The organism is Bacillus sp. AF62, assembly GCF_050312695.1.
Lineage (GTDB): Bacteria > Bacillota > Bacilli > Bacillales > Bacillaceae_G > Bacillus_A > Bacillus_A cereus.
The window spans coordinates 1-57,671 of sequence record NZ_JBNPJZ010000041.1 but is presented as its reverse complement, the minus strand read 5'-3'; the positions used below and the strand labels follow the sequence as shown (position 1 = coordinate 57,671).

Below are 57,671 nucleotides of genomic sequence, written 5' to 3'. Positions count from 1 at the left end.
AGTCTTTTTATTAGTAATTTATTTACCTTCTGATTTCATTCCTTTTGTATTTCGGCGCAACACTACATATAAAATTGCTCCAAATAATACAATCGCACCTATCCCAACACTTATTACTTTCATATTTGAGTCTTTTACTTCAGGCATAGTTGTATCTTTTTTAGGCATCGCAAAAGTGACATCTTCTGTTGAAAGAACATTTACCGTCGCAATTGTTTGATTATTTTTCGTAATATCAACTGCACCAACTACCTCACCACGATGTATTCCTTTATGATATAAAGATTCTTTATCTAATGAAGCCGCCCGGAAAATAGTTTTCACATTTTTCCCTTCATCTTTCTTAAGCATAAGCTCTGCACTTTGTTCCAACTCAGAATTAACATCTTTATTTAAATATGTTGTTTTTTGATGCCAATTATGTTTATCAAGCACCATTTGCTTCGTAAATTGACCGAAAGAATAGTCCGCCATCTGCTTCAAATCTTCATAAATTTCAGGTCTTTGAGAAGCCATTACTACACTTATAATACGATTTCCATCTTTCTCATTTAATAAAACAAGTGTATTACGCGCTTCATTCGTAAACCCTGTCTTACCGCCAATGCTATATGGATTTTCAAAAAAATTAGATTTATTAAAAATAGACACCGTCTGCCTAGACGTCGTAACTGTCGTTCTTTTCGTATTCATCGCTTGTAAAATTTCAGGATACTTTTGCACACCCTTCGTAATCATAGCCATATCATACGGCGTTGTATAATGGTTCGGATCATGCAATCCATTCGGTGTTACAAAGTGGCTATCTTTCGCCCCTAATTGCTTCGCTTTCTCATTCATCATATTAGCGAAATTCTCAACACTCCCGCCAATCCGCTCCGCAATCGCATACGACACATCATTCGCACTCAGCACCATTAAAATCATAAGCGCAGTATTTCTATTAATTGTCTCTCCAGGTTGAAACTCAATTTGATAATTACTCTTCTCTTGATCTAATGCTAATTGTGAAAATGTAAATTGATCCTCTGGCTTTGTATGCTCCATGAGTAAAATCGCTGTTAACACCTTCGTCGTACTAGCAGGATATGCACGGTGATATGCATTTTTGTCATACAAAACATCTCCTGTTTTCGCATCAATTGTCGTTGCAAACTGACTAAAAACATTCGGTCCTTCTGCAGGTGGTGGTGCAACTTGTTCTGGATTTACTCCAATATTCGTCTCAGCACGCAATGTCATAGGTGTCAACAAAAACAAACAAATAACTGTAATAAAAACCAAAATTTTCTTAAAATTTACCATATGACTCTCCCTTTTCCATTTACTCCTCTAACAAAATAATAAATCTACCAATCATATGTAATTTGTATTAAACTGGAAGAATTTTCACTATTTTTTACTATATCATATTTTTACGATAAAGAACATAAATATACAATAAAAATAAGAAGGAATTACTCTTTCTTATCCTTCTCATCAATCAACGAATCTATTAACTTTTGACTAGCTTCCTCGGGCGTAATCTCATCCGTTATCCCCATAAACGACCAACCTTTAGAATCGACCCACTCAACAAACTCTTGTAAAAATTCATCATGTGTAACATCCACATCAAGAATCGAGCCATTAATCGAAATCGTTCTATTTTTAGACACGCGCATCTTGAACGTTTTTCTTACCATTACAACTTTTCTCCCTCTACTTCTGAATATTTATAAAGTGAAACTTTAATCAACCCTCACCAATCGGACTTTTACGGCCATCCCGACCCCAACCTAACTTCTTTACTTTTGCTAAATTTCGAGGTAAGGGATCTTACTGCCCGCAAATAGCGAGATAAAATAATCATGTATCTCTGTTATACATGATTTTCAGTAAATTGTAAAAAGGATATATTGGCCAATTTAAATAGCAAAAATGAAAATCTCTTACCTACGTAAACGTAATACGACATACAATCGCTCATAAATTATTAAATAAATCCATAAAAATATACACTTTAAAACATAATTGAGTAAGCCATTCTAGTCTTTTGGAAGATATTATCTAAAATAGTATACTAAACGGATAAAGGATATTTGAATAAAGAAACTGAGGCTTTCTATTTAGCTGGACTCTTAAGTTGTAGACTTAGAGACTGATGCCGGAATTCATATTTAATTTCTATTTCTGTACATAATATCGTAAGAAAGAAGGTAGTACTGTGAAAACAACAGAAAATTTTACTGACAGGGCCGATATATATGCAAAATATCGCCCTAGTTATCCTAATGAATATATTGATTACTTGCTTTCAGCTAACCAACTGAAAGGGAATCGGATTGTGGCTGATATTGGTTCAGGTACGGGGATATTTAGCCACCAGCTGCTTGAAAGTGGTTTCCATGTTATTGGAGTTGAACCAGATGATGATATGAGGAAGATCGCTGAGCAATCGTTAAAACTATATTCTCGTTTTCAATCCATAAAAGCAACTTCTGAACATACCACTTTAAAAGAAAATAGTGTAGATTTAGTAACTGTTGCCCAAGCATTTCATTGGTTTAATAAAGAGGCTTTCAAAATCGAATGCCAACGAATTTTAAAACAAAAAGCAAATGTTGCACTTGTTTGGAATAGTAGAGATTTAACTAGTCCACTTATTAAAGAGAACGCAGAAATTTGCCAGAAAACCTGCCCAAACTTTAAAGGATTTAGCGGTGGAATAGATGAAACTCCAGAAGTATTTAACAGCTTTTTTAAAGATGGAAAGTATGATTTTAAAGAATATCAAAATGATTTACTTTTTGATTATGAAGGGTTTTTGGGAAGGAATTTATCAGCATCTTATGCTCCGAAAGAAAATGACGAACAGTATAAAAATTTTATTTTTCTCCTATCAGAGCTATTCGAAAAATACAGTAAAAATGGAAAAATTATTCTCCCGAATTTAACGCGAAGCTATCTAGGCAATGTATAAACAGCCTGATACAAAGAGACTTTGATCGAAATTAAAACAAGCCTAGCCCCTTCCTGAATGTAGAACGGGGTTAGGCTTGTTTTGCATTTTACCACATCAAATTCAAATGACTTTCGTACAATAAAGTAGAATATATTAGAAAACACCTTAAACTGAGGAGGAACTCAATGGCGCGTTGTACGTATTGTAAAACGAAATGGAAAGTAAAAGACGTATGGTCGATACTCTTGGCATTTGAAAAAGATTGTCCGTATTGTTTTGGGAGGCAATATCTATCAAAGAAAACAGTGAATGCTATGCCAGAACTTATAAGCTTACCTTTACACTTCTTGTTCCCTTTTCTTGTTGATTTGAGTGATGAAGGTCCTTTGGATTGGTATCGGAAATAATATAACCTCTACATCCAAAGACTACTTTCTACTAAATTCGCTTCTCATCATTATCCCTTTATACATTACTCTCATAATCGCTTATACTTTCCCTTTTGAAGATCCCGTAGCTCAGCAGAAAGGGCGTCCCCTGGACAAGGTTTATCAATTATGAATTTAATAAACGATGATATATGTATACTATTAAACATAAAAAATAAGCATTAGGTTCCAATCAAATATTAATTGAAACTCAACACTGCTTGTATTCTGTAATTCAGAATACAAGCAGTGTTTTTTATTATGCATTTTTGCATACAGTATTATTTTCTCTTGTAAATAGATAATAATGGTATATAATAAAATCAATGTTTTGCCAATAAATGGAATCAAAACTGTGAAATTATATGTAGAGGTTAGATTACTACAAGATGAAAGATTCATAGCGAATACACTCGAGGAAAAAAGCGTTCGATTAGATTAATGTTATAAAACTACTTAATGTGATATCTATGGAACGAATTGAGAATATACTTAGGGGGAATTTCAAGTGAAAACATTTAGTAAAGTATTATTAACAGGAGCTTTAGCTTTAGGCGGTTTAACAGCTATGAACATTGATACACCAAAGGCACATGCTGACGGAGCAAGCGAGTTCTGTCGTTATATTTGTGGTCCTAGCGAAACGTTGAATGGTGTTACAGTTCAAGTACACGCTACAGAATATAGCTTTGGTCAAAACGTAATTGCAAGAATTACAAATGAACGAGCTGAAGATATTCATTACAATGTCAGCATCGAGAAAAAATATGGCGATAACTGGGGAGAATATGATACTTTCTTCCATTGGCAAAATCAATGGATTCCAGCTGGAAGTAATGATGAAATTTCTACTTTCACAGGATATGGCGAAAACATTTCAGACAATGGAACATATCGCTATAAAGTTGAAGTTGTAAGTGCTGACGGTTCTGTAGATACAATTTACACAGCAGGAATGACAGTTACAGGACGATAGCTCATGAACGAGCCCCATTATTTATGATTGTATTTTTGAAAATATCATTGATAATCGCGGTGATATTATTATTAAAATAAGCTCTTCGGGGCTTATTTTTTATATAAAAATTGGAATGATAATATCCAGAAAATTAAATCTTTACACCATTAAAGTTTGTTGTTATTATAGGAATACATTAAATGTTACAATATTCAATAAATTATACAAATCCTTCGATTACACGAATGAAATGAAAACACATTGCTGATCGTAATATTTATAGTTGGGATCCCGTAGCTCAGCAGGGAGAGCGCCACCTTGACAGGGTGGAGGTCGTGAGTTCGAGCCTCTCCGGGATCATATGAAAACCCCCTTGATAGTCAAGGGGGTTTCTTTATGTAGCAAATAAATGATTATTATTAAAACTAAATTTTTTCCCTACTTCTTTTCTCCATTTTGGAGAAAGACATAAATTATATTAATCATCGCTCTGCGTTGTTCGCTAGAACTCGATTCTTTACTCTCTTTTGAGAGCTTTTTAAAATTCTCTTTGAAAAATAGCCTAATACGGCAATTTTTATATTTATTTATATAAATTTCTCAACAAAAAAGATCTACACAGTTTAACTATGCAGATCTTTGTAAATTTAAGTTTAAAAATGAATAGACGAATCCTATTTTTGCCCTAACTTGATTGCCTTTTTGATATTACTAAATGCACCTTTACCATATATTAATACGCCACCGCGGTAAACACGACTCGTTAAACCAATCATTATACATATTGTTGCGATTAGAATCCCTAATGCTAGCGCAATCTCCCATACTGGGATATTAAGGAATCCAATTCGTACAAGCATAACTATAGGAGTAAAGAAAGGTACATAACTAGTAATGGTAACAACCATGCTGCTTGGATTTGACATTCCATAAATTGCGATATACAAAGCAGCAAGTAACATAAACATCAGCGGCATAACAGCTTGAGAAGATTCCTCTATACGCGTAATGATAGAGCCAAATAGACAAGATAATGAGCCATATAATAAGAATCCTAATGTGAAGAATAGAATCCCATAAAACACTAGAGTTGGAGCAACAGAATTTAAATCAATACTATTTAAAATATCATTTTTCGAATCATTAATTGCTGTTTTATATCCAACAGTTGCGACCAAGCCCCAAATTATGATTTGCGTAATACCAGCCAATAATGTCGAGAATAGCTTCGCATATAAATGTTTGGTAGGCGAAATACTTGAAACAACTAACTCCATAACACGAGAAGATTTCTCTGTTGCAACATCTGTTGCTAATTGTGCAGCATACATAAATATCATTAGATAATTTAGCATGATAAAGACATTAATTAAAATTCCTACACCCTCAGTATGTTCTCCATCTTTAACCTTATCTGAAACCGTTTTGGTATGAATTTCTACTGGCGTTGTTAACACCTTTAATTCATCTTGCGATAGATTCAAATGCTGGGCGAAGTTAGAAGATTGTATTTGAGATAAAATCGTTTGAACCTTGCTAACATCTTGCTGATTTACATCCGTCTCAGTTATATACGTAGCCTTTAATTGTTTATTATTCAATTCCTCTACAACGATTGCATATGTATAATCACCATTTTTAACACCTGATTCTGCTTTTTGTTTATCCGTGCTACGTTTAACTTGTATCTTACTATCGACATTTTTAAACACTTGATGAATGGTTGAATATAATTCTTCTTTTTCTGTAACAACAACAACTTGATCGTCCTCGTTACCTGCAAACAAGTTATAAATCTTGTCAAAATTCATCAATCCTATAATTAACATAGAAACTATTATTGTAATAGCAAAATATGATTTTGATTTCACTTTAGATTTATAGTTTTGTAAAAAAATTGTCCAGAAACTACTCATTTTGTGCACCTACTTTCGCAATAAAGATATCATTTAATGTAGGCTCTTCTACTGCAAACTTTTTAACATACCCTAATTTTGTTATCTCTTTAAATAAAACATGTGACACTTCTTCATATGAAATTTTAAGAGTAACTGCATTTTTACGTTTCTTCATACTTTCTACACCTTTTATTTCTTTCAAATGGTCAAAGTCATGATCGCCAACGATTACAACGTTCTTTTTACCAAAATCACTTTTAATTTTGGCAATGTCACCCTGAACAACAGGTACACCTTTGTGCATAATACAAATGTGTTGGCATAACTCTTCCACATGTTCCATACGATGTGAACTAAAAAGAATTGACGACCCTTGTTTTTGCATATCAAGAACAGCGTCTTTTAACATTTCAACATTTACTGGGTCTAAACCACTAAATGGTTCATCTAAAATTAAGAGTTCAGGCTTATGTATAATCGCTGTTATCAGCTGGATTTTTTGCTGATTCCCTTTAGAAAGTTCTCCTACCTTTTTGTTCAGATGCTCAGTAATATTAAAACGCTCCAGCCAATAGTGAAGTTCTTTTTCTGCATCTTTACTTTTCATGTTCTTTAGTTTTGCAAAAAAGTTAACTTGTTCTTTGACAGTCATTTTCGCATAAAGACCACGTTCTTCTGGTAAATACCCAATTTTATCTGTAACACCATAATTTATAGGTTTACCATTCCATGAAATGGTCCCACTTGATTTCGATAAAAGTCCAAGTATCATTCGAAATGTAGTCGTTTTACCTGCTCCATTCCCGCCCAAGAATCCAAATATTTCACCTTTTGGTATCTCGATATTCAAATTATTCACTGCAACATGCTCGTCAAATTTCTTTGTTAAATCTTTAATTAGTAAACTCATTATCCACACCCTTAATTCCCAAGATGATTTATTTATACAAATGTATATCCATAGTCAACCACAATATTTTGCCCTCTAATGGCATCGCTTATATCAGACATTAAAAATAAAATGACATTTGTTACATCTGAAATTTCAACAAATTCCCTATATGGAATTTTTTCCAATAACTTATTTCCTTCAAAGGACTTCAAATAGCTTTCGTTATTATTGTTTATGCTATAGGACAGTGAATTGTATACCACTGTAATGATTAATTTTTTATCTTTCAAAAATTAATTATTACCAACAAATGTTATATTTCGCATTATAAGGTTAGCATAAGATTTAAAATATTTAATATGCAATTTTGCATATTTTAACACTCTCAATTATTTACATAGCGTTGACCATCTTTATTTAAAGCGGCCTCCCACATTCACAAAATTCACTTAAAACAAGAATTTGTTTATCCATACTTTTTCTTTAATTTTTTATGGAAGAACTGAAATTAATTAGTACCCCTGTTAAACACCTAAACCTAATACTTAAACTAACTAATCTTCCTCTAATAAATTGTTGTCTTATTTAACTTCACAATTAATAGTATTCAGCAGACATAGTCACAACATCTTCGTACACCTCCTCATTAAAACTGAAGGAAAACTAATTAAAATCTGGTCCAGAAATTTTACCTTTCTACGCTATAGGATCCGCATAAGAAAACATAGAATACAGTACCTCCTCTGTTACAACTAGCTTTATGTACTAAATTCAAAAAATCATAATATATAATTTATAGAATTAATACCGTAAGTTCAAACCTCTCCAGGTTCATAAAAAAGAGACACCATATCAACCTTCTACGTGATATGGTGTCTCTTTTTTATCTAATTCAATTACTTCCCACCAAACATCTTCTCCAAAGACTTTGCATTGGCAAACAATACTTCTTTCAAGTTATCGTCAGCAACGATTTTATAGTCGCCATCTTTGTCTTTCTTTAAGTTCAATGTAACTTCGCGAGTTGCCATTGCTGCATCTTTATCCGTTAAGTTTTTAATGATAGTTGAGGTCATTGTTTTTTCAATCGCTTTTTCAGATTGTTCTTTGTCTTCGCTAAATGCGCTAGCGAAGGCCATTGGCATAACTTCTCCCACTGCTTTTGTTACAGCAACGGATAGATCAGCAGATGTAATTTTCACTTTCACTTCTGCTTTGTCATCCTTTTTCGATACTTCTTCTAGCTTTTCAAATTTAAAGTTCTTTGTAATTGCACTTAGCATTGCTTTTGCCTCAGCATCATCTGTTTTTTCATTTAGTTTATTAAATTCCTTGTCACTCTCAACAAATGTACGAGCCTTTTCTACATCACCTTTTTGTATCGCTGTTAAAAATTCTTCTGTAGTATCTTTCGGATTTGCACACCCTGCTAAAACACCTGCTGTTAATCCTACTACCATCATTAATAGCAATAATCTCTTTATCTTTTGCACGTTCATTCTCCTCTTATCTTTTCTAGTAAGTCAGCATCATACAATATTATGAAACTGACATTACAAACATTTTTTAGTATAGCATTTATATGATTCGTTTTCTATTAATTCCCAAAAGATAAAGGACCTTGCAGCATTCCTACAAGGTCCCTCTTCTATCAATCTGTATCCGTAGCACAAATGAACCACATTTTCTGTTCCCTACTATCTAACACCATCCAAGTAACATCCCACGCAACATCGTAAAACCAATCTGTCCAAGGGCGATAGCTTTCGAACACTTTAATATCTTCGTATCGACCTTGGAACATATATTGACATACATTGACTGCTAATTGTTTTGCGATAACTGGTCGTTCCTTAAACCCTTCATATGCTCCGCCCCACAAAATTTGCGCAGCAATGCTACCATCAAGCATAACTGCCAGCTGCTCTTTAAAACGAAACTTATATTTGTCTGATGTATGTATTTTTAACTCTTCTAAGTTATTGATTATGTCTAAAGAGTTGAAGATTCTTCTAAAGAAGTGCTCATGTCCATCTTTCGAATGTGGTATTTCTTTAAAAAAATTTTCGTTATGCACTTTAAAACAGCTTATTATTGCTCCACCAATTAAGTTTTGTTCCTTAAACGTGTTTATAAGTTGCTCAACAGATGAGTCATTCGTGTCTATTTTTTCAAACGTTCCCTCTTTCCATCTCATAACGCCCACTACTCTCTATTAAAAATTTGTTTCTTCATTATAAATAGCAAAATAAAAACCAGCAACTTTAAGGTTGCTGGCTTATCTCTTATTCATATTCGAAAAAACAATAACAACTGCTCCAATTATATAATGCCCTGCTACCATCCACATAGTCCGATCAAAGATCATAAGCGATAACCAAAGCGATATATTAATAGCAGCAAATAATACATATAAAATGAGGTCTCTCTTTTGTAGCACCTCTCGATTCATCAAAATATAAATTGCACCGATTGGCGGAAGGATGAAGCAAAGGAAAAAGACAAATATTTTTCTTAACACCCACGGATACGAAATTACTGTCTGCATATGAATCTCCTTTTCATCATAATACTTGCTTCAACATCGGCCTCACTACCCTATATTTATCACTATAAGCTTCCTTTATGATTAAAGGCGAGTAATCACTTTTTTTCTTCCTCAATCATTGTGAATACTTCTGTTTTCTCTTGTAATTTATTAGATTCTTTATTTTTAGTAGGTTTTTTACTTGTTTTAATTTTCTTTGTTACTTCGCCAAGTTTTTGCCCAACTTCTTCTATTTTGGCAGATTCATTCGTAACATAGTATTCTTGTTCGTCCCATACTAACATAGGTGGCACTTGTTCTCGTTTGTTACATATTATATAAGTAGTACTAGCTACAAGTAGTAGACAAGTTAATAAATAGAAGATAGTTTTTTTATTCATATACTACACTCCTTATCTATCATTTCATTGGATTATATAATACAAGTCATTTATAGTAAATGGATTTAGTGGTAATTTTTAGGTTGAACAATAAAGAAAAAACCTTACCGAAGTAAGGTTCCGTTTTTACATTCTATAGTGACCGACTTATTAAAACAATCATTACAATAATCGCAATAAACATAATAACTAAACAGCCGATCATTTTATAAAATCCTCGTTTCGTTAACGTCCCGCCTTGAACGTCTTTACGAATAAATAAGAATACTGCTAAAAATAATACAAGCCCAATGCCAAAAGCATACATCATTTGCATATGTTAATCTTCCTTTCTCTCTTCCATCTTAATATCTTTTTGCCAAAACAACAAATGAGATAAAGACGGTACTCATCGTAAGTGCCATAAGTATATTCAATAATTCAGTAGCAGATAGTGTAAGTATTTTTAAGTTTAAGCCGATAGAGAAAAGAAGATAATATGCCGTTAACGCAAAAAAACTGAAGAACATTCCTTTATAACGAATGAGTTTCATTCGCTCATCTTTTTCTTTAAATTGCGGGTGTAAGTAACTAAGGCAGAAACACATAACCATCATTGCAAGTAACGTATAAGTAGGACTTGGCGGTGCAGAATGCGTCATTATACCTGTTAATATCATAAATCCACTCATAAATAGAAAAATAATCCCCATAATTACAAAGTACTTTTGTGAATAATTCATCCCTATTCCCCCTCTTCTTTTCCTTCATAAATAAATACATGTTCTATCGTTGTTTGAAATGTTTTTGCTATTTCAAATGCTAACGGAAGTGACGGATCGTATTTTCCTTTTTCAATTGAGATAATGGTTTGTCTTGAAACGCCAAGTTTCTCAGCTAATTTTTCTTGAGATAGTCCAAATTTTTTTCGGTATTCGACCATTTTATTTTCCAAGGAAATTTCTCCCTCCTCCCATATATCGAGTATATATGTAAAGTAAACTTTACGTCAAGGTTCCTTTACATTCCTTTTAATCATTTTTTACTCTATTTATATAGAAGAAACTTGTTCGATTTCAACACGTCTATTTTGTAATAAAACCTGGAACACTGTATGTAATCGTTACTATATTTCCTCCTCACCTTTTTTAAAATTTAATATCTTCATATTTGTTTTATCCTTTTAAAATATTTCATTCTCTTCTTTATTAGATGAAATGCGTTATTGGTTTTACGGTGTTTTTTGGCATATTTATAGAAACTAACGGGTTATGAAGCAATTTTTATGTTTAGCCACTTTTTTTGTGGAAATCCTTCATTTTCCTTTCGATAGTTAACACTATCGAAATAAAGTTTACGCTAAATTCATAATTTTTTATTTTTTATACTATATTCCGTTATATTGTTGTATAATATCTATGAAAGCGCTTATTATTTCAATATACATAATTCTAATCAACTTTTATCAAAACATTCCAACGATTATACTTATATTTACATGTAACAATTCTAGTTTTTAATGTAGGTATACCAAATATATCCACCCCATTTTTCTGTAAAATTACTTTATAAAGTGAAAGATTAACTTGGGTGATAAGTTATTGTGAATGTTTTTTTACAAAACAGATAAGTAATAGTGTTTGGTATTATGTAAATTATTGTAATAACATAAGAGTAAAGAAAACATTTACATTGATTATTGATTCATTACTTATTGAAAAAGAGCAAAATGCACCTTTGTATGGAAAAAGGATTATATGCATTGGGAGGTTTAAACAAATGACGAGGAAGAATACAACGACAAACCCTTGGGCCAAGTTCCACGGTCCGAACCTTGGTTATGTTATTGAACAGTATGATCTTTACGTAACTGGAGCAGGTTCTGTTGATCCGGAATTACAAGAGCTTTTTGAAATTTTTGGAGCTCCTTCGTTTCAAGATGATGTCGTAACAGGGGACAACACAGCAACACATTTTTCTCCTCAAAACACAGGTAACATTGAAAAAATTCTTAAGGTCGTTCAACTTGTTGAACAGATTCGTTCTTTCGGGCATACGTTGGCTCACATCAACCCGATGGAAGATGCTGCAAACGGACAATCTCTTCTTGAGAAAGCAATGAACGAACTGAGCGATGCAGACTTGAAAGCGATTCCAGCGAAAACAGTATGGCAAGATGCACCAGAAGGTATTCACACTGCACTTGATGTAATTCATAGATTAAAAGACGTTTATACAAAATCTTTAGCTTATGAATTTTCTCATATACAAGATAGTGAAGAACGCGCGTGGTTGCATCAAATGGTGGAATCAAATTCATTGCGTCAACCACTATCAAATAAAAAACGAACTGCTCTTTTAAAACGTTTAACAGCTGTTGAAGGTTTCGAGCAATTCTTGCATAAAACATTCGTTGGGCAAAAACGTTTCTCTATCGAGGGCGTTGATATGCTTGTACCTGTTTTAGATGAAATTGTTCTAGAAGGTGCTAAGAACGGCGTAGAGGATGTCATGATTGGTATGGCTCACCGCGGTCGCCTAAGCGTACTTGCTCACGTATTAGAAAAACCATATACTCACATGTTTGCTGAATTCAAACATGCAAAAATAGAAGGCGCAGTAGCCAATGCTGGCTGGACTGGCGACGTGAAATACCACTTAGGTAGAGAACAAGTCGTTAGTAATGAAGAAGTTAGCACTCGCGTTACTTTAGCAAATAACCCGAGTCATCTTGAGTTCGTGAATCCTGTAGTAGAAGGTTTCGCACGTGCAGCTCAAGAGAATCGTAAAAAATCTGGTCTTCCAGAACAAGATACTTCAAAATCATTCGTAATTTTAGTTCATGGTGATGCTGCATTCCCTGGTCAAGGTATTGTATCTGAAACGTTGAACTTAAGCAGATTGAATGCGTACCAAACAGGCGGAACGATTCATGTTATCGCAAACAATGCAGTTGGTTTTACAACTGACAGCTATGATTCTCGTTCTACAAAATATTCAAGTGACCTTGCAAAAGGTTTCGATATTCCGATTGTTCACGTGAACGCTGATGATCCAGAAGCTTGTCTTGCTGCTGCAAACCTTGCGATTCAATATCGCATGTTGTTCAAAAAAGATTTCTTAATCGATTTAATTGGTTACCGTCGCTATGGTCATAACGAAATGGATGACCCAGCAGTTACACAACCACAAGTGTACAAAAAGATTAAAAATCACCCAACTGTAAGAGCAATTTATGCAGATCAATTACAAGCTGCTGGTGTTCTAAATGCAGATGAAATTGAAACAATTACACAGTTTACACAAGAGCAATTAAAATCTGACTATGCACAAGTACCACCAGCTGATACGAGCGATGCAACAATTCACGTTAAAGTGCCAGATGTTGTTGCAAAAGGTATTCAGCCAATTGATACTGGTGTTGAGCTTGACTCACTTCGTGCAATTAATGAAGGTCTATTATCTTGGCCAGAAGGCTTTAACGTATATCCGAAAGTGAAGAAAATTCTTGAGCGCCGTAAAGATGCTCTTGAAGAGAACGGTAAAATTGAATGGGCACTTGCTGAGTCATTAGCATTTGCTTCTATTTTACAAGAAGGTACGCCAATTCGCTTAACTGGTCAAGATTCACAGCGTGGTACATTCGCGCACCGTCATATCGTATTACACGATACTGATACAAATGAAACATATTCACCATTACACCGCTTACCAAACATTAATGCATCCTTCTCTGTTCATAACAGTCCGTTATCAGAAGCTGCTGTTGTTGGTTACGAGTATGGTTATAACGTATTCGCTCCAGAAACTCTTGTTATGTGGGAAGCGCAATATGGTGACTTCTCAAATACTGCGCAAGCATTATTTGATCAATATGTTTCAGCTGGAAGAGCAAAATGGGGTCAAAAATCTGGTTTAGTTCTTCTATTACCACACGGTTATGAAGGTCAAGGACCAGAGCACTCTAGTGCACGTCCTGAACGTTTCTTACAGTTAGCTGCTGAGAACAACTGGACAGTTGCAAACTTAACGAGCGCGGCACAATACTTCCATATTTTACGTCGTCAAGCATCTATCTTAGGAACCGAAGCTGTTCGACCATTAGTACTAATGACGCCAAAGAGTTTATTACGTCACCCACTTACGCTTTCAACTGCTAGTCAGTTAAGCGAAGGACGTTTCCAACCTGCTTTAGAACAAGAAAACCTTGGCACAAAACCAAACAAAGTAAAACGTCTTGTTTTAAGTACAGGTAAAATGGCGATTGACTTAGCAGCAGAAATTGAGTCTGGTAAACATGAGTACAACTTAGATGAGGTTCATGTCGTTCGCATTGAGCAGTTGTACCCATTCCCTGCTGAGAAAGTTCAATCTATTATTAAACGCTTTAAAAACTTAGAAGAAATTATTTGGGTTCAAGAAGAACCTCGTAATATGGGCGCATGGCATTACATGGCTCCAATTCTGTTCGAACTAGCTGGAGATAAAGTGAAAACGGGTTACATTGGACGCCCAGATCGCTCTAGCCCATCTGGCGGCGATCCATTCGCTCACAAAGCTGAGCAAGAACTAATTGTTGCACACGCTTTAGATGTGAAGTATAACTTCCGTCAAGATAAACTAGAAATTGAAGTTTTCAGCAATTAAAAAGTAACAATGACGGTTTCTAGCTTGATCCCGGGCAGATATTCTGCCCAGGGTCAGGCTAACAAATGGAGATTACCGAAGACAAAAGAAGAAAAAACACACCGTTAGGCAAATAAGGGGAGGACATTTAAAATGATCGAAATTAAAGTACCTGAGCTTGCAGAATCTATTACCGAAGGAACTATTTCACAATGGCTTATCAACGTAGGCGACAAAGTTGAGAAAGGTGGCAGCGTTGTTGAGCTTGAAACTGATAAAGTCAATGTAGAAATCATTGCAGAAGATTCAGGTATTGTATCGAAGTTACTAGGCGAACCTGGGGATACAGTTGAAGTTGGCGCAACTATCGCAATTTTAGATGCTAATGGAGCACCAGTTGCAGTAAGTACACCTGCTCCAGCTGCTGAGCAACCAAAACAAGAAACAGCTGAAGCACCGAAAGCTGCAGCTCCAAATGCTGAACAAACTACGGGTCTACAAGGCTTACCAAATACGAACCGTCCTATTGCATCACCAGCTGCTAGAAAAATGGCTCGTGAATTAGGAATCGACTTAAACGACGTACGTAGCACAGATCCACTTGGACGCGTGAGACCACATGATGTACAAGCTCATGCTGCAGCACCAAAAGAAGCACCAGCTGCTCCAAAGAGTCCAGCTCCTGCTCCAGTTGCAAAAACTGAATTCGAAAAACCAGTTGAGCGTGTGAAAATGTCCCGCCGCCGTCAAACAATTGCAAAACGTCTTGTAGAAGTTCAACAAACATCTGCAATGTTAACAACATTTAACGAAGTTGATATGAGTGCGATCATGGAATTACGTAAAGAACGCAAAGATGCTTTCGAGAAAAAACATGATGTACGTCTTGGCTTCATGTCATTCTTCACAAAAGCAGTTGTTGCAGCATTAAAACAATTCCCATTATTAAATGCTGAAATTCAAGGTGACGAGCTTATCATTAAAAAATTCTATGATATCGGTATTGCAGTAGCAGCTCCAGATGGATTAGTTGTTCCAGTTGTACGCGATGCTAACCAATTAAACTTCGCTGAAATCGAAAGTGAAATTCGTAATTTAGGTATGAAAGCACGCGATAACAAACTTTCATTAAAAGAACTACAAGGTGGTACATTTACAATTACAAACGGTGGTGTATTCGGTTCTCTAATGTCAACACCAATCCTAAATAGCCCACAAGTAGGTATTTTAGGAATGCATAAAATTCAAGTACGCCCAGTTGCAATTGATGCAGAACGTATGGAAAACCGTCCGATGATGTACCTTGCACTATCTTACGATCACCGTATTGTTGATGGTAAAGAAGCAGTTAGCTTCCTTGTTGCTGTTAAAGATATGCTTGAAGATCCAAAATCATTATTATTAGAAGGTTGATAGATTTTTAACCTATTAAAGGCTGTAGAATGAATCATTCTACAGCCTTTTTTTATTTTGTTCATACGGGACAAATTTCATGACATAAAGTAATAATGTATGCCTAAACGTAAGGAGGATTAAAATGAATAACCTTCCAATTCATGCAAAACTTAAAGTAAATAAGGATACTTTCTTCCTCCCCGACTCAAACGGGGGTGTCTATTTTCGAAATAACGCCAGTTCATTTCGCATGGACGGTGCTAGAATTTATGACTGGATTGAAAAACTAATGCCAATGTTTAACGGGAATTATTCTTTAGCAGAAATAACCGATGGTCTCCCTCTCCCCTATCAAAATCGCGTATTTGAAATTGGAGAGATTTTATATGAAAATGGTTTCGTTCGCGATACAAATCAAGATGAACCTCATGAATTAAACAGTACATTACTCGACAGATATGCTTCACAAATTGAATTTTTAGAAGCTGATTCTCATTCGGGTGCTTTAAAATTCGAAACGTACCGTGGGGCAAATGTCCTTGTACTTGGTTCTGGGGATATGCTTACTTCCTTAGTTTCTTCTTTATTAGAATCTGGTTTACCTACATTTCATTACCTCGTTACAGATCGGGATGAAACAAACTATGACAGAATACATGAGCTAATAGAACGTGCATATGAAGTTGATAACACTGTACTCCTTCAAGAAATCGATACTACAATTGACCGTCCTTTGCATGAAGTATTCGAACCTTTTGATTGGATTTTATATGTTTCTCAAAATGGAGACATTGACGGTTTAAAGACAGTTCACACTATTTGTAGAGAAGCGAAAAAGAATTTCATACCAGCTATTTGTTTATCAACACTCGGTATAGCTGGACCTGTCGTAACGGAAAATCGTGATGAATGCTGGGAATCTGCATGGCATCGTCTACATGAAACGACTTTGCAAAATGAAAATTCATCTGATTCCTTCTCACCCATTACATCTGCAATGTTAGCAAATGTAATCGTTTTTGAATTATTTAAGCATGTCGCGGATGATTCACATCGGGAAAAAGGATCACAATTCTTTTTATTAAACTATGAAACACTCGAAGGAACGTGGCATCCTTTTATAAAACACCCTCTTGCAACTGATGAAAGTTTTACAATTGATACGATAGAGAATCTTTCTGAAAAACTTGAGCATCGGTCTAACCAACATACTTCAACTGATGTATTCCAATTTTTCGATTCATTAACTTCTAAAGAAGCCGGTATATTCCATGTATGGGATGAACAAGATTCATATCAATTACCGTTATCACAATGCTATATTCAAGTAGCCAATCCACTATCAGATGGCCCAGCTCCCCTCCTGCCTCTTATGACTTGCAGTGGATTGACCCATAATGAGGCACGCCGAGAAGCTGGTTTAACAGGAATTGAAACATATGTAGCAGAAATCATTCACCGCCTTATTCCTGAACATAACGATATCGGTATCGGTGCTGGAGAAACGATGACAGAAGGTTTTTACCGCGCACTACAACAACATTTAAACAATAAACTGTATGAACGGCAGTCACATACGCTAGAAGAACTTACAACAATTGATTTAACTGACATTCACGATAAGCATTGTAGATTTTATTACGATGCTCTCTCTACAATCCATGAAACACCTACAATAGCAATGAGTGAAGAGATTCTTAGTTTTCCTGTCGTTTGGATTGGTATAAATGATAGATGGTACGGTGCATCTAATATAAATATGACGTTAGCGTTACGAAACGCACTACAACTGGCACTCTTTCACATTCAAAATGAAGAGATTCCTTACAGAGCTAATATTTTGTATGACTCATCTATTATTTTATATGACACTGATTCTTTTAGAGTAGAAATACAACCAGAAGAAGAAATTCCAAATGTGCAATCTTTACAGCTTGCCTTACAGCATTTAGAAGAACATAATTTTTATCCTTTCGTGTTTGATTTAGCAATCGAACCATTTTTGAAAGAAAACTTAGACGGTGTGTATGGGGTATTAATTGCAAAGGAGGATGGTCTATGACTCGAAATATATTGCTTATAGGAGATGGCCTACTTGCAGACTATGTACATGATCAATTATGCGAACAATATTCCATCATTCGCCAACATACCATTACAGAAGAACTCCCTGAAAATATTCACCTCGCTCTCGTATTACATGACGGATCTCCTTCTACTATTCATCATGATGCTGAACTTATTTTTCGCTCAAATCATATTCCGTGGCTTCGCGGTTTCACTTCATTTGGCGAAGGTATTATCGGTCCTTACATTCATCCTCTTTCATCTGGCTGTTCTCATTGTTCTGATGGACGCCGATTTATCGCTGGCTTTGATCAACAAGAAATGTGGGAACTACAGCGGAAATACGCCTTTAAAGCCGACAATGTAACGAGGCGTGATGTACGCGCCACCCAAAATGGAATGTTACAAATGTGCCATCTTATTCGCGTAGAAACAGAGAAAATATTAACTCATAACCATTCTTCTTTAGAAAATGAACTTATTTTACTCAACTTACAAACATTACAATGTACGCGGCATTCTTTTCTTCCAGATCCTCTCTGTCCTATATGTAGTAATTTACCTGATGATACTGCGGATGCGGCGGAACTTTCTTTACAACCGAGCTTAAAAGTAAGTACTGAAACGTATCGCTGTCGTTCCATTCATGAGTTAAACACATTTTTAACGAGAGACTATTTAGATTATCGGGTCGGTATGTTAAACGGCAAAATGCAGCATTCTTTATTACCATTTGCTGATGTCATTATAAACATGCCATTAATGTTCGGAAATGAAGGTGTTGCGGGACGAACTCATTCATTTGCAGTGAGTGAAGCAACTGCTATTTTAGAAGGTTTAGAACGATATTGCGGTATGTCGCCTCGTGGGAAAAAGACAAATGTGCATGGTAGTTTTCATGATTTAGAGGAACATGCACTGAATCCCCTCACACTCGGTGTACATACCAATGAACATTACAATCGCGATAGTTTTCCATTTAAGCCGTTTGATCCTGATTATGAGCAAAACTGGGTATGGGGATATTCTTTATCACAAAACAGACCGCTTTTAGTTCCTGAATCAATTGCTTATTACAGCCTCGGTCATCGAGATGCTTTCGTGTATGAAACATCAAATGGATGTGCAATTGGTGGTAGTTTAGAAGAAGCAATTTTTCACGGTATTTTAGAACTTGTAGAGCGTGATGCCTTCTTACTCACTTGGTATGCCGAATTACCTCTTCCCCGCCTTGATCTTAGTTCAGCAAATGATACGGAATTACAATTAATGATCCAGCGGTTACGTACGATTACCGGGTATGAATTACACGCTTTTAACGCGACGATGGAACACGGCATCCCGAGCTTATGGGTAATTGCAAAAAATACGCGTGAAAATGGGATGAACGTTGTTTGTGCGGGAGGCGCTCATTTAGATCCTATTCGAGCTTTAAAAAGCGCCATTCAAGAAATAGCAGGCATGTTACTTATAACAGACGATGAGCTCGAGCACAAAAGAGAATACTATGAAAAATGCTTACAAGATCCTTATTTCGTTAATAAAATGGAAGACCATAGTATGCTGTATGGATTGAAAGAAACGGAAGAACGTCTTCACTTCCTTTTACGAGAAGATGCACCGGTGCAAACGTTCCAAGAAATGAATGTATCACAATCATTTGATATGGATTTAACTTCCGATCTCCACCAACTTTTAAATCGTTTGCATCAATCTGACCTTGAAGTAATCGTTGTAGATCAAACTGTTCCCCTTATAGAAAAGAACGGACTACACTGTGTAAAAGTCATTATTCCAGGAATGCTACCGATGACGTTCGGTCACCATCTTACTCGGGTTACAGGACTGGACCGGATATATACCGTACCAATGACACTTGGATATACAAACGAACCTTTAACGAATGAAAGGTTAAATCCACATCCGCATCCGTTTCCATAGTAAAGGAGGGATTTCATGCAGCTAGATACTTTTTTACATCATCTCCATTTCTCTATTGATGAAATTATGCCGAATCATGAGGTGGACTGGAAAGACGCACCGCTCCCCTATAAATTATATCGAAATGTACCTACCATCCCACTCTCCTTAGAAATCCCATTATCTTTACCGAACTCTTCTACTACACCTACTTTAGATGATATTGGTCACTACCTTTGGTATTCATTTGGTTTAACACAATTATGTCAGCTAAATAGCGAGAGAAATGTATTACGAAGATTTATTCCTTCAGGCGGCGCTTTATATCCGAATGAATTGTATATCTATTTAAAGATTGATGATTATCCAGACGGTATTTACCATTATGACGCCGCGCATCACCGGCTTATTTTACTTCGCGAAGGAAATTTCGATTCTTATTTGGCAGACGCACTCGGTAATCGCTGTAACATACATGATTGTTTCGGGGCTGCATTTATATCTACTATGTTTTGGAAAAATTTTTTTAAATACAATAATTTTTCATATCGTCTTCAAGGATTAGATAGCGGGGTCCTCATTGGACAATTACTAGAATGTGCAAAACAGTTCGGCTACACAAATGGCGTATATTTTCAATTTTTAGACCGGGCAATGAATCATTTACTTGGATTGTCTGAAGGCGAAGAAAGTGTGTATGCCGTTATTCCTTTAAGTACAGAACAAAATACAAATTGGTTTCACGATGATTATCGTAAACATAAAACTGTTACTTCTCATGAATTACTGCAGCAAATTCCGCCTTTAGCACATGAACATTTCATTCGTTCCAAACATGTGGATGAATATCCTATGATAAAAAAGGTGAACGAAGCTTCTATGATTGAATCGACAGAACAATTCCAAACATTTACTCATGAAGAATCTCATCAATATAATGTTCACGCTGTACAACTACCGACAGTAGAACGGTTATCGTATGATTTCCTACAACTTTGTAAAAAACGATATTCTCCTGATGCGGACTTTATTTTAACGAAATGGGATGCAGCCGAGCTCGCTACTTTACTACAAGAAGCGAGCCTCTCCTTCCTCTATTACAACGACCTTGATGGCAAGTATATAAATGAAAATGCACGCGTCTCCTTATATGGATGTTTTTATAACGTGAAAAATATTAAAAACGGGGCTTACGCTTATAACAGTAAAACACATTCCATACAACCCATTCGTTATGGAGACCTTCGTTATCCCCTTCAGTCTAGTATGACGATGGATAACGTAAACCTTTTTCAAGTACCACTTTGCCTACATGTAGTTGGAAAGAAAGATTACTATACACGTGCATTAGGCTATAGAGGATACCGTATTCATCAAATGGAAGCTGGTATACTCGTTCATAAACTCGTTTTTGCTGCAACTGCTATGGGGATGGGCGGGCATCCGTTACTAAGTTTTGATACAAATTCATGTGATCAATTGTACGGAATTGATGCTGGGAATGAAACGTCTCTTATTCAAGTTCCAGTTGGGGCATATCGGGCGCGGAATTGGTTAAAAGGGGCTTTGCATAATTAAAAGCACGCCGTCTATCGGCGTGCTTTTTTAAAGGATTTAATTTATAAAAAGCGAAATGAGTATATATTCTTACATAAAAGGAGAGTTTGACTTGAGCATTTTACAACGATTAATTCAGCAAGCAAAAAAGCCTAGCGGAACAATTGGTTCCTCCATGCTTTGTATTATGAACGCTGCACATACGAGATTAATAAATTGGGCATTACAGAAAGTACATATAAAGACAGATGCAGTCGTATTAGACATCGGCTGTGGTGGAGGCAAAACCATACACACTCTTTCAAAACGAACTCCACTTGGGGGAATATATGGGATTGATTACTCCGATCAAGCTGTGAAAAATTCTATACAGACAAATGCAAAAGATGTTCAAAAACAAAAAGGAATTGTTCAACAAGCAAGCGTTTCTTCTATTCCACATCATACGAACTTCTTCGATCTCATTACCGCCTTTCAAACTCATTATTTTTGGCCTGATATTGAACAAGATATAAAAGAAGTATTTCGCGTCTTAAAACCAGACGGCTCCTTTTTATTAGTGGCTGAAACTTTCAAAATTCAATACCATATGGAGAAATTTAAAACAAATGAAGAATTAATAAACCTATTTTATAAGACAGGATTTACAAAAGTGCAATGTTATGAAGAAAAAGGGTGCCTTTGTGTAATAGGAAATAAGTAAAAAAGCAGACCTTTATGGGCCTGCTTTTTACTAAATTAACTTAAAAATACTCTTAATTTGTCTAGCAAATAACCAATTTTTCGTACCGTAGTTATCATTTAAACTATCTAAATTAATAGATTGTCCGTTAGCAAACTTTAATTCTAACGTTGTATTTTTGTCATTTGTTTTTAAATTATTATTTATAATGTCATCATACTTTAATTTTTCAATCTCAATATATTCGTCTTTTTCTTGTCCAATCACGACATGGTCTTGGAAGAAGAAAAATACTTCTACTTTTTTACCGAAACAAAATACATTTTTCGTATAAATTAATGTCGCGTTATCAAGTCCGACACATACTTCTTTCATTTCTTCTACAACGTGTCCAAAGTCTTCTTCATGTCTTGCATTTGATTCAACAATCCATTCTTCGATTGTTTTCATATTAATTGCCATACTGCGCCCCCTGGTTCGTTCATTGCTTCGTTTAAAAAATAAATACTATATGAAAATATAAGCGATTAGTAATATGTTTTCAAGGGGGAACGGTATATTCAAAATAAAGTGAAACTTTAATCAGTGGGGTTTTTCTTGATCCCCCACCTAAATTCTTTGCTTTCACTGGATTTTGAGGTAGGGGTCTTACTGTCCGCAAATAGCGGGATAAAGTTAAATTTCAAAGTAATATAAAAGGAGCACCAATTTCATTATATTTTAAACGTTTGAACGAGGCATTCTTCAGCATCAATTAGCTGCTCTCTCTCATCAAATTCAATGTTCAGTTCTTTATATACTTTCTTCCAAAACGAAACTGCTGGTACATTTTTTAGAAGTTCGATAACGAAATATTGTCCTCGTTTCTCTTCTAGTAAATTCTCAACAACTTGTTTACCGATTCCTTTTCCTTTATATTGATTCAATATGAAAATATCATTAATACCAAAATCATTTTCCTTCTTCAAAAACGGACGTTCCAGTAGTAATAAGAACCCTACAATACTATGATCAATCTTTATAAAATACGGAGTGATTCCGTCATGTTTCCAAAACATGTGTAAATCTTCGTATTCAAAAAAACCGTTCGCTCCGATAGTTATATTCATAGTGAACTTAGAAAGGTCATGAAGATATAATGCATACAAATTACGTAATATTTCTTTTTCTGATTCTTGAACTTTTTGAAGTGCTACAATCATAAAAAACTCCCCTTCCACATATGTAACTATTTCCCGATCCTCTTCATTCGACAAAAATGATAATTCCCCTTTAACAAAAAAATAGCACTTTAAAAAGTGCTATTCTGCTCTCCTTGCCGCTTGCTGAATTGGATCCCAAACGCTGTTATATGGTGGTGCATAACTTAAATCGACATCTTCTAAATCATGAATGCTCATTTTATTGAAAAGTGCCATCGCGATCACATCAATACGTTTATCTACGCCTTCTTCTCCAATTACTTGCCCGCCCAATAATTGTTTCGTATCGGAGCGATATAGTAATTTCAAGTAAAGTGGTTTTGCATTTGGATAATAGCCCGCCATATTTGTAGAATCTACTTTGACCGTTTTATACGGAATGTGTAGCCCTTTTGCTTCTTTTTCATTTAACCCTGTTCTTGCGAGCGTCAAATCCATAAATTTAATAATGCCTGTGCCTAACGTACCTTTAAAAGCTCTTCGTTTATCCAGCATATTCAGTCCAGCAAGTCGCCCTTGCTTATTGGCTGTCGTTCCGAGCGGGATATGATCATGAATTTCCTTTATAACGTGGTAATGTGTTGCGCAATCACCGGCTGCATATACGTCTTGCACATTCGTTTGCATATATGCATTTACTTCGATTGCTCCTTTATGATTCTTACGTATATTTGTCCCTTCAAGAAAATCAGTATTTGGCTTCACTCCAACCGACACTAAAACAAGATCTGCTTTATACGTACCTTTATCCGTTTCGATTGCTTCTACTCGTTCATTTCCTTTAAATGCTTTTACATTTTCATTCGTTAAAATTTCAATATTGTGTTTATCTGCTTCTTTATGTATATATTCAGCCATATCTGCATCATAAATCGTACCGATATGATCATTTCGCTCAATCATTCTTACTTTCTTACCAAGTTCGACGAATGTTTCTGCCATCTCTAGTCCGATTGCACCACCGCCAATAATCGTTACATCTTCAACTTTATTCGTTTCTAACGTTTTTAATATGCGCTCAGCATCAGGAATTGTTTTTAAAAGATGAACGCCTTGTAATTCCCGTCCTTCCCATTCTGGCATAACAGGACGCACTCCAGTCGCAATTAATAATCGATCATATGGAAATTCAAAGACATCCTTCGTCTTCGTATGCTCTGCGTACACCATTTTCTTTTCCGTATCTACTTTCGTTACTTCATGACGCACTTTCGCATCAATTCCATATTTCTCACGAAACGTCTTTACGTTGCGCGCGATTAACTTTTCAGTTGAAGCGATAGCACCACTAATGACATACGGTAATCCACACTGAGCGTATGAATAAATTTCACCTTTTTCTAAAGTTACAACATTTGCACTTTCATCGTTTCTAACAATTTGCATAGCTGCACTCATACCAGCTGCATCTCCGCCAATAATGACATAGTTCACTTTACCACTCCTTCTTTTTTACATACTCTTTACGTTTTCCATATTTTATAGAAATAACACCTACTTCCATTGTAAAGAAAGAGAATTTCATCTTCAAATTTGGTGCACAAACTTATGTATGAATAGGTAACTGTCGTGTCTTATAAACAACATGTTTAATATGCTATAACAGTAACCAATTGAAAGTAGGTGAAATATACATGTGCGCTGGTCTTCTCGCTCAGTTTCCAGAGGAACCGAAAGAACCAAAACCCGCCTTGCCGCTTGATCAAGAATTTTCTATTAACGCAACCATTTATAGTGCTCGTGCTTGGTTATCTAATGATGAAACTTTTCCACAAACGATTTGGAAAGGCTCTCGCTTTGCTTCCGCATCACACGCTGGCAAGTCCATCTTACCAATCGGTACTGTAAAAATTTTAAACTTATCTGATGATACAATAACAGTTACTGCATCATCAGAATTAGATGATACTCTCAAAATAGTCGTACCCCCTCATTCTGAAGGTGTTTTAACATCTAACGCATTATCTGACGTGCAAGCAAGTACATCAGGAGGAGCAAGTAAAGTCACATTCCTCTTTCATATCTTTTTCTCAAGGGATCCTGGTTCAGATAAAAAACCATAAAAAAGGTACAGTTATGCACTGTACCTTTTTCACGCGCTCTATTCTCTTGATTTGATTAGTTCAATATTATAAGTTTCGATATCTGTTAACTTTCCTTTAAAATAAGGATTTTCTCTATACCAAGACTGTTTTGCAAAATACGCTTGCATATCTTTCGTTTGAAAAATATGTCCATGCCTTGCATATATTTCATTTCTAGCAATTTTCAACTGTTCTTTCGATAAATAGGTTAAATCTGTGCTCGTTAATTTTCGAATATCACTATCAGGAAAGATGAAACCATTATATACATACCCAGTCGCGGGCGTTGGAGTAACATTATAAACAACTGTTTTTTCTGCACTTTTCGTTTGGAATGGAAGATTATAAGACGAAAGTGCCGTTACCGTCTCTAATTTTGTCGTTTCCCGTCCATTTTCTCCATTTCGTTCTAAATAAATTTTCGCGCTTCCATCAGTCGCTACAGGCCCCCATGTAATTGCTTCTCCTGCGAGCGCTGTAACCGGTTTTTGATTTACGTACAATGTTGCACCAGGCGCGTTCGTTTGAACTGTAATATATTGACCTTGCAACGTTAAATCTATCGTTACGTTATTTTGGCTTTGTTTCATAAGTACAACCTTTTCCTCACGAGATAGTTTTACATAGTCATTTTTATATTCTGATTGAAACACTTGATTTCCCGGAAGAAATGGCCCATATTGCTTCTCAAACTTTTTGTCATCTGTCTTATCAATTTCTTTTCCGTTCATTTTTAACGATACGCCTTTTTCATTTGTAAGCAAAGTTGTATAGTACGTCTTCGCTTTTAATTTATACCGATCAAATATAAAGAAATACTTTCCGTCTTTCGTTAATGAAAAATCAGCTCTTTCTATTCCGTCCCGTTGTTTTTCACCTTGTCTCAAATATCCTTTTAATTCATTTACGTAAGATGGATTTTCTTTTATATATGAAAATAGAGGCGTTAAACTCTCTCTCGTTATCATAACCGATGGATCATCTGCCATAACGATCTCAGCTAATTTCTCTCCGTCCCGCTCTTGTAAAATCGTAATCATCCGGTCTACTTGTGCCACCTGCGTATAATACGATGATCCGTACAAATACAATCCAATAATCGCTATAACAAATAGTGCTAACAGTGTAATGCCAACTTTTGTACCACTGCTCATGTTCTTCTTTACTACAGGGCTTCCCCTCTTCATCCCGCAGTTTTGACAAAATTGTACACCATCTTCAAACTGAACTCCGCACTTTGTACATACATACATTCATTCAGTCAACCACCTTTTCATTAGAAGCCAGTTATTCCCTGTGTTAAGGCTTGAATTATCGTGCTAATGTAAGACCAAAGTACAATGAACGTTGCAATTCCAATTAAAACATTGGCAATAATAAGTGTGTAAACGAGATCTAATCCGCCATTGTCTAGTTTTAATACGGATACAGTTATACTAATCCCTATATAAGTTGCAACTACCGATAATAATATCGGTAAGAAAAAGATTAATAAAAAACTAAAAAGAAAAGAAAGAACTAATATGACAATAGCCGGCGTCGCTATCGTTCCCCATATACCAAATACTTCAAGAAACGAAAAAGATGATTTCATCATCTTACCACTTACAAAAATAATAAATCCGACAAATAAAGTTAAAATTAATAAAAAGAAAAAGACCGTTATAGATTCTCCAAAAAACGTGGGAGTAGATATATCTGGTGCAAATGTTCTCGTAACTGCTGATGCTGCACTCATCATTCTATAAAAAATACATGCTCCTAAAAAACAAATAAGAACAAGACTTACAATTCCATTTCGCACTTCAATAGCGCCGCTTTTCATAATCGCTGTCGGTGCTTGTAATGCATGTTTAAAAAATTGAAAATAGCCGCTCGCAAACCGCTTCGCTTGTTCTACCGTTTCATTTGGACGCGCTTCCTTTTCTTGTGCCGCGCGCGCTTGTTCCTGCCCTTCTTCTTTGCCACTACTTGCCACTACTTCTTCCGTTAACGAATGTCCACAATTCCCGCAAAACTTTGCCTCTACTGCATGTTCTGTATGACATGACGGACATTTCATTCTCTTATCCCTCCTTAAGCATATACCTTATAGGGTGTTACAAGTTCAATATATGAATTTGTACATAAAACATGACTACAAGAAAAAGATTCTGAAATCCTTCTTCCGAAAGAAAATATATGTGCTAGCAATCTTGAAAAAAAATGCTATTATGAAACAGAATAAATAATATTTTTAACAGATTGGATGAAAGAAAATGGAATTGGTAAACTCAATTTTTCAAATACTCCTTACAAGCGTAATCCAATTATTATCTTTAATTGGCGTTATCATTGTAATTGGATTTCTATTAGGCTATTTAGAATCTCTCACACGCATGTATTGGTCGAGAGCTTTTGGAAGAAAAGGATTCCTATTAACGGCTTGGATCGGTGTTCCGATTCACGAACTTGGACATGCCATTATGTGCGTACTGTTCCGTCATAAAATTGTGGCGACTCAGTTCTTCCCAACAGATACAAGTCAAGGGGCTTTAGGTTATATACAACATCAATACAATCAAAAAAGTGTGTATCAACGAATTGGGAATTTCTTTATCGGTATTGGGCCTATTATTTCTGGTATTACTGCATTAATCCTTTTAATGCGCTATTTCGTACCAGAATCATATTTTTTATTTAATACAACTCTCGAAAAAACGATTGCTTCTACTTCTATTAATGTAGAAATGATTCAAAACATGCTCTTGTCGACGTTTGTATTATTGAAAAGCTTATTTACAATCGGCAATTTATTGAATCCTTCCTTTTGGTTATTTTTATTTATCGCCATTTGCATTTCCGCACATATCGCTTTAAGTAAACCAGACATTAAAGGATCAATAGACGGTGTTGTCGTCATGTTTATCGTGTTATTTTTATTCAACATAATAGCAGGACTGTTTCAATACGACAGTAATCAGCTAATTGGACAGGTTATGAAATATAATATGTATCTCATTGCGTTTTCTAGTGTGGCACTGCTGTTCTCTTGTCTTTCTACACTCGTTAGTTTTTCGTTTTATAAAATAAGAAGAGGGCGTTCTTTTTGAACGCCCTCTTCTTATTAATTATTCCCCTTATAATCACAATGCTCAACAGGCACACGAGCATGCCCCTCTTCATCGGTACACCATGACTGTGATTGGAAGGCAAGAAAGATACCGATCCATTCTTCTTCCTTTTCAACGTGAATAAGTATTCCTCCATCTTGCCATATGCCATCATCACCTTGCCATTTTTCTACATTCCCTTGATTCATGTGAATATCATGTATACCGTTTCCTGGTTTGAAATGAAAATAGGAATCTGGTGTGTTTTCTTCTGGTCCCCATCTTTCGCCAAACGCATAAATAATTGCTTTTTCTTCCATCGCTCGCTTTATATAACGTTCTATTTTTTCGTTTAAATCATTATCTGCTCCTGCTTTTTCGGGAGGCAAAGGAATCATTTGTTTTGAGTCAAATAGATTTCCTCTTACATAATCTAAAGCCACTTTCGGTTCATTGTTTTTTACTTCCGTAAAACCAAATGGTAATGTCGGTAAAATATGAATCGCCTCTGACCTAATATTGTTACTCGCAAAATATAAAACTTCTGACGGATAACTTTGCGACTTTACGTTAATAGCAATACGATAATCTACTCCAGTCTCGCCCTGTAAATGAACTTGATAATGAGGTGTTTTCCCTTTTCCAATCTTTGATTGTATAACTGTACCTTTTAACACACCGTAGTTTTTTAGGGGCATACATTTCATCTCCTATTCATTTAGTAGAAGCTATTCATATTTAAGTCATTATCCACTCATAAAAAAAATCCTCCTATGTTAGGAGGATTTTTAATTTCTCAACATATACCAAACGATAACTTCTACCATTACAAGCAAAACCGCACCAAAGATCATTAACGTTGTCTTCTTTAACAGTTCATTTTCACGGTAAGGGATATTACATAAGTAAGCACCTAGTGTAATCCGTGACGGGCAAGCGATTGTCGCTACTGATGATGCGGTGTTTTGCAGTGTTGTGACGTATTGCCACGGGAGTGCTACGTTTTGTGCGGTTTGCATTTGTAGTTTTATAAACATTGCATTTGATCCTGCGTTACTACCTGTTAAAAATCCACCAATAGCGCCAATAAACGGAGCAAAGAAAACGAAAAAGGTTCCAAATGTATCACCAGCTGTCTTTGCGAGTAATGAATGCATGCCTGATGCACCCATTAGTTCTGAAATGGCGATAAACATTGTCGTCGTAATCGCAAAAGGAATCCATTGTTTGATCGTTTGCGAGAGTGATTGTTTAATAATATTAGACGGGATGCGGAAGAAAATAATAGTAAATAAGCAAGTCATACCGAGCCAAAATCCTGGTGAATATAGTAACTCTAGTTTGTAAGAGTATGATTTCAAATCAAGAACCGCATATGATCTGAACAAATCATGTAATGCTGGAACGAGGCGAGAAAGTAAAATACAAACTGTTAGAAATATATAAGGGCTAATAATTTTTATAATGGATACTTCTCTCTCCGTTGCAGCCGCATGCTCTGTTATTAGATTTTGTTCACTTTTTCCTTTTAATTTAATGATAAGAAAACCAAATGTAATCGTAACGATAGAACTTAATATCCCGGCTAGTTCAACACTTACGTACGCATTAGAAAGATAGATTCCGAGAGAAAATAATAGAAAGAATCCTACTCCTTCTTTCCACTTTTCTATAACTGCTTGCCAGCCGCCAACAACGTATAAAGAAAGAATAACAAAGTAAGCAAACATCGGAATACTTAATAGCGCTGTATTTGTACCAAGTGTTGTAAGAGGCATATTTATTAGCTGCGAACCGATAATCGTACCAGTTGCCATTGCGCCCCATGAACTAGCTAGTAAACCAATAAATGAAAGTAGTACAGCTTGAAACGGTTTATAACCTAATGATAGAAAGATAGGTGCTGCAACCATGAAGCCAATTCCGAATCCACTTACTGATTCAATTAGCGGACAAATACCAAAACACATAAGGAGCATTTGTAATAAACGATCGTGCGTCACTTCTTCTAAAAAACGCGCTACTTGATCGATGTATCCCATTTTGTTCATGAGGTGAAATAAAAAAATACCGAAAAACAAAACGTACCCAACAATAAAACAAATTAACCAACCTTTAATCGTTGCGTGAACAGTTTCACTTATCCCTAATTGAAACGTTGGCGAGAGTAAAACGATTCCAACACATACAGCATAAGAAATTAACGCAGACCTTAATGACGTTTGTTTAAATAAAAATAAACAAATGAAAATCATCATAATTGGGATAAGTGCCAACAATATGGCCATGTTATCATCTCATTTCGTTTAAAATACAATTTTTAACTATTATATAACAGATGTTGTGATTTTCAATTGTTTTTAAAACAGATTTAAAAAAGGAGCCAAACGGCCCCTTTTCATTCACTCCCATTTTCTATTATCCTGAAAAACTGTCTGCTGTCCGATTATTTTTTTCAACACAACAAACACAATGTAAGTACATATTGCTTGCAATGCAATATTCCAAAATTTCATTAATGTAAATGAATGAATCCGTAGAAATAATTCGTTTAATAATACAATCGAAACGATACTAAATAATTCTATACTAATCGAAAATAGACATATTTCTAAAATAGACTGTTCTTGAATGCGATTTAAGTTGGAAAAGATAAATACATATCCTAAAAATAGAGCCATCAACTCTATTTTCGTCATGCTAATGAGCCAAGCGTATAGTGGTACAGTTAAAAGAAGATATAGTAATTTCCGTCTTAGCATGTCTTCTCACCCTCTAAATTACATGTATTTTCTGTATATTTTAACATTTATTACGCAAAACAAAAAGAAGAGACTACGCCTCTTCTTTTTGTTTTGTTGCATATATTAATTCACATATTTCTTCTCGCTTTTCAGTTTCTAAAAGCTCAATGATCTTACTTCCAACGACAACTCCGTCGCATATTGTAACCATTTCTTCTACATGTTCTTTTGTTGAAATGCCGAATCCAGCGACTACTGGTAAGTTGACGTGTGATTTTACTTTTTCTAAGTAACTATGAATCTCCTCTTTAAAGTTTTGACGTACTCCCGTTACGCCCGCTACTGTAACAGCATAAACGAACCCTTCTGATTCACTCGTAATTTTTTCAATTCTTTCAATAGGACTCGTTACGGTAACGAGTGGAATGAGCGCAATGTTTGCCTCTCGAAGTAACGGCGCAATAATATTTTGTTCTTCATACGGTAAGTCTGGAACGATAATACCATCCACACCGGCCTCTAAGCAGTTCTCTACAAATCGCTCTTTTCCGAATGCAAGTACTGGATTTAAATATGTCATGAGTACAAACGGAAGTTGCACTTCTTTCCTTACCTCTATTAATGCTTGAAAAATACCTTTTACTGTTACACCGCTATCTAGCGCTCGTTTCCCTGCTCTTTGAATCGTTGGACCGTCTGCAACTGGATCCGAAAACGGAATGCCGATTTCAACGATGCTCGCTCCTGCTTCATCTAAAAAACGAATTCTTTCTTTTAATTTTTCAAAGCCACCATCTCCGCCCATTACGTACGGAATAAATGCTTTCTTACCATTTTCAAACGCTGCTTTAATTTTTTCTACTCCCATTTTTTACACCTCTTCCATATAACGTTTTATACTCTCTACATCTTTATCCCCGCGGCCTGATAAACAAATGACAAGCCCTTCGTCTGTCTTCATTTGCGACGCTAATTTTAATGTGTATGCGACAGCATGTGAACTTTCTAACGCCGGGATAATGCCTTCTTTTTTCGTTAATAATTGAAATGCTTCTAATGCTTCTTCGTCTGTTATCGACTGATAAGAAACGCGGCCAATATCTTTTAGCAAACTATGTTCTGGACCAACACCTGGATAATCAAGTCCTGCTGAAATAGAGTGTGCTTCTTGAATTTGCCCTTCTTCATTTTGCAGAAGATACATCATTGATCCGTGTAAAACACCGACGCTTCCTTTCGTTAAAGTTGCTGCATGCTTTTCTGTATGAACGCCTTTTCCAGCTGCTTCTACGCCGTAAAGAGCAACTTCTTCATCGTGTACGAACGGATAAAACATCCCCATCGCATTACTACCACCGCCAATACAAGCAACGACTGCTTCTGGTAACTTTCCTTCTAACGCCTCATATTGTTTTTTCGTTTCATTTCCAATTACACTTTGGAAATCACGGACAATTTGCGGGAATGGATGTGGTCCGAGAACAGATCCCATAATGTAGTGCGTATCATGCACATGTGAAACCCAGTAACGAAGCGCCTCGTTTACCGCATCTTTTAATGTACCGCTACCTGCCGCTACACTTTCTACTTTCGCTCCGAGTAATTCCATTCGGAACACATTTAATTTTTGACGTCTTACATCTTCTTCTCCCATAAAAATGACGCATTCTAATCCGAGAAGAGCACATACAGTAGCTGTTGCAACTCCGTGTTGTCCAGCTCCTGTTTCAGCGACAACTTTTTTCTTGCCCATTCGCACTGCAAGTAGTGCCTGACCGATTGTATTGTTAATTTTATGAGCTCCTGTATGATTCAAATCTTCACGTTTTAAATAAATCTTTGCACCACCGCAATACTTCGTCATATTTTCAGCATAATATAGCGGTGTTTCTCTTCCGACGTACGTTTTTAAATAATGATTTAATTCCTTTTGAAATGCTTCATCTTGCATCGCTTCTTTATATGCTTCTTCTAGTTCTAGTACAGATTGCATTAACGTTTCTGGAACGTATCGTCCTCCGTATATACCGTAATGTCCTTTTTCATCTGGATATGCGTAGTTCATTTGGAACACTCCTTCGCTTTTATAATAAATTGTTTTATTTTCTCTACATCTTTCTTTCCTTCTGTCTCTACTCCGCTGCTCACATCAACCATATAAGGCCGAACAGTTCGAATTGCTTCTTCTATATTAAGAGCGTTTAATCCACCAGCTAATATCATTTTCTTTCGCAATTCTTTTGGCATATCTCTAAGTAGCTCCCATGAAAATGTCTTTCCATTTCCTCCATAAAACTTTTCTTTCGGGCTATCAAATAATATATAATCCGCTTCATACCCTTGGGCGTTTTTCATATCACTCTCTGAAGTTACTCCTAGTGACTTTATAGACGGAATATTCAATCTTCTAATTTGATAATTGTCTTCATCCCCATGTAGTTGTACATGTGTTAACCCGCACTCATCTGCAATTTTCTGGATCACTTCTACTGATTCATTTACGAAAACACCGATTTTTAACACGTTGGCTGGAAGCTCCTGAATGATTTCTTCCGCTCTCTTTGGAGTGATTTCCCGCTTACTTTCTGCAAAAACAAATCCGAGTGCATCTGCGCCATATTCGCACGCACTTTTCGCTGTTTCCACATCAGTGATGCCGCAAATTTTCACTTTCATATATTCACCTTACAATCTTCAAAAAAACTACTAATAGAAGATGATGTCATAAGCGCCTCTCCAACTAATACACCTTTGGCTCCAGCTCTTTTAACACGAATAATATCTTCTTTTGAATGAATGCCACTTTCACTAATCCAAAGTAGTTTCTCCTCATTCAATCTTTTTCCAAGCTTTTCAGTTTGGCTTAAATCTACTTCGAACGTTTTTAAATTACGATTATTAATGCCAATAACGTGCGGATTTAATACAATCGCAGTTTCTAATTCCTGTTCATCATGAACTTCAACAATCGCTTCTAATCCTTTTTCTAACACGTAGCTATACAGCTCTTTTAACTTCTCTTTCGTTAACGCTGCTACGATTAGTAAAATAATATCTGCTCCCGCTTCATACGCTCTATCGATTTGAATCTTATCGATTATGAAATCTTTACATAAAAGCGGAATGTTACTTTCTTCTCTTGCTGTTTGTAAATCGTGAAACGATCCTTTAAAAAATTGACCATCTGTTAAAACAGATACTGCTCCTGCACCACATTTCTCATATGTTCCCACTTGTTTTCGTACGTCAACGTGTAAATTGATATCTCCTTTTGATGGTGATGCTCGCTTTACTTCTGCAATGACAGTAAACTGCTGTAACGCTTCTACAAGTGAATGTGTCTTTCTTTTTGTTTTTACTGGTGTATATATTTCATATAACTCCGCAACTTCCTTTTTCTTCTGTTCTACAATTTTATCTAAAATCGTCCCCACTTTAGTTCACCCTTTCTAATTTTTCGTTGCTTGCTACAATTAATAAGTTTAATTTGGCTAATGCTTTTCCAGAGTCAATGCTATGTGCCGCGAGTTTAATTCCTTCTTCAATCGTTTCCGTTTTTCCATTTGCGAAAAGAGCTAGACCTGCATTTAATAAAACTGTATCGCGATAAACACTCTTTTCTCCGCTCAATACGCCGACTGTAATCTTTGCATTTTCTTTTGAATTCCCCCCTCTAATTTCTTCATTTTTCACTCTTGAAAAACCATACTTTTCTGGATCAATAATCATTTCCACTATTTCATTATCTTTTAAAAGGACTACGTGATTATCCCCTTGTAATGATGCTTCATCTAAAAAACCACTTCCATTTACGACAAGTGCTTGTTTCCGGCCTAACTTTTGTAATACTTGCGCAACTGGTAATAACATATCTCGTTTATAAATACCGACAAATTGTGTTTCTAAATTCACTGGATTTGTTAAAGGGCCAATTAAATTAAAGATCGTCGGCACGTTTAACTCTTTTCTTATCTTCATAATGCGCCTTAGTGCTGGATGCATCGCTGGTGCAAATAAAAATGCAATGCCCACATGCTCTAGTAAATAATCAATTTCGCTTGGCGTACTGCTAATATTTACACCTAATTCTTCTAATAAGTCCGCACTTCCTGTTTTACTAGAAACAGCACGATTACCATGTTTTGCAACCTTTACGCCAGCTCCTGCCAGTACGAATGCTGAAGTTGTGCTAATATTAAACGTTTGAGCACCGTCACCACCCGTTCCGCAATTGTCCATTGCTCCTTGTATATGGTTCGAAAACGGCAATGCCTTTTCGCGAAGAGCCCGAACGAGACCGTATATTTCTTCTGCAGTTTCACCTTTTGCTTTCAGTAAGACTAAGAAAGCTGCAATTTCACTTTCTAATATGTTTTCACTTAATAAAAGTAGTCCTGCTTTATACATTTCCTCTTCTGTTAAATGTTGACCCTCCACTAATTTACGAAGATAGCTATTCATACTCTTTCCTCCTCTTTTACTTCTGTTAAAAAGGCACGTATTAACTTTCCGCCTTCTTCTGTTGCGATTGATTCCGGATGAAACTGTAATCCGAAGAGCGGATAATAATTGTGACGGACTGCCATTATTTCTCCATCGTCCATCGCTGTCGCTAATATGTCAAAACACTTTGGCAAGCTCGTGTGCTCTGCAACAAGGGAATGATAGCGCATCGCCGTTAGCGGCTGTGTAGCGTATGAAAAGATTGACGTTCCGTTATGTTTCACACGCGATGTTTTTCCGTGTTTAATACGTTCTGCTCTAACAATGTCTCCTCCAAATGCAGCTATGATCGCTTGGTGTCCTAGACAAATCCCTAATATGGGAACGTTCTTATAAAAATGGCGGATGACGTCGATACAAATGCCAGCATCCTCTGGTTTTCCTGGTCCTGGTGAAAGTACAATTCCTCTTGGATTCATCTCTGCTAACTGTTCTATCGTTATTTCATCATTTCTTACAACTACAATTTCTTCTTCATGTTCGCCTAACAGTTGGTACAAGTTATATGTGAACGAATCGTAATTATCGATAAGTACAATCATTTCATAACCTCCAAAAGCGCTCTCGCTTTATTTAATGTTTCTTCATATTCAGCTACTGGATCTGAATCGTAAACGACTCCTGCTCCTGCTTGAACGTATGCTTTTTCATCCTTTACGACCATCGTTCGAATGGCGAGCGCCATATCAAGATTTCCTGAAAAACTAACGTATCCAACTGCTCCGGCGTATACATTTCTTTTTTCATTCTCTAGCTCATTTATAATTTCCATCGCTCTAATTTTCGGAGCTCCCGACACTGTTCCTGCTGGTAGGCAATACGCTAATGCATCAAATCCGCTCATTTGTTTCCGCAATATTCCGTAAACTTCAGATACAATGTGCATAACATGAGAGTATTTTTCTACTTTCATATATTTATCTATCGTAACCGAGCCGATTTCGCTCACTCTACCAATATCGTTTCGCCCAAGATCTACAAGCATCATATGCTCTGCTCGCTCTTTCTCATTGCCTAACAGTTCTTTTTCGATTTCCTCATCTTCCCTTTTCGTTTTCCCCCTCGGCCTTGTACCAGCAATTGGATTCGTCATCACTTTATTCTCTCTTACTGATAGCAAACTTTCCGGTGAAGAACCGAGTACAACATAATCTTGAAAATCGATATAAAACATATATGGTGATGGATTTGCAATTCGAAGTTTTCGGTATAACGCGAATGGATCACCAATACATTCACTTTGTAAACGCTGTGACAGTACGACTTGGAATATGTCTCCAGCTCTTATATGTTCTTTCGCCATTTCTACCATCCCACAAAACTCTTTTTCCGTTATAGAAGAAGTGAATGATAATGTGGATTGTATTGCATTTACTTCAGTTTCTTCTCCTTGTAGCACTTCCTCTTTGTATACTCGTAGCCTTTCGTATACTTCCTCATAATCTGCTGAATCATCTTCCCTGCATACATATACAAACGACAACCTTTGGCGTAAATGATCGTAAACGATAAACTCACGATATAGTAAGAGGTGTACTTCCGGAATATTTAATGGGTCGTGTAAATCCGCTCCAATGTTTTCATACTGCCGAATGACATCATATCCAATATAACCAACTGCTCCTCCGCAAAATGGAAATGGGCTGTCTACTTGTGATGGTGCGATTATTTCTTCTAACACTTGTAGTACGTTACCTTGTAACTTTTCTGCCCGGCCGAAAATCGTTCGTTCTACTTCCGTACCAACGCTTTTTACTTCTCCATAAGGATTACATCCTAAGTAAGAATAACGCCCTTTATCTTGATGAAGCTGTGAACTTTCTAATAAAAATTTCTTCTTTCCTTTCATACGTCTATATAAAGAAATTGGCGTAATGCTATCTCCTTCTTCTTCAGTAATTACTAAAAATGTCTTTCTCTCTCTTTTTTGTTTTATAAATTCTTCTTTCGTCATCATGTCCTTCACCTCACTCTGAAAAATAAAAAAGTCCCCTACATATCGAAAATATGTAGAGGACGATAAATATACCGCGGTACCACCTCGTGTTGGATGCAAAAGCATCCCGCTTTGTTCAGGTACAAATTTTATACCTTATCCTTGTAACGGCGGAACCCGGGTTGCCTACTAAAAATAATTGTTCAGCATACCTCTCGTAAGCCCATTCCGTATATGGCACCGTACCGGGCTCCCACCTATTCCCGGCTCTCTGTAACGTCTCCAATATACGTACTCTTCTTACTTAAACGATTTCATTTATTTAATTTTTTATACACAAAAAGGGAGTACTCATCCTATAGAAAGGACGGGTACTCCCGTGGTGCCACCTTAATTCGTTACAAATGTAACGCACTTTACCGTATCAAAAACAATACGTGTCTCTTGTATCGATGAGATCATGTCGCCAAAGCCTACTTCTTTCGTTTCGGTTTGGAAGCTCCGAAGCCCATTCCACATCAATTCCATACTGATTCGCACCAACCATCAGCTCTCTGACATGTTCATCATGTGTACTCTTCTTCATCAACGCTTGCATTTTTTTAAGTTGCACTCATTATAGACCTGACTTTTTTCACAAGTCAATACTTTTTTAAAAATTTTATTTTTCTTTCCTTTCAATATTATATTGACAAAACAACCTCTTTTTATGTAAATATAATAAATACTCTATTAAAAATAAGGTTTTTTGTATGAATATAATATATTAAAAAAGTAAAATGACATCAAAAAACGCTTACATTTCTGAAAATTCGTATTTCTATATGGATTTTTCAGAATAATCATGATAGATTATAAAGTGAAACTTTAATCAGTAGGGGGGTGTTCATCCCCACTGATTATTAGTTGAACCAATCGGGCATTTACGGACAGTTGATCTCCCACCTAACTTCCTTGCCCAGCCAATTTTAAGGTGGGAGTTTTGCTACCCGTTAATGCGGGATAAATATGCATAACGCATCAAAAGACCTGACAAAAGAAAGGGGAACTACATGAGTACGCAGATGTTAACTTTAACTTCTATCTCTATTTACATGCTCGGGATGTTAGTAATCGGCTATTTCGCCTACAAACGAACGTCCAACTTAACAGATTATATGCTTGGCGGGCGTACACTAGGCCCCGCAGTAACAGCATTAAGTGCTGGAGCATCCGATATGAGTGGTTGGCTTTTAATGGGATTACCCGGTGCAATGTTTAGCGTTGGATTAAGTAGTAGTTGGATTGCGATCGGCCTAACACTAGGCGCATATGCAAACTGGCTTTATGTCGCTCCTCGCTTACGTACCTACTCAGAAATTGCAAACAACTCTATTACTATTCCAGAATTTTTGGAACACCGTTTCCACGACAAATCTCATATGCTACGCTTAGTATCCGGACTTGTTATTATGATTTTCTTTACTTTTTATGTAGCTTCAGGATTAGTTTCAGGCGCTGTATTATTTGAAAATTCATTTGGCATGAACTATCATGTTGGATTATTCATTGTTGCAGGCGTTGTTGTCGCTTACACATTATTTGGTGGTTTCTTAGCAGTAAGTTGGACAGACTTCGTACAAGGAATCATTATGGTGGTCGCTCTTATTCTTGTTCCTATCGTAACAATTATGAATTCGAACGGACTTGGACCTGCATTTGATACAATTCGATCTGTAGATCCAACACGTCTAGATATTTTTAAAGGTGCCTCTACTTTAGGAATGATTTCTCTATTCGCATGGGGCCTTGGTTATGTCGGACAACCTCATATTATCGTACGCTTTATGGCAATTTCTTCTGTAAAAGAACTTAAAAGTGCACGAAGAATTGGTATGAGCTGGATGATTTTCTCTGTTGTTGGAGCTATGTTTACTGGTCTTATTGGTATTGCTTACTATTCACAACAAGAGTTAACATTATCTAACCCAGAAACAATTTTCCTTGAACTTGGAAAAATTTTATTCCACCCACTTATTACTGGATTTTTATTAGCCGCTATTTTAGCAGCGATCATGAGTACAATCTCATCTCAGTTACTCGTTACTTCTAGTGCCGTAACGGAAGACTTATATCGTACATTCTTCAAACGTTCTGCATCTGATAAAGAACTTGTATTTGTCGGTCGTATGGCTGTGCTTGTTATTGCCTTAGTTGGGTGCGCTTTAGCGTTCAAACAAAATGATACGATTTTAGCTCTTGTTGGGTACGCTTGGGCTGGTTTTGGTTCTTCATTTGGACCTGCTATTTTATTAAGCTTATATTGGAAACGTATGACGAAATGGGGCGCGCTTGCTGGTATGATTTCTGGTGCCGCTACTGTTATTATATGGACTCAATTCAAATTCTTAAAAGATTTCTTATATGAAATGATTCCAGGTTTCGCTATTAGTTTACTAGCCATCGTAATTGTTAGTTTATTAACACAACCTTCAAAAGAAGTTGAAGAGCAATTTGAGGATTTCGAAAAACAACATCGTCATAATTTATAAAAAAATCTCTGCTGTTATCGTAACAGCAGAGATTTTTTACAGTTCGACAATCTTCTTATCAAATTTAACAAATTCTTTATGTTTCGTTAAATTTAACATAACACTACTCCTTTATAGTATGAGTATCAGCACTTATACAGAAAGGGGACTCCAACATGTTAGCAGCTTTCCAGCAACAACAAACACGAAAATTTTCACCTATCACAAATACTTCTGCGTCTTGTTTAAACATGCAACCTAACCCGCCTAAAATTTCAATTGCTCCTTCTGTTATTTCAGTCATCGGTGTTCATATGGAAAAACATAAATTAAAAATAAAAACGGGACAAAACATTGTGTTAGCAGCTTCCATTTTGCCAATACAAGCAACGCATAAAGAGCTTATTTGGTCAAATATGAATTCTGATATCATCACCATATATCCAAAAGGCGACACCGTGACAATTACTGGAAAAAGCGCAGGTAGAGCAGTCGTAATTGTCACAACTGCTGAAGGCAAATTCCGTGACCTATGTGTCATTCATGTACAACCTTATATGACAAATCCAAAGTAAAAGAGTGGCTTTGTAGCCACTCTTTTACTTGATTTCAATATTTGAGTTTTTACTTTTTACAAGATTAATAAATTGTTCTTTATTTCTTGGAGAAATACTTTCTGTTTTATGTGTATCGTAAACAATTTCAAGTCGGTCAAATGATAATGCATGGGCTGCTATTGGATTTTTCGTATTTGAAATTTGTTTTATATCTCGTATAAAAATACGTTTTGTAACGAGATCCGATCTAATCGTAATTATTTCTTCCCGGGCAATATATTTTGCCAAAAAACAACTCCAGCTAAACAACATTGCTAATGGAATTGTAAAAAGCAAAAGAAAATATTCTCTCCCTACAAAAATTGGTGCAAAACAAGCACCCAAAACAATAAAAAAAATTGGATATAACCATGTATCTTTTTTTGATGGAAACTCCATTTCCCTTCCCCTTCTACGCCCATATTTCTATAAAACCAAAAGAGAAGTATCACAACTTCTCTTTTCTCCCCTAACACTATAATTCCTGTGTGTACACCGGCTCGTTTACGACATTTTTTGCTGTTCGCTTTTGTTGCTGCAGTAAGAAAACAGATACACCAAACAATACGAGCATGCTACCGATAATTTGCATTGCATTTAATTTTTCTCCAAGTAAGAAGAACGCAAGTATAGATGCTCCAACAGGTTCTCCTAAAATACTCATTGAAATTGTCGTTGCATTTACATAATTTAATAGCCAGTTATTAATTACATGTGACACTGTCGGCACAACCGCAAGTAAAAGAAAAACGGTCCAATCCCACTTCGTATAACCTGTAAAGGGTACTTGCAATATGACATTATAAATCCCCATAAAAAGACCTGCGAATGCAAAGACTGTAAAGCTATAAATCCAGTGTGATACTTTCTTTACTGTCGTTTGCCCGATAAATAAATAACCGACAACTGCTATTACACTTAGAAAGGATAATATATCTCCATAAATTGCTTGCTTACTTAAACCTAAATCTCCCCAACCAATGCACATTACGCCTAGAATAGCGATTCCCATCGTTGCAATGGCTGAATATGTTGTTCTTTCTTTAAACAGAAAAAAACCCCCAACTAAAGATACGATCGGTTGAAGTGCCAAAATAATTGTTGAACTAGCAACTGTTGTATGCTTTAAAGATTCAAACCATAAAAGAAAATGAAGTGCTAAAAAGAAACCAGATCCAATTAAAAAGCCCCAATCTTTCATTTGAATCCTATTAAATTCCTCTCTTTTTTTCCATACGATAGGCAGCATAATAAGTACGATAATCCATAAGCGGTACATACTTAATATTGAAGATGGTGCTGAGGACATCTTTACAAAAACTGCTGCAAAGGAAATAGCAATTATAGAAATAGCCAATGGTAGTGCGATTGATTTTTCTTGTTTCAAATCCTGTCTCCCCTCTCACCTGTCAAAAATCCCACTTCATTATATCCGTTTTCTTTCGTAACTTAAATACTAATTTTTTAGATTCTTCGTACCATTATGGTAAAATAGAAATTAAGGCACCAATTAGTGAATATTTATTTCCTTTTTCACTACAAGCGTCGCTCTTACAATCGTTACAGTAAATTTTTATTTAGGGGGATCTACATGAGTCAAACAATAGGGAGAATTGAAGAAATTTCATTTTATAGCGCATCACTTCAAGAAGACGTTACGCTTCTCGTTTATTTGCCAGTAAATTACACACCACTGCACAAACATACAGTTGTAATTGCACAAGATGGTAGAGATTATTTTCAGCTTGGTAAAGCGCACCGTGTAATTGAGCGCCTTCGTGAAACTGAAGAAATTGACCGTACAATTATTGTCGGTATTCCATATAAAAATGTACAGGATCGTAAAGAAAAATATTTCCCAAGTGAAGTGAAAAATGCTGCATATATTCGTTTCCTTGCTCATGAACTTGCACCATATATTGATGAAAATTATCCAACGTACCAAATGGGAAAAGGTCGTGTTTTAATTGGTGATTCTCTTGGCGGAACAGTTTCCTTTATGACTGCACTTATGTATCCGCATACATTCGGTAAAGTCGTTATGCAATCACCATTTGTGGATGAGACAGTGATGAACTTAGCAAAAGACTTCAAAGATCCACAAGCATTAGAACTGTATCACGTCATTGGTACAGAAGAAACGGCTGTAAAGCGTACTGATGGACAAGTATCTGATTTCGTAGAACCAAACCGTGAGTTAAATACACTTCTCACAGATAGAAATTTCATTACGCATTACGAGGAGTTTGAAGGTAATCATACTTGGAAATATTGGCAAACTGATTTACCGAAAGCCTTCTCTCATATTCTATCAATGAAATAATAGAGAGCAGTATTCAGAATAATTTGATATAATAGATAAAGAGATTTATTTATCTCAAAATCTAACTAGACTTACAAAGGGAGGAATTGGAACATGAAATTAGGCATTGTAATTTTTCCATCTAAAATGATTCAAGATAAAGCGAACGGATTGCGTAAGCGTTATGACCCGCACTACGCATTAGTTCCGCCACATATTACATTGAAAACACCCTTTGAGACGCAAGATGAACAATTAGAATCGATTGTAAACGAGCTACATACAATCGCAGGTAAAACTAATCCGTTCACCCTTCATGTTGGGAAAGTTGGTTCATTCGCACCTGTTAATAACGTCCTTTATTTTAAAGTAGAAAAAACACCTGAACTTACTTTCTTAAATGAAGAAATGCATGGCGGGTTATTCACACAAGAACGCGAATATGCTTTCGTACCTCACTTAACAATCGGACAAGGCTTATCAGATGCAGAGCATGCTGATGTATTGGGTCGATTACGTATGAAAGATTTCTATTATGAACAACCAATTGATCGTTTCCATCTTCTATATCAATTAGAAAATGGAACATGGACTGTACACGAAACATTCCACCTTGGAAAGGGGAACAACTAATTTGCACGCACAGATTGTACAAACGGACGAACAACTAAGAGATGCATTCTCTGTACGTAAACAAGTGTTTGTAAATGAACAACGTGTCTCTGCTGAAGAAGAGTACGATGAGTTTGAAGAAACTTCAACACACGTTGTTATATATGACAATGATGTTCCAGTTGGTGCTGGACGTTTTCGCACCCTTGATGGTATAGGGAAAATGGAACGCATTTGCGTGCTAAGTTCCCATCGGAAAAAAGGTATCGGAAAAATTGTTATGGATGCGCTTGAAGCGTATGCAAAAGAAAATTCGCTACCAAAATTGAAACTTCATGCTCAAACACATGCTGAAGATTTCTATAAAAAACTTGGCTATGTAACGAGTTCTGATGTATTTATGGAAGCAAATATCCCGCACGTCGTAATGATAAAAGAATTGTAATTTGAAAACAGGAGGTGACCCCTCCTGTTTTTTACATTGCTATTTTCTTTTTCTTCCGCTAAAGTTAAATGTTGATGCTATAGTTTTGAAGGTGAACATATGACACAAGAAAAATTTTCACAAAAATCGTTAACACACGCTGATATTCCGCGTGCGACATATCATATTCCGAAAACATCTACCCATTTAATTATGGAAGAAGATGTAGATGCGGCTTATTTCCGCGCTCTCGAACAACAAAATGTTTTTTTAAACGAAAAACAATTAGAAGCCGTGCGCACAACAGAAGGTCCTGTTCTCACACTAGCTGGTGCTGGAAGCGGGAAAACATCTGTTTTAACAACTCGCGTTGGTTATTTAGTAAATGTAAAACAAGTTCATCCACGAAATATTTTATTACTTACATTTACACAAAAAGCAGCTGAAGAAATCCGAAGTCGTGTTGCGAAGTTACCAGGTATGAATCATGCAGCAAGTAGCTATGTTGTTGCTGGTACATTCCACTCTGTTTTCTTAAAATTGCTTCGTAGTCAAGGGTATAATCAGCAAATTTTAGCAAATGAAAAACATAAACAAATTATGATAAAGAAAATCTTAAAAGAATTGCGTTTAAAAGACGATTATGATGCGGAAACGATACTCGCGATGATTTCACTTGAAAAAAACAAATTAAATCGTCCGAAAGATGTAAAAGCGAAAACACCAGTGGAACAAGAATTTAAAGAAGTATATGAACGTTTTGAAGAAGTAAAACAACGATACAATTATATTGATTTCGATGACATCTTATTGGAAACATATTATATGTTAGAAAATAATGCTCCTTTACTAACTCAATTACAACAACGTTTTCACTACATTGAAGTAGATGAGTTTCAAGATACATCGTATGCACAATATGAAATTGTAAAATTGTTAGCCACACCAAGAAATAATTTGTTCATCGCAGGTGATGATGATCAAGCTATCTATGGCTGGCGAGGGGCAAGTCACCAAATTATTTTATCTTTTCCAAAAGAATTTGATAACACAACAATCATTGCACTAAATACGAATTATCGATCTAATCCCTTTATCGTCGGGCTTGGAAATGAAGTTATAAAATTAAATCAAGAACGTTTTGATAAAGAGCTATACTCCGTTCGTGAGGAAGGTGTACAACCTTTTTATGCAAGACCTGCTACGACTCTTGATGAAGCAAATCAAATTTTACAGCTCATTCAAGAAAAAGTAGATAGCGGTGAACGAAACTATAAAGATTTTTGTTTACTATATCGCACACATTCTGTAAGCCGTTCGTTACTTGATCAGCTTACCATTCATAAAATCCCGTTTATTAAACACGGGGCGAGCCAATCATTTTATGAACATTCTTTAATTAAGCCTGTATTAGATCATTTAAGACTCGTGATTGAGCCGTTTCGACTAGAATCACTTTCAAACATATTGCCGACGATGTATATCGGACGTGATGATTGTATTTCATTTATTGAGCGTGAACAATGGAAATATGGTGAAGGCCGTTTTCCTTCTCTTCTTCATTTCTTATTATTAAATCCGAGCTTAAAACCTTTTCAAGTGAAAAAGGTAAATGAGCGTATTGATTTTATTAAATTTATTAAAGAATTAGAACCGAAAAAAGCATTAAAAGAAATCATTCATGGTAAAGGAAAATATTTAGAGTACTTACAAAGTAACGATCGTTCTTCCTTTACGATGCATAAAGACATACAAGAAGAAATGTTGGAAGAATTAATGGAGTCTGCAACTCGTTTCACCGATATTCCAGCTTATTTACAATTTATTGACGAAGCGATTCAAGGTCAAAAAGAAATGGAAGCATTAAAAACAATGCCGCAAAAAGATGCCGTTTCACTTATGTCAATTCATAACGCAAAAGGCCTTGAATTTCCATGTGTCTTTTTACTTGGAGCGAGTGATGGGATCCTGCCGCATACTTCTTCTTTAAAAGATGCAAATGATCGTGTTACGGAAACTTCTGAAGCATTAGAAGAAGAACGCCGATTACTTTATGTCGCCATTACACGTGCGAAAGAAGAACTTTACATTTCTTCTCCGCAATTTTTCAGAGGAAAGAAATTAGATATATCTCGTTTTTTATATACTGTGCGAAAAGATTTACCTGAAAAGACATCCACTAAATAAGGATGTCTTTTTTTATAATGCGTTATGTACATCCCTCCTATATAAATTCCTTATTTTTATCATAAGAATTAACGTAATATCAACCATAACCCACTCATATTGTAATAGTGTATGTCAGAACTCACGAGAAGGAGTGAACATAATGAGCTGCAATTGTAATGAAGATCATCAACATGAGTGTGATTTCAACTGTGTATCGAATGTTGTTCGTTTTATACATGAACTACAAGAATGTGCAACGACAACATGTGGATCTGGTTGCGAAGTTCCATTTTTAGGTGCACATAACAATGCATCAGTAGCTAATACACGTCCTTTTATTTTATACACAAAAACTGGAGAACCTTTTGAAGCATTCGCACCATCTTCAAGCCTTACTAGTTGCCGATCTCCTATTTTCCGCGTAGAAAGTATAGATGATGATGACTGTGCTGTATTGCGTGTATTAACTGTAGTTTTAGGTGATGGTACCGCTGTACCACCTGGTGACGACCCAATCTGTACGTTTTTAGCTGTACCAAATGCAAGACTAATATCAACCTCCACTTGCATTACTGTTGATTTAAGTTGCTTCTGCGCTATTCAATGCTTACGCGATGTTTCTATTTAAAACTAAATAATGAGTTAAGCATGGATTGGGTGGCAGATAATTCTGCCACCCAATCCATGCTTAAAGAGTATTCTTATGTAAATTTCTTAAAATTGGGAACTTGTCTAGAACATAGAACCTGTCCTTTTCATTAACTGAAAGTAGAAACAGATAAAGGAGTGAAAAACATGTTCTCTTCTGATTGCGAATTTACTAAAATCGATTGTGAGGCGAAGCCAGCTAGTACACTACCTGCCTTTGGTTTTGCTTTCAATGCTTCTGCACCTCAGTTTGCTTCACTATTTACACCACTATTATTACCTAGCGTAAGTCCAAATCCAAATATTACTGTTCCTGTAATCAACGATACAGTAAGTGTCGGAGATGGCATTCGAATTCTACGAGCTGGTATTTATCAAATCAGTTATACATTAACAATTAGTCTTGATAACTCACCTGTTGCACCAGAAGCTGGTCGTTTCTTCTTATCATTAAATACGCCAGCTAACATTATTCCTGGATCAGGTACAGCAGTTCGTTCTAACGTTATTGGTACTGGTGAAGTAGATGTATCCAGTGGTGTTATTCTTATTAACTTAAATCCTGGTGACTTAATTCAAATTGTGCCAGTTCAGTTAATTGGAACTGTAGACATCCGCGCAGCAGCATTAACAGTTGCACAAATTAGTTAGTAAAAAGCGGTATTTCTAATACAGAAATACCGCTTTTTATATATAATAAAAAACACTCACAGTAGCATGAGTGTTTCATTCTTCATATTGTTTTATTGCGTTCTTCTTTTTCCCACAATTGCATCCCTTTTTCTTCACAAATCCTTGTTGTTGTAATTGTTCTTGATATGCCTGTTGTTGTGCTTGGTGTTGTTGCTGTATATGATACCACTGCTGCAGGTCATATGAATTTTGCCTTGGATTATTGCTCACAGCAAACATCTCCTCTACTGTCAATTCTGTCTATTTACTATATGAACAACTCTTTATTTCCGTTCCCTCATTCTTTTAAACTCCGCTTTTTCTCGTATTATGAAAATATATTATTCTCCCATAAAATATCCTGTAATTGTTTCAATGATTGCTGCTGCTCCTGCAATGGCTAATAATGCAAGTAACGGCTCCGCAACGATAGGAATCCAATTATATAAAACTAATAAAAAAGCACTAACCCATACACCTGTACACCAATAACAGCTTAATAATTCGCCAATCCACTTTCTTAATCCATTACCTTTAACTTTTGTAAACGTTGATACACTTCCATCCGGCTCCGTAATCTCTAATTCATCAATAAATGGTCTTCGCAAAAAGGCTGTTATTTTATCATATACAATTAAACGAGTGAGCCTAAAAGCAGCTAACGCAAAAATAAAAAATAAAAGCCAGCTTGTAAACAGCATAATTCCACCTTCCCTTATCCTCTTTCGCCTATTTAAAAAAAAAGGTCTTGAGATTGTGACCAAATCTCCTCGACTCCAATATCTTATTAATGTAAATACAAACAAGAAGATAAGGAGTGACATTAATGAGTTGTAACGAAAATAAACACCATGGCTCTTCTCATTGTGTAGTTGACGTTGTAAAATTCATCAATGAATTACAAGATTGTTCTACAACAACATGTGGATCTGGTTGTGAAATCCCATTCTTAGGTGCACATAATACTGCATCAGTAGCAAATACACGCCCTTTTATTTTATACACAAAAACTGGAGAACCTTTTGAAGCATTTGCACCATCAGCAAGCCTTACTAGCTGCCGATCTCCAATTTTCCGTGTGGAAAGCGTAGATGATGATAGCTGTGCTGTGCTACGTGTATTAACTGTAGTATTAGGTGACGGTACTCCAGTACCACCTGGTGACGATCCAATTTGTACGTTTTTAGCTGTACCAAATGCAAGATTAATATCGACAACTACTTGCCTTACTGTTGATTTAAGCTGTTTCTGTGCGATTCAATGCTTACGCGACGTTTCTATCGTAAAGTAAACTAAAAAACTATTGGGGTGGTAGAAGCATTCTACCACCTTTACATATTTAAAAGCCGGCCATACTAATCGATTGGATATCATCTATAGACAACCTAATATCTCTCATACTATTTTGCGGCATAATAGATACAATGCCATTACGATACGATATGATCGATCCAACATAAGAAACTGTAGCTGTTTTTATTCTGCACCTTACTTTCGGAATGTAATGAGGGCGGTTTAATAAAAAATGAATTTTTTCATCATTATTCATATCCTTAAATGATTTATTATACGGGACAGTTCTTACTGGCTCTTGCTGTTCTGGCTGTTCTTGCTCTGTCTGTTCTTCTTTTTCCTCTTCTTCTATTTTTTCTTCCACTTGCTGCTCTTCTTGTTGTTCTTGCTCTATTACCTCTTCCACAGCACTGCTTACAATATTTTCTTGTCTATTACTTTGCTCTTTTTGATCTTCATTTTCAAAGTTTGTCAGGATAATCCTTTTTATTTTCGGTGCAGCAAGTTCTAAACTCACTTGCGCAATATATAACAACGGTTTTCCAACTGTTGAACTTTTATTTTTATTCTTCACACTCGTCCCTCCCACTTCCATACGTAGCTGAATAAATCGTGTACTATTATAGTTATATTCATCACGTGGTAAGAACTTTCGTTAAAAATCGTTCTTTCTCAGAACAAATAAAAAGGACAATCTCAGCATTTAGAGATTGTCCTTTAAAAATTAATATTATATTTATCCTAGGATATGATACCCTGAATCAACGTGAATGTTTTCTCCTGTTACACCGCGTGCTAAATCACTGAATAGGAATACTGCTGTATCGCCAACTTCTTCTGGAGTTGTTGTACGACGAAGTGGTGCGCGCTCCTCAATTTCTCTTAAGATTGAGTTGAAATCGCCTACACCTTTTGCAGATAACGTACGAATTGGTCCTGCAGAAATAGCGTTGACGCGAATACCATGTTGACCTAAATCGTTCGCTAAATATTTCACGCTCGCTTCTAATGAAGCTTTCGCAACACCCATAACGTTATAATTTTTCACAACGCGCTCGCCGCCAAGGTATGTTAACGTTAAAATATTTCCGCCTTCTGTCATTACTTTCTTCGCTTCTCTTGCTACAGCTGTTAAAGAGAATGCACTAATATTTTGTGCAAGTAAAAATCCATCGCGAGAAGTATCTACAAATTCACCTTTTAAGTCATCGCGATTTGCAAAAGCAATACAATGTGCTACACCGTGAATAGTACCTACTTCTTGTTTAATTGTTTCAAAGCAAGCTGTAAGTTCCTCATCATTCGTTACATCACAAGGTAATACAAGTGATTCTTGTCCTTCTAATGTGTCCGCTAATTCACGAACATTTCTTTCTAAACGTTCTCCTGCATATGTGAATATTAATTTTGCACCTGCATTATGCAAAGAGCGAGCAATTCCCCATGCAATACTTCTTTGGTTCGCAACGCCCATAACAACAAATGTTTTCCCTTGTAATAGTTCCATGATATATCCTCCCAGAAATACTTATACTTGTTATTAGTACCTGATACTATAATTATAGTACCATAAAACCGCTTAAAGGCAAACAAAAAAGTCATTAACAGAAAGTTGTTAATGACTTTTGGTTTCTATAAAAAACCGCTCTAATCCTTCTTCCCAAGAAGGCATTTGTGAAAAACCATTTAATCGTAGCATGTTGTGTTGAAAAATAGAATATTTGGGCCTCGCAGCTGCAGCCCCGAATTCTTCCGTTGAAACAGGTAATACATTCACTTTCATATTTGCATACGAAAATATCTTTTGTGCAAATTCAAACCAAGAGCATGAGCCTCTGTTTGATACGTGGTATGTACCGTATAAAGAAGTATGAATGAGCTTATTAATAACCATATTTAAATCCGCCACATACGTAGGCGAGCCAACTTGATCCGCTACAACAGATATTTCATCTCTTTCTTTTCCTAATCGCATCATCGTTTTCACGAAATTATTTCCATATTTACCATATAGCCACGATGTGCGAACGATAAAATATTTATTATGTAACTCTTTGACGAACTGCTCCCCCGCATACTTAGAGGCTCCATATATATTTATCGGCGCTGGACTATGAAATTCGTCGTATCCATCTGGTCTAGCGCCTTGAAATACATAATCAGTACTAATATAAACTAGCTTCGCCCCTACTAATTGTGAAGCAACCGCTACATTTCTAGCTCCGATTGCATTTATTCTATATGCAAGATCCTGTTCTTTCTCCGCATGATCTACTTTCGTATAGGCAGCACAATGAATAATTATATGTGGTTTTATTTCTTGTACTACTTGTTGTATTCGGGATATATTTGTCACATCTAATAACTTTTTATCAAATGGATATATATCATATTCTTCAGAGTTTAACTCTTCAAATAGTTGCTTTCCTAATTGACCGTTTGCTCCTGTTATGATAACCCTCTCTTTCATGTAACATGCCCCTTACTGGTCTTTTAGTGGTTTCCACCATTCCTTATTCTTTTCATACCATTTCACCGTCTCTTGTAATCCTTGTTCAAACGTATATTTCGGTTCCCAATCAAATTCAGTCTTCATTTTCTCTGCATCAATCGCATAACGACGATCGTGCCCTAAACGATCTGTAACATATTCAATGTCTTTTTTTGTTTTTCCTAAAAGAGTGATAATTTGTTCCACAACTTCTACATTTGTTTTTTCATTATTGCCACCTATATTATATACTTCTCCTACACGTCCCTTATGCAGCACAACGTCAATCGCACTGCAATGATCTGTTACATGTAACCAATCTCTTATATTTAAACCATCACCATATAATGGTAGTTTTTTTCCTTCCAGTGCATTCGTAACCATTAACGGAATTAATTTTTCGGGATACTGGTACGGCCCATAATTATTAGAACAACGCGTTACTATAACCGGTAATTGATATGTTTTATAGTAAGATAAAGCTATCATGTCCGCGCTCGCCTTACTTGAAGAATACGGACTATTTGGAGCTAACGGCGTTGTCTCTGTGAACTTCCCTGTTTTCCCTAAAGAGCCATACACTTCATCCGTTGATACTTGCACAAGTTTTATATGCGAATATTTTTTAACTAGTTCTAATAAAGTGACCGTCCCAATTACATTTGTATCATAAAAAGGAATCGGATTTTCAATACTACGGTCCACATGTGATTCAGCTGCAAAATTTACAATCACTTGTACGTCTCGCTCTTTTATAACGTATTCTAATAGCTCTCCATTTTGAATTTCTCCTTTTACAAAAAAGTAATTCGGGTGATTCTGAAGAGATTTTACGTTATTTAAATTCCCGCTATATGTTAATGCATCGTAATTAATAATTTTATATGATTCATAACTTTGTAGCATGTAATGAACGAAATTACTTCCAATAAATCCAGCCCCACCTGTTACTAATATATTCATAAACAACTCTCCTACTTAAAAACTATCTTCATATTCCTCTAGTAATGGCAATATCTGATCCTTATCGGACAATATAGGATCTGTTACTGGCCAAGGAATTGCTAAATCTTTATCTTCCCAAAGTAATCCAGAGTCGTGCTTTGCGCTATAATATTCATCTACTTTATACATAACGATAGTATGCGGGACAAGCGTGCAAAATCCATGCGCAAATCCTTTTGGCACTAGTAACTGCCGATGGTTATCTGCACTTAAAATATATCCTTTCCATTGTTTAAATGTTGGTGATTTTTTTCGTAAATCAACGATAACATCATAAATTGCCCCTTGCATAACTTGAATGAGTTTCGTTTGTGCTTTCGGTTTTTTTTGAAAGTGTAGTCCCCGAATCGTTCCTGCCTTAGCCGAATAAGATACGTTATCCTGTACAAATGAATACGTTATCCCTAATGTTTCTAGCACCTGCTTATTATAGCTCTCTGAAAAAAAGCCACGCTCGTCTCCAAACAACCTCGGTTCTAACAATTTTGCATCGGTAAAATTTGTTTCTACAACTTTCATATTCTCACCTATTCTCCGTTAAACTGTTTCCCAAAATTAATACCCCGTGCTAACGTATTCGCCTTTTGAAGCGAAGCATGAGTTCCCGCATCAGTCCACCAGCCGCTCATTTCATTATAAGTAAGTACCCCTCGTTTTAAATACCAATTATTTATATCTGTAATTTCAAGTTCTCCCCGTGCAGAAGGTTTTAATTCTTTAATATAAGAAAAGACTTTCGAATCATACAAATAAATTCCCGTAACCGCATAAGAACTTTTCGGCTCTTTCGGCTTTTCTTCAATTTTAACTATTTTTCGGTTTTGAATATGTGCTACGCCAAATCTTTCGGGATCTTCTACAGATTGCAATAGCACTTTCGCACCTTCTTTTTGATTTGCAAACTCTTCAACATACGGAAGAATATCATCTGAAAAAATATTATCCCCTAATATAACTACCATACGATCATTCCCGACGAAATCTTCACAAAGCCCTAACGCCTGTGCAATACCGCCTGCTTTATCTTGCACACGATACGTAAAGGACACGCCAAATTCATGACCACTTCCTAAAAAGCTAACAACATCCCCCATATGCTCTTTACCTGTAATAATCATAATATCTGTAATATCACATTGTTTTAGCTTATATACCGCATGATAAATCATCGGATACCGACCAACAGGAAGTAAATGTTTATTCGTTACTTTCGTTATTGGATATAATCTAGATCCAGTACCACCTGCTAAAATAATTCCTTTCACTTTGCATCTCTCCTTTATGATGGAGATAATATATCTTTGTAATGTTCTACAAACACTTTCCGGTACTTCTCATATGTATCCGCATCAAACTCATCCCCGTTGTAATGAATACACCATAAATTTGCTTGATTTGGGATACCGATTAAATAACCAGCCCTTTGAAACTCTAAAGACTGTGACACATCATAAAAGTGAAACCCTTGAAACAAATCTTCTCGCCACGGAATATCATACTGCGTTGCCATGAATAAACCATCAATTGCCTGAACTGACAAAAATGGTTGATTACCATAAAAAACCTGATCTAAATTTAATAATTGATAATTCTGTCTTCTATACTCAATCACTTTCCCTACTAAATTTTTTCCTTCCCACCATATCCCGTTATTCGGTAAAAACTGAGCTCCAGCGACTCCTATTAAACCAAGCTTTTCATTTTCTTTAAAAAGAGATATAAGTGTAGAAAACATGTCTCGATTAATAAGATATGTATCTTGATGTATATACACTTTGTATTTCGCTGGATATGAAAGGGCTCGGTTGTATGCACTCGCCATACTTTGTGCATCTCGTATCGGAAAAATTTGTACGACATAACCAGGGGGAACAAAAATGTTTCTTATTTGGCTCTCACATTGTTTGAAAAGCTCCTCATTATTTACACAAACAACGACTAATATTGTATGATCTTTCATTTTTGTCCCCCCTTTTATTCTTCCTTATTTATATCTGACATATAGTGTTCCACAAATATTTTTCGATACTTTTCATAGTTCGTCATATTCACATCAAAATGATAATGGATACACCAAGCATCGCGCTGTACAGGTACACCAACTGTATATCCTGCTTTTTTAAATTCAAACGATTGAGATACATCATAAAAATCAAATCCGTCAAATAAGTCTTCTCGCCACGGAACATCATATTGTGTCGCCATTAATAAACCATCAATACATTCTACAGGAATAAATGTTTTTGATTCATGATACGGTTGTTCTAAACTTGCCATATAAAACAAATCATTCATATAACCAATGACCTTTCCTACAATTCCACGCCCTTCGTTCCATACACCAGTTGGAGGAACATATTGCGCTCCAACCATCCCAATCATACCAAGATGTTCATGTTCCTCAAATAATTGAAGTAATCCGTATAAAAAGGCTCTATTTATAATAAAAACATCTTGATGTATATACACTTTATACTTTGCTGGATGCGAAATGGCTTGATTGTATCCACTCGTCATACTTTTCGCATTTCGAATCGGCATAAATTGGACAATATATCCTGGCGGTACTAACAATTGCAATATATGTCGCACGCAGTTTGCATACAATTTCCGATCATTTATACATGTAACAAATAATATTGTTTTGTCTGCAGCACTCATAATTGTGATTTTTCAGCTTCAATAATATACTGAAATACAACTGTCTCAGCCATGAAGCCACTTCCAAGACGATATTTTTTACAAATTCCATATAACTCCTCAATAAGCGGCTCATACATTTTATGATCAACATATACACGATCTACTTTACTAATTGAATATCCTGCTTTTAAAAACATTCTTAGCATTTCATTGAATGTAAAGAAACGAATATGTGTTTTATCTAATAAACCATATTCTGTATACGTCCAATTTCCAGCAAGCAAGGGAGCTAATACTGAAATATGAGCAACGTTTGGTATACTTGCTAAAATCACACCATTTTGCTTTATATATGGCTTTACTTTTTCTATTACAGCCCATGGATTAAATAAATGCTCTAATACATCCCCAAATATGACGCAATCAAATTGCCCCTCCTCATAAGGAAGATCTATTTTTTCTATATCCCCTAAAATAATATGATCTAGTCTTTCCTTCGCTTTTTCTGCCGCCTCTGGAAATGCCTCAATTCCTGATACACGTGTACCGTTTTCTTTAATAGCTGCTCCCAATGCACCGCTCGAGCAACCAATATCAAGAACTTCTTTCCATTCCTTTTTTATATGCTTTAATAAATTCGGATTCGCTGCATTATAATAATGCTCGGATTTTTCTTCATATAAAGAACTTTTTTCGCGACTCATTTCACACACTCCTTATGCAAATTGAATTAGAAATATAAATCTCATATGAATTCTATAAAGTGCAGATTTTGTTCATCCCCCACTGATTATTAGCCCACAAATAGTAGTATAAAACCTTTTATTTATATTGGTTACGTTACTGATACTCTAATATATAACCAATCTATTAGAGTTAGAATAACGATAAATCATTTCTAAAAAACGAAACCTATTACACTTTATATGGTTTATCAAAAACTCCCCGAAAATATTTACGGTTATATTCAATTGCAGCATTATTCGGAACATAAGAAGCTGCTAATTCATTGTAATAATACGCTTTATCCTGCTCCCCTAACCTGCTATAACAAATACATATTTGTAAATAGGGTAGCCATGTGTAGCTAGCTGGACTATGGAAAGGACTTTCCGTTGCCATTGGTACTTCCGTTGCAAGTTTAAACCAAAATATCGCTTCATTATATTTTTCTTGTTCCATATATATATATCCTATTCTTGTACAATTCTCTCCTCTAGGGACGCCATACCGAAACGACTTCACACAAGATTCGATTGCCTTCTCCCACATTCCGAGCTTTGCATAGCAATCTCCTAACTTACCACATGCATAAATTTTTTCTTCATACCATCCTTCGTCTTGATTAAGAAATGTTTCATATAGAAGAACTGCATCATCATATTTTTGGTTATCCGTAGATTCATTTGCGTAATAAAATAAATCTCTCGGACTCAATTCTTCTCCTGCCGCTACAGTATTTTGAAAAATTTTCAAATTACGATTTGTTACTTTTTTTTCTTTTTTATGTGTAATAGCAACATTACTACTAAAAACCTCACCAGAAATAGCTAAATACTCATGAACCTTTCCAAACCATTGGAATTGTTTTTCACGCTTTACAAGTCGATTTCTTTTTGTACAATATAAAGGTTTCCCGTTAGAATCCATCGCAAGATGATAAGGCATCGAAACAGCATCAATTTTAGGATCTAATTCTCTTTTTAAAAGTTTCAATGCTTCTTGAGCATCTTCTAATAATACGTCATCTGCATCTAGCCACAATATATACTCTTGCGTCGCTTTTGAAAAAGAAAAATTTCTTGCTGCTGCAAAATCATCAATCCACTGGAAATCATATATGTTAGAAGTGTATTTCTCTACGATTTCTTTCGTTCGATCGACGGAGCCTGTATCAACCACTATAATTTCATCCACAATTTTTTCAACTGTGTCTAAACAACGGGCTATTGTCTCCTCCTCATCTCGAACAATCATACATAGACTAATTGTAATTCCTTGCTTGTTCAACATAATCACCCTCTTCCAAATCAATCATATGTTATACATATACTAAACTTTCCATTTTTTTAAATTGTTCAAGTAGTTTAAGATTTCTTTTCAATAATTCAAATGTCCGTGTCATTTTCTTTCGGTTTTGCATCTACTATATAATGAACGCTTTATGGAGGTGAATTTATGTCAAATAATAATTATTCAAATGGATTAAATCCCGATGAATCTTTATCAGCTAGTGCATTTGACCCTAATCTTGTAGGACCTACATTACCACCGATACCACCGTTTACCCTTCCGACTGGGCCGACCGGGCCAACTGGACCGACTGGACCTACGGGGCCTACGGGGCCGACTGTACCTACCGGGCCAACTGGACCTACGGGGCCTACGGGGCCAACTGGACCGACTGGACCGACTGGACCGACTGGACCGACTGGACCGACTGGACCGACTGGACCGACTGGACCGACTGG

The 57,671-nt window shown here is 35.9% G+C and carries 60 protein-coding genes, 1 tRNA gene, 2 pseudogenes and 2 other annotated features; of the genes and pseudogenes, 22 read left to right on the top strand and 41 right to left on the bottom strand.

The window, feature by feature from the left end:
* Nucleotides 1-18: 18 nt before the first annotated feature.
* Entirely contained in the window at nucleotides 19-1,305 is a 1,287-nt protein-coding gene (locus tag ACQRBL_RS06165; RefSeq protein ID WP_063246067.1) for a D-alanyl-D-alanine carboxypeptidase family protein, read from the bottom strand.
* A gap of 152 nt (nucleotides 1,306-1,457) precedes the next feature.
* The gene (locus tag ACQRBL_RS06160) at nucleotides 1,458-1,685 is read right to left on the bottom strand and encodes a hypothetical protein (protein WP_000251856.1); all 228 of its coding nucleotides are present in this window, start codon (nucleotides 1,683-1,685) and stop codon (nucleotides 1,458-1,460) included.
* A 521-nt stretch (nucleotides 1,686-2,206) separates the two neighbouring features.
* Here ACQRBL_RS06160 and ACQRBL_RS06155 point away from each other — a divergent pair.
* From ACQRBL_RS06155 to ACQRBL_RS06140, 4 genes are all read left to right on the top strand, one after another.
* A complete protein-coding gene (locus ACQRBL_RS06155; protein ID WP_411995810.1) occupies nucleotides 2,207-2,962 on the top strand; it encodes a class I SAM-dependent methyltransferase in 756 nt (251 codons plus the stop codon).
* Between the two features lie 167 nt (nucleotides 2,963-3,129).
* Complete coding sequence (locus tag ACQRBL_RS06150; protein ID WP_000090211.1) at nucleotides 3,130-3,351, top strand: hypothetical protein; 222 nt, start codon at nucleotides 3,130-3,132, stop codon at nucleotides 3,349-3,351.
* 529 nt (nucleotides 3,352-3,880) lie between these two features.
* Nucleotides 3,881-4,348: a hypothetical protein gene (locus ACQRBL_RS06145; RefSeq protein ID WP_097920403.1), complete on the top strand. Its 468-nt coding sequence runs from the start codon at nucleotides 3,881-3,883 to the stop codon at nucleotides 4,346-4,348.
* Nucleotides 4,349-4,617: 269 nt separating this feature from the next.
* A tRNA-Val gene (locus ACQRBL_RS06140) sits at nucleotides 4,618-4,690 on the top strand.
* Nucleotides 4,691-5,004: 314 nt separating this feature from the next.
* Here ACQRBL_RS06140 and ACQRBL_RS06135 read toward each other — a convergent pair.
* The 10 genes and pseudogenes from ACQRBL_RS06135 to ACQRBL_RS06090 form a co-directional block, all read right to left on the bottom strand.
* Nucleotides 5,005-6,246, bottom strand: coding sequence for an ABC transporter permease (locus ACQRBL_RS06135; protein WP_097920395.1), 1,242 nt, complete (start codon nucleotides 6,244-6,246; stop codon nucleotides 5,005-5,007).
* Nucleotides 6,239-7,138, bottom strand: coding sequence for an ABC transporter ATP-binding protein (locus ACQRBL_RS06130; RefSeq protein WP_000054722.1), 900 nt, complete (start codon nucleotides 7,136-7,138; stop codon nucleotides 6,239-6,241). Before ACQRBL_RS06130 ends, ACQRBL_RS06135 begins: the two co-directional genes overlap by 8 nt.
* Before the next feature lie 32 nt (nucleotides 7,139-7,170).
* Nucleotides 7,171-7,305 (bottom strand): SDR family oxidoreductase, encoded by a 135-nt coding sequence (locus tag ACQRBL_RS06125; protein ID WP_232482554.1) that lies wholly within the window; start codon nucleotides 7,303-7,305, stop codon nucleotides 7,171-7,173.
* Between the two features lie 711 nt (nucleotides 7,306-8,016).
* A complete protein-coding gene (locus ACQRBL_RS06120) occupies nucleotides 8,017-8,613 on the bottom strand; it encodes a DUF4878 domain-containing protein (protein WP_001169495.1) in 597 nt (198 codons plus the stop codon).
* A gap of 158 nt (nucleotides 8,614-8,771) precedes the next feature.
* A complete protein-coding gene (locus tag ACQRBL_RS06115) occupies nucleotides 8,772-9,317 on the bottom strand; it encodes a hypothetical protein (RefSeq protein WP_411995811.1) in 546 nt (181 codons plus the stop codon).
* Nucleotides 9,318-9,398: 81 nt separating this feature from the next.
* Entirely contained in the window at nucleotides 9,399-9,668 is a 270-nt protein-coding gene (locus tag ACQRBL_RS06110; protein ID WP_065482759.1) for a hypothetical protein, read from the bottom strand.
* Between the two features lie 16 nt (nucleotides 9,669-9,684).
* Nucleotides 9,685-10,048: pseudogene (locus ACQRBL_RS06105) on the bottom strand (hypothetical protein).
* A gap of 133 nt (nucleotides 10,049-10,181) precedes the next feature.
* Nucleotides 10,182-10,364, bottom strand: coding sequence for a DUF3976 domain-containing protein (locus tag ACQRBL_RS06100; RefSeq protein ID WP_001178297.1), 183 nt, complete (start codon nucleotides 10,362-10,364; stop codon nucleotides 10,182-10,184).
* A gap of 28 nt (nucleotides 10,365-10,392) precedes the next feature.
* Complete coding sequence (locus ACQRBL_RS06095) at nucleotides 10,393-10,770, bottom strand: hypothetical protein (RefSeq protein ID WP_001109912.1); 378 nt, start codon at nucleotides 10,768-10,770, stop codon at nucleotides 10,393-10,395.
* A gap of 2 nt (nucleotides 10,771-10,772) precedes the next feature.
* Entirely contained in the window at nucleotides 10,773-10,982 is a 210-nt protein-coding gene (locus ACQRBL_RS06090; RefSeq protein WP_000428506.1) for a helix-turn-helix transcriptional regulator, read from the bottom strand.
* A gap of 824 nt (nucleotides 10,983-11,806) precedes the next feature.
* Between ACQRBL_RS06090 and odhA the strand changes: the two genes are divergently transcribed.
* The 6 genes from odhA (at nucleotide 11,807) to ACQRBL_RS06060 (ending at nucleotide 22,295) form a co-directional block, all read left to right on the top strand.
* Entirely contained in the window at nucleotides 11,807-14,674 is a 2,868-nt protein-coding gene (odhA, locus tag ACQRBL_RS06085; protein WP_071730672.1) for a 2-oxoglutarate dehydrogenase E1 component, read from the top strand.
* A 132-nt stretch (nucleotides 14,675-14,806) separates the two neighbouring features.
* Nucleotides 14,807-16,066 (top strand): 2-oxoglutarate dehydrogenase complex dihydrolipoyllysine-residue succinyltransferase, encoded by a 1,260-nt coding sequence (odhB, locus tag ACQRBL_RS06080; protein WP_000569892.1) that lies wholly within the window; start codon nucleotides 14,807-14,809, stop codon nucleotides 16,064-16,066.
* Between the two features lie 124 nt (nucleotides 16,067-16,190).
* Nucleotides 16,191-18,110, top strand: coding sequence for a putative thiazole-containing bacteriocin maturation protein (locus ACQRBL_RS06075; RefSeq protein ID WP_411995812.1), 1,920 nt, complete (start codon nucleotides 16,191-16,193; stop codon nucleotides 18,108-18,110).
* Nucleotides 18,107-20,056 carry a TOMM precursor leader peptide-binding protein gene (locus ACQRBL_RS06070; RefSeq protein ID WP_097920393.1) on the top strand — a complete coding sequence of 650 codons (1,950 nt, stop codon included), beginning with the start codon at nucleotides 18,107-18,109 and terminating at the stop codon, nucleotides 20,054-20,056. The genes ACQRBL_RS06075 and ACQRBL_RS06070 overlap by 4 nt, the downstream gene beginning before the upstream one ends.
* 15 nt (nucleotides 20,057-20,071) lie before the next feature.
* Entirely contained in the window at nucleotides 20,072-21,613 is a 1,542-nt protein-coding gene (locus ACQRBL_RS06065; protein ID WP_097920392.1) for a SagB family peptide dehydrogenase, read from the top strand.
* A 91-nt stretch (nucleotides 21,614-21,704) separates the two neighbouring features.
* Complete coding sequence (locus ACQRBL_RS06060) at nucleotides 21,705-22,295, top strand: class I SAM-dependent methyltransferase (protein ID WP_411995813.1); 591 nt, start codon at nucleotides 21,705-21,707, stop codon at nucleotides 22,293-22,295.
* A 30-nt stretch (nucleotides 22,296-22,325) separates the two neighbouring features.
* Here the strand turns inward: ACQRBL_RS06060 and ACQRBL_RS06055 are convergent, their stop codons facing one another.
* The 3 genes from ACQRBL_RS06055 to ACQRBL_RS06045 form a co-directional block, all read right to left on the bottom strand.
* On the bottom strand, nucleotides 22,326-22,736 hold the full coding sequence (locus tag ACQRBL_RS06055; protein WP_097920390.1) for a DUF3908 family protein: 411 nt from the start codon (nucleotides 22,734-22,736) through the stop codon (nucleotides 22,326-22,328).
* 251 nt (nucleotides 22,737-22,987) lie between these two features.
* On the bottom strand, nucleotides 22,988-23,476 hold the full coding sequence (locus tag ACQRBL_RS06050) for a GNAT family N-acetyltransferase (protein ID WP_023521444.1): 489 nt from the start codon (nucleotides 23,474-23,476) through the stop codon (nucleotides 22,988-22,990).
* Nucleotides 23,477-23,575: 99 nt separating this feature from the next.
* Nucleotides 23,576-24,910, bottom strand: a complete 1,335-nt coding sequence (locus ACQRBL_RS06045) for a CoA-disulfide reductase (protein ID WP_097920389.1) — start codon at nucleotides 24,908-24,910, stop codon at nucleotides 23,576-23,578.
* 200 nt (nucleotides 24,911-25,110) lie between these two features.
* On the opposite strand from ACQRBL_RS06045, the gene ACQRBL_RS06040 reads away from it, so the two are divergent.
* The gene (locus tag ACQRBL_RS06040) at nucleotides 25,111-25,539 is read left to right on the top strand and encodes a hypothetical protein (RefSeq protein ID WP_411995814.1); all 429 of its coding nucleotides are present in this window, start codon (nucleotides 25,111-25,113) and stop codon (nucleotides 25,537-25,539) included.
* A 38-nt stretch (nucleotides 25,540-25,577) separates the two neighbouring features.
* On the opposite strand, the gene ACQRBL_RS06035 is transcribed toward ACQRBL_RS06040, so the two are convergent.
* The gene (locus ACQRBL_RS06035; protein WP_411995815.1) at nucleotides 25,578-26,813 is read right to left on the bottom strand and encodes a TcaA 3rd/4th domain-containing protein; all 1,236 of its coding nucleotides are present in this window, start codon (nucleotides 26,811-26,813) and stop codon (nucleotides 25,578-25,580) included.
* A 23-nt stretch (nucleotides 26,814-26,836) separates the two neighbouring features.
* Nucleotides 26,837-27,622, bottom strand: coding sequence for a zinc ribbon domain-containing protein (locus tag ACQRBL_RS06030; protein WP_411995816.1), 786 nt, complete (start codon nucleotides 27,620-27,622; stop codon nucleotides 26,837-26,839).
* 196 nt (nucleotides 27,623-27,818) lie between these two features.
* Between ACQRBL_RS06030 and ACQRBL_RS06025 the strand changes: the two genes are divergently transcribed.
* Nucleotides 27,819-28,652: a hypothetical protein gene (locus tag ACQRBL_RS06025; protein ID WP_000424522.1), complete on the top strand. Its 834-nt coding sequence runs from the start codon at nucleotides 27,819-27,821 to the stop codon at nucleotides 28,650-28,652.
* Nucleotides 28,653-28,666: 14 nt separating this feature from the next.
* On the opposite strand, the gene ACQRBL_RS06020 is transcribed toward ACQRBL_RS06025, so the two are convergent.
* From ACQRBL_RS06020 to trpE, 10 genes are all read right to left on the bottom strand, one after another.
* The gene (locus ACQRBL_RS06020; RefSeq protein ID WP_097920387.1) at nucleotides 28,667-29,350 is read right to left on the bottom strand and encodes a DUF2278 family protein; all 684 of its coding nucleotides are present in this window, start codon (nucleotides 29,348-29,350) and stop codon (nucleotides 28,667-28,669) included.
* A 90-nt stretch (nucleotides 29,351-29,440) separates the two neighbouring features.
* Nucleotides 29,441-30,940 (bottom strand): L-lactate permease, encoded by a 1,500-nt coding sequence (locus ACQRBL_RS06015; protein WP_097920386.1) that lies wholly within the window; start codon nucleotides 30,938-30,940, stop codon nucleotides 29,441-29,443.
* Nucleotides 30,941-31,054: 114 nt separating this feature from the next.
* A complete protein-coding gene (locus ACQRBL_RS06010; RefSeq protein WP_000946150.1) occupies nucleotides 31,055-31,414 on the bottom strand; it encodes a DUF4029 domain-containing protein in 360 nt (119 codons plus the stop codon).
* Between the two features lie 73 nt (nucleotides 31,415-31,487).
* Entirely contained in the window at nucleotides 31,488-32,264 is a 777-nt protein-coding gene (trpA, locus tag ACQRBL_RS06005) for a tryptophan synthase subunit alpha (RefSeq protein WP_000537817.1), read from the bottom strand.
* Between the two features lie 3 nt (nucleotides 32,265-32,267).
* Nucleotides 32,268-33,461, bottom strand: a complete 1,194-nt coding sequence (gene trpB / locus ACQRBL_RS06000; RefSeq protein WP_411995817.1) for a tryptophan synthase subunit beta — start codon at nucleotides 33,459-33,461, stop codon at nucleotides 32,268-32,270.
* Complete coding sequence (locus ACQRBL_RS05995; RefSeq protein ID WP_000865142.1) at nucleotides 33,458-34,072, bottom strand: phosphoribosylanthranilate isomerase; 615 nt, start codon at nucleotides 34,070-34,072, stop codon at nucleotides 33,458-33,460. Before ACQRBL_RS05995 ends, trpB begins: the two co-directional genes overlap by 4 nt.
* Nucleotides 34,069-34,830 carry an indole-3-glycerol phosphate synthase TrpC gene (gene trpC, locus ACQRBL_RS05990; protein WP_000536699.1) on the bottom strand — a complete coding sequence of 254 codons (762 nt, stop codon included), beginning with the start codon at nucleotides 34,828-34,830 and terminating at the stop codon, nucleotides 34,069-34,071. The genes ACQRBL_RS05995 and trpC overlap by 4 nt, the downstream gene beginning before the upstream one ends.
* Nucleotide 34,831: 1 nt before the next feature.
* Entirely contained in the window at nucleotides 34,832-35,857 is a 1,026-nt protein-coding gene (gene trpD / locus ACQRBL_RS05985; protein ID WP_097920384.1) for an anthranilate phosphoribosyltransferase, read from the bottom strand.
* Nucleotides 35,854-36,441: an aminodeoxychorismate/anthranilate synthase component II gene (locus ACQRBL_RS05980; protein WP_097920383.1), complete on the bottom strand. Its 588-nt coding sequence runs from the start codon at nucleotides 36,439-36,441 to the stop codon at nucleotides 35,854-35,856. Before ACQRBL_RS05980 ends, trpD begins: the two co-directional genes overlap by 4 nt.
* The gene (trpE, locus tag ACQRBL_RS05975) at nucleotides 36,438-37,856 is read right to left on the bottom strand and encodes an anthranilate synthase component I (RefSeq protein ID WP_141526251.1); all 1,419 of its coding nucleotides are present in this window, start codon (nucleotides 37,854-37,856) and stop codon (nucleotides 36,438-36,440) included. Before trpE ends, ACQRBL_RS05980 begins: the two co-directional genes overlap by 4 nt.
* 52 nt (nucleotides 37,857-37,908) lie before the next feature.
* Nucleotides 37,909-38,153 (bottom strand) — a binding site (T-box leader).
* A 42-nt stretch (nucleotides 38,154-38,195) separates the two neighbouring features.
* Nucleotides 38,196-38,433, bottom strand: a binding site (T-box leader).
* Between the two features lie 454 nt (nucleotides 38,434-38,887).
* On the opposite strand from trpE, the gene putP reads away from it, so the two are divergent.
* Complete coding sequence (gene putP / locus ACQRBL_RS05970; RefSeq protein ID WP_000107210.1) at nucleotides 38,888-40,366, top strand: sodium/proline symporter PutP; 1,479 nt, start codon at nucleotides 38,888-38,890, stop codon at nucleotides 40,364-40,366.
* Between the two features lie 155 nt (nucleotides 40,367-40,521).
* Entirely contained in the window at nucleotides 40,522-40,920 is a 399-nt protein-coding gene (locus ACQRBL_RS05965) for an Ig-like domain-containing protein (RefSeq protein WP_000878729.1), read from the top strand.
* Between the two features lie 24 nt (nucleotides 40,921-40,944).
* On the opposite strand, the gene ACQRBL_RS05960 is transcribed toward ACQRBL_RS05965, so the two are convergent.
* Together ACQRBL_RS05960 and ACQRBL_RS05955 are read right to left on the bottom strand one after the other, a co-directional pair.
* Complete coding sequence (locus ACQRBL_RS05960) at nucleotides 40,945-41,340, bottom strand: PH domain-containing protein (protein WP_411995818.1); 396 nt, start codon at nucleotides 41,338-41,340, stop codon at nucleotides 40,945-40,947.
* Between the two features lie 76 nt (nucleotides 41,341-41,416).
* A complete protein-coding gene (locus ACQRBL_RS05955) occupies nucleotides 41,417-42,328 on the bottom strand; it encodes a DMT family transporter (protein WP_000806939.1) in 912 nt (303 codons plus the stop codon).
* A gap of 204 nt (nucleotides 42,329-42,532) precedes the next feature.
* Here ACQRBL_RS05955 and ACQRBL_RS05950 point away from each other — a divergent pair, with 204 nt between their 5' ends.
* The 6 genes from ACQRBL_RS05950 to exsF all read left to right on the top strand — a co-directional run bounded on the left by ACQRBL_RS05950 (nucleotide 42,533) and on the right by exsF (nucleotide 47,747).
* Complete coding sequence (locus ACQRBL_RS05950) at nucleotides 42,533-43,264, top strand: alpha/beta hydrolase (protein ID WP_000084015.1); 732 nt, start codon at nucleotides 42,533-42,535, stop codon at nucleotides 43,262-43,264.
* A gap of 93 nt (nucleotides 43,265-43,357) precedes the next feature.
* Entirely contained in the window at nucleotides 43,358-43,876 is a 519-nt protein-coding gene (locus tag ACQRBL_RS05945; protein ID WP_000765871.1) for a YjcG family protein, read from the top strand.
* A gap of 1 nt (nucleotide 43,877) precedes the next feature.
* Nucleotides 43,878-44,300: a GNAT family N-acetyltransferase gene (locus tag ACQRBL_RS05940; RefSeq protein ID WP_000543308.1), complete on the top strand. Its 423-nt coding sequence runs from the start codon at nucleotides 43,878-43,880 to the stop codon at nucleotides 44,298-44,300.
* 99 nt (nucleotides 44,301-44,399) lie between these two features.
* The gene (locus ACQRBL_RS05935) at nucleotides 44,400-46,466 is read left to right on the top strand and encodes an ATP-dependent helicase (protein WP_000191194.1); all 2,067 of its coding nucleotides are present in this window, start codon (nucleotides 44,400-44,402) and stop codon (nucleotides 46,464-46,466) included.
* 142 nt (nucleotides 46,467-46,608) lie between these two features.
* Entirely contained in the window at nucleotides 46,609-47,076 is a 468-nt protein-coding gene (gene cotY, locus ACQRBL_RS05930; RefSeq protein WP_001277719.1) for a spore coat protein CotY, read from the top strand.
* A gap of 167 nt (nucleotides 47,077-47,243) precedes the next feature.
* Entirely contained in the window at nucleotides 47,244-47,747 is a 504-nt protein-coding gene (gene exsF / locus ACQRBL_RS05925) for an exosporium protein ExsF (protein WP_000492939.1), read from the top strand.
* A gap of 75 nt (nucleotides 47,748-47,822) precedes the next feature.
* On the opposite strand, the gene ACQRBL_RS05920 is transcribed toward exsF, so the two are convergent.
* Nucleotides 47,823-48,008, bottom strand: a complete 186-nt coding sequence (locus ACQRBL_RS05920) for a hypothetical protein (protein WP_023521433.1) — start codon at nucleotides 48,006-48,008, stop codon at nucleotides 47,823-47,825.
* Between the two features lie 101 nt (nucleotides 48,009-48,109).
* Entirely contained in the window at nucleotides 48,110-48,469 is a 360-nt protein-coding gene (locus ACQRBL_RS05915; RefSeq protein ID WP_000899664.1) for a DUF1360 domain-containing protein, read from the bottom strand.
* Nucleotides 48,470-48,594: 125 nt separating this feature from the next.
* On the opposite strand from ACQRBL_RS05915, the gene exsY reads away from it, so the two are divergent.
* Nucleotides 48,595-49,059 (top strand): exosporium assembly protein ExsY, encoded by a 465-nt coding sequence (gene exsY / locus ACQRBL_RS05910; RefSeq protein ID WP_001277739.1) that lies wholly within the window; start codon nucleotides 48,595-48,597, stop codon nucleotides 49,057-49,059.
* Between the two features lie 48 nt (nucleotides 49,060-49,107).
* Here exsY and ACQRBL_RS05905 read toward each other — a convergent pair whose 3' ends face one another.
* The 10 genes from ACQRBL_RS05905 to ACQRBL_RS05860 all read right to left on the bottom strand — a co-directional run bounded on the left by ACQRBL_RS05905 (nucleotide 49,108) and on the right by ACQRBL_RS05860 (nucleotide 57,213).
* Nucleotides 49,108-49,656 (bottom strand): spore coat CotO family protein, encoded by a 549-nt coding sequence (locus tag ACQRBL_RS05905; protein ID WP_081366311.1) that lies wholly within the window; start codon nucleotides 49,654-49,656, stop codon nucleotides 49,108-49,110.
* Between the two features lie 141 nt (nucleotides 49,657-49,797).
* Nucleotides 49,798-50,568 (bottom strand): enoyl-ACP reductase FabI, encoded by a 771-nt coding sequence (fabI, locus tag ACQRBL_RS05900; protein WP_000421885.1) that lies wholly within the window; start codon nucleotides 50,566-50,568, stop codon nucleotides 49,798-49,800.
* 108 nt (nucleotides 50,569-50,676) lie between these two features.
* Nucleotides 50,677-51,531 (bottom strand): dTDP-4-dehydrorhamnose reductase, encoded by an 855-nt coding sequence (rfbD, locus tag ACQRBL_RS05895; protein WP_000664659.1) that lies wholly within the window; start codon nucleotides 51,529-51,531, stop codon nucleotides 50,677-50,679.
* A 12-nt stretch (nucleotides 51,532-51,543) separates the two neighbouring features.
* The gene (gene rfbB, locus ACQRBL_RS05890; protein WP_078993520.1) at nucleotides 51,544-52,515 is read right to left on the bottom strand and encodes a dTDP-glucose 4,6-dehydratase; all 972 of its coding nucleotides are present in this window, start codon (nucleotides 52,513-52,515) and stop codon (nucleotides 51,544-51,546) included.
* 15 nt (nucleotides 52,516-52,530) lie between these two features.
* The gene (gene rfbC / locus ACQRBL_RS05885; RefSeq protein WP_000869417.1) at nucleotides 52,531-53,076 is read right to left on the bottom strand and encodes a dTDP-4-dehydrorhamnose 3,5-epimerase; all 546 of its coding nucleotides are present in this window, start codon (nucleotides 53,074-53,076) and stop codon (nucleotides 52,531-52,533) included.
* Nucleotides 53,077-53,084: 8 nt separating this feature from the next.
* Entirely contained in the window at nucleotides 53,085-53,822 is a 738-nt protein-coding gene (locus tag ACQRBL_RS05880; RefSeq protein ID WP_000676162.1) for a sugar phosphate nucleotidyltransferase, read from the bottom strand.
* Between the two features lie 14 nt (nucleotides 53,823-53,836).
* On the bottom strand, nucleotides 53,837-54,517 hold the full coding sequence (locus tag ACQRBL_RS05875; protein ID WP_000651524.1) for a glycosyltransferase family protein: 681 nt from the start codon (nucleotides 54,515-54,517) through the stop codon (nucleotides 53,837-53,839).
* Between the two features lie 14 nt (nucleotides 54,518-54,531).
* Nucleotides 54,532-55,218: a glycosyltransferase family protein gene (locus ACQRBL_RS05870; RefSeq protein ID WP_001271180.1), complete on the bottom strand. Its 687-nt coding sequence runs from the start codon at nucleotides 55,216-55,218 to the stop codon at nucleotides 54,532-54,534.
* Entirely contained in the window at nucleotides 55,215-55,904 is a 690-nt protein-coding gene (locus ACQRBL_RS05865; protein WP_000085804.1) for a class I SAM-dependent methyltransferase, read from the bottom strand. Before ACQRBL_RS05865 ends, ACQRBL_RS05870 begins: the two co-directional genes overlap by 4 nt.
* 211 nt (nucleotides 55,905-56,115) lie before the next feature.
* Entirely contained in the window at nucleotides 56,116-57,213 is a 1,098-nt protein-coding gene (locus ACQRBL_RS05860; RefSeq protein ID WP_411995819.1) for a glycosyltransferase, read from the bottom strand.
* Between the two features lie 165 nt (nucleotides 57,214-57,378).
* Here ACQRBL_RS05860 and bclA point away from each other — a divergent pair.
* Nucleotides 57,379-57,671 (top strand): annotated as a pseudogene (gene bclA / locus ACQRBL_RS05855) (collagen-like exosporium glycoprotein BclA); the annotation flags it as partial.

Excerpts from the sequence above, each read along its gene's own strand:
- ACQRBL_RS06165 (WP_063246067.1), bottom strand. The coding sequence starts at position 1,305 with ATGGTAAATTTTAAGAAAATTTTGGTTTTTATTACAGTTATTTGTTTG.
- ACQRBL_RS06160 (WP_000251856.1), bottom strand. The coding sequence starts at position 1,685 with ATGGTAAGAAAAACGTTCAAGATGCGCGTGTCTAAAAATAGAACGATT.
- ACQRBL_RS06150 (WP_000090211.1), top strand. The coding sequence starts at position 3,130 with ATGGCGCGTTGTACGTATTGTAAAACGAAATGGAAAGTAAAAGACGTA.
- ACQRBL_RS06135 (WP_097920395.1), bottom strand. The coding sequence starts at position 6,246 with ATGAGTAGTTTCTGGACAATTTTTTTACAAAACTATAAATCTAAAGTG.
- ACQRBL_RS06130 (WP_000054722.1), bottom strand. The coding sequence starts at position 7,138 with ATGAGTTTACTAATTAAAGATTTAACAAAGAAATTTGACGAGCATGTT.
- ACQRBL_RS06115 (WP_411995811.1), bottom strand. The coding sequence starts at position 9,317 with ATGAGATGGAAAGAGGGAACGTTTGAAAAAATAGACACGAATGACTCA.
- ACQRBL_RS06110 (WP_065482759.1), bottom strand. The coding sequence starts at position 9,668 with ATGCAGACAGTAATTTCGTATCCGTGGGTGTTAAGAAAAATATTTGTC.
- ACQRBL_RS06100 (WP_001178297.1), bottom strand. The coding sequence starts at position 10,364 with ATGCAAATGATGTATGCTTTTGGCATTGGGCTTGTATTATTTTTAGCA.
- ACQRBL_RS06095 (WP_001109912.1), bottom strand. The coding sequence starts at position 10,770 with ATGAATTATTCACAAAAGTACTTTGTAATTATGGGGATTATTTTTCTA.
- odhA (WP_071730672.1), top strand. The coding sequence starts at position 11,807 with ATGACGAGGAAGAATACAACGACAAACCCTTGGGCCAAGTTCCACGGT.
- odhB (WP_000569892.1), top strand. The coding sequence starts at position 14,807 with ATGATCGAAATTAAAGTACCTGAGCTTGCAGAATCTATTACCGAAGGA.
- ACQRBL_RS06075 (WP_411995812.1), top strand. The coding sequence starts at position 16,191 with ATGAATAACCTTCCAATTCATGCAAAACTTAAAGTAAATAAGGATACT.
- ACQRBL_RS06070 (WP_097920393.1), top strand. The coding sequence starts at position 18,107 with ATGACTCGAAATATATTGCTTATAGGAGATGGCCTACTTGCAGACTAT.
- ACQRBL_RS06065 (WP_097920392.1), top strand. The coding sequence starts at position 20,072 with ATGCAGCTAGATACTTTTTTACATCATCTCCATTTCTCTATTGATGAA.
- ACQRBL_RS06055 (WP_097920390.1), bottom strand. The coding sequence starts at position 22,736 with ATGGCAATTAATATGAAAACAATCGAAGAATGGATTGTTGAATCAAAT.
- ACQRBL_RS06050 (WP_023521444.1), bottom strand. The coding sequence starts at position 23,476 with ATGATTGTAGCACTTCAAAAAGTTCAAGAATCAGAAAAAGAAATATTA.
- ACQRBL_RS06040 (WP_411995814.1), top strand. The coding sequence starts at position 25,111 with ATGTGCGCTGGTCTTCTCGCTCAGTTTCCAGAGGAACCGAAAGAACCA.
- ACQRBL_RS06035 (WP_411995815.1), bottom strand. The coding sequence starts at position 26,813 with ATGTATGTATGTACAAAGTGCGGAGTTCAGTTTGAAGATGGTGTACAA.
- ACQRBL_RS06030 (WP_411995816.1), bottom strand. The coding sequence starts at position 27,622 with ATGAAATGTCCGTCATGTCATACAGAACATGCAGTAGAGGCAAAGTTT.
- ACQRBL_RS06025 (WP_000424522.1), top strand. The coding sequence starts at position 27,819 with ATGGAATTGGTAAACTCAATTTTTCAAATACTCCTTACAAGCGTAATC.
- ACQRBL_RS06020 (WP_097920387.1), bottom strand. The coding sequence starts at position 29,350 with ATGCCCCTAAAAAACTACGGTGTGTTAAAAGGTACAGTTATACAATCA.
- ACQRBL_RS06015 (WP_097920386.1), bottom strand. The coding sequence starts at position 30,940 with ATGGCCATATTGTTGGCACTTATCCCAATTATGATGATTTTCATTTGT.
- ACQRBL_RS06010 (WP_000946150.1), bottom strand. The coding sequence starts at position 31,414 with ATGCTAAGACGGAAATTACTATATCTTCTTTTAACTGTACCACTATAC.
- trpA (WP_000537817.1), bottom strand. The coding sequence starts at position 32,264 with ATGGGAGTAGAAAAAATTAAAGCAGCGTTTGAAAATGGTAAGAAAGCA.
- trpB (WP_411995817.1), bottom strand. The coding sequence starts at position 33,461 with ATGAACTACGCATATCCAGATGAAAAAGGACATTACGGTATATACGGA.
- ACQRBL_RS05995 (WP_000865142.1), bottom strand. The coding sequence starts at position 34,072 with ATGAAAGTGAAAATTTGCGGCATCACTGATGTGGAAACAGCGAAAAGT.
- trpD (WP_097920384.1), bottom strand. The coding sequence starts at position 35,857 with ATGAATAGCTATCTTCGTAAATTAGTGGAGGGTCAACATTTAACAGAA.
- ACQRBL_RS05980 (WP_097920383.1), bottom strand. The coding sequence starts at position 36,441 with ATGATTGTACTTATCGATAATTACGATTCGTTCACATATAACTTGTAC.
- trpE (WP_141526251.1), bottom strand. The coding sequence starts at position 37,856 with ATGATGACGAAAGAAGAATTTATAAAACAAAAAAGAGAGAGAAAGACA.
- putP (WP_000107210.1), top strand. The coding sequence starts at position 38,888 with ATGAGTACGCAGATGTTAACTTTAACTTCTATCTCTATTTACATGCTC.
- ACQRBL_RS05965 (WP_000878729.1), top strand. The coding sequence starts at position 40,522 with ATGTTAGCAGCTTTCCAGCAACAACAAACACGAAAATTTTCACCTATC.
- ACQRBL_RS05960 (WP_411995818.1), bottom strand. The coding sequence starts at position 41,340 with ATGGAGTTTCCATCAAAAAAAGATACATGGTTATATCCAATTTTTTTT.
- ACQRBL_RS05950 (WP_000084015.1), top strand. The coding sequence starts at position 42,533 with ATGAGTCAAACAATAGGGAGAATTGAAGAAATTTCATTTTATAGCGCA.
- ACQRBL_RS05945 (WP_000765871.1), top strand. The coding sequence starts at position 43,358 with ATGAAATTAGGCATTGTAATTTTTCCATCTAAAATGATTCAAGATAAA.
- ACQRBL_RS05935 (WP_000191194.1), top strand. The coding sequence starts at position 44,400 with ATGACACAAGAAAAATTTTCACAAAAATCGTTAACACACGCTGATATT.
- cotY (WP_001277719.1), top strand. The coding sequence starts at position 46,609 with ATGAGCTGCAATTGTAATGAAGATCATCAACATGAGTGTGATTTCAAC.
- exsF (WP_000492939.1), top strand. The coding sequence starts at position 47,244 with ATGTTCTCTTCTGATTGCGAATTTACTAAAATCGATTGTGAGGCGAAG.
- ACQRBL_RS05920 (WP_023521433.1), bottom strand. The coding sequence starts at position 48,008 with ATGTTTGCTGTGAGCAATAATCCAAGGCAAAATTCATATGACCTGCAG.
- ACQRBL_RS05915 (WP_000899664.1), bottom strand. The coding sequence starts at position 48,469 with ATGCTGTTTACAAGCTGGCTTTTATTTTTTATTTTTGCGTTAGCTGCT.
- exsY (WP_001277739.1), top strand. The coding sequence starts at position 48,595 with ATGAGTTGTAACGAAAATAAACACCATGGCTCTTCTCATTGTGTAGTT.
- ACQRBL_RS05905 (WP_081366311.1), bottom strand. The coding sequence starts at position 49,656 with ATGGAAGTGGGAGGGACGAGTGTGAAGAATAAAAATAAAAGTTCAACA.
- fabI (WP_000421885.1), bottom strand. The coding sequence starts at position 50,568 with ATGGAACTATTACAAGGGAAAACATTTGTTGTTATGGGCGTTGCGAAC.
- rfbD (WP_000664659.1), bottom strand. The coding sequence starts at position 51,531 with ATGAAAGAGAGGGTTATCATAACAGGAGCAAACGGTCAATTAGGAAAG.
- rfbB (WP_078993520.1), bottom strand. The coding sequence starts at position 52,515 with ATGAATATATTAGTAACAGGTGGGGCTGGATTTATTGGAAGTAATTTC.
- rfbC (WP_000869417.1), bottom strand. The coding sequence starts at position 53,076 with ATGAAAGTTGTAGAAACAAATTTTACCGATGCAAAATTGTTAGAACCG.
- ACQRBL_RS05875 (WP_000651524.1), bottom strand. The coding sequence starts at position 54,517 with ATGAAAGATCATACAATATTAGTCGTTGTTTGTGTAAATAATGAGGAG.
- ACQRBL_RS05870 (WP_001271180.1), bottom strand. The coding sequence starts at position 55,218 with ATGAGTGCTGCAGACAAAACAATATTATTTGTTACATGTATAAATGAT.
- ACQRBL_RS05865 (WP_000085804.1), bottom strand. The coding sequence starts at position 55,904 with ATGAGTCGCGAAAAAAGTTCTTTATATGAAGAAAAATCCGAGCATTAT.
- ACQRBL_RS05860 (WP_411995819.1), bottom strand. The coding sequence starts at position 57,213 with ATGTTGAACAAGCAAGGAATTACAATTAGTCTATGTATGATTGTTCGA.